This is a genomic window from Alkalimonas mucilaginosa, assembly GCF_036327005.1.
In the GTDB taxonomy this organism is placed as follows: domain Bacteria; phylum Pseudomonadota; class Gammaproteobacteria; order Enterobacterales; family Alteromonadaceae; genus Alkalimonas; species Alkalimonas mucilaginosa.
In genome coordinates, this window is sequence record NZ_JAUGZK010000006.1 from 173014 (window position 1) to 229864 (window position 56851).

57 protein-coding genes (2 of these 57 running past the window's edge) are annotated in these 56851 nt (G+C 51.2%); 20 read left to right on the forward strand and 37 right to left on the reverse strand.

What is annotated here, in order from left to right:
- Positions 1-803, reverse strand: the beginning of a protein-coding gene (locus QWF21_RS10255; protein WP_330087956.1) for a bifunctional 2',3'-cyclic-nucleotide 2'-phosphodiesterase/3'-nucleotidase. 1138 nt of this gene lie to the left of the window's left edge; only the first 803 of its 1941 coding nucleotides appear in the window; its start codon is at positions 801-803; the stop codon falls past the left edge of the window.
- Between the two features lie 179 nt (positions 804-982).
- Between QWF21_RS10255 and QWF21_RS10260 the strand changes: the two genes are divergently transcribed.
- Both QWF21_RS10260 and QWF21_RS10265 read left to right on the forward strand, forming a co-directional pair.
- Positions 983-1258, forward strand: a complete 276-nt coding sequence (locus QWF21_RS10260; RefSeq protein WP_330087957.1) for a Rossmann-fold NAD(P)-binding domain-containing protein — start codon at positions 983-985, stop codon at positions 1256-1258.
- A 239-nt stretch (positions 1259-1497) separates the two neighbouring features.
- Complete coding sequence (locus QWF21_RS10265) at positions 1498-2523, forward strand: metal-dependent hydrolase (protein ID WP_330087958.1); 1026 nt, start codon at positions 1498-1500, stop codon at positions 2521-2523.
- Between the two features lie 27 nt (positions 2524-2550).
- On the opposite strand, the gene QWF21_RS10270 is transcribed toward QWF21_RS10265, so the two are convergent.
- Positions 2551-4194: a diguanylate cyclase domain-containing protein gene (locus QWF21_RS10270; RefSeq protein WP_330087959.1), complete on the reverse strand. Its 1644-nt coding sequence runs from the start codon at positions 4192-4194 to the stop codon at positions 2551-2553.
- Positions 4195-4750: 556 nt separating this feature from the next.
- Here QWF21_RS10270 and QWF21_RS10275 point away from each other — a divergent pair.
- The 4 genes from QWF21_RS10275 to QWF21_RS10290 all read left to right on the forward strand — a co-directional run bounded on the left by QWF21_RS10275 (position 4751) and on the right by QWF21_RS10290 (position 8284).
- Positions 4751-5464 (forward strand): hypothetical protein, encoded by a 714-nt coding sequence (locus QWF21_RS10275; protein ID WP_330087960.1) that lies wholly within the window; start codon positions 4751-4753, stop codon positions 5462-5464.
- A 15-nt stretch (positions 5465-5479) separates the two neighbouring features.
- Positions 5480-6832: a magnesium transporter gene (gene mgtE, locus QWF21_RS10280; RefSeq protein WP_330087961.1), complete on the forward strand. Its 1353-nt coding sequence runs from the start codon at positions 5480-5482 to the stop codon at positions 6830-6832.
- A gap of 269 nt (positions 6833-7101) precedes the next feature.
- Positions 7102-7437: a hypothetical protein gene (locus QWF21_RS10285; protein WP_407935282.1), complete on the forward strand. Its 336-nt coding sequence runs from the start codon at positions 7102-7104 to the stop codon at positions 7435-7437.
- Between the two features lie 91 nt (positions 7438-7528).
- Positions 7529-8284 (forward strand): substrate-binding periplasmic protein, encoded by a 756-nt coding sequence (locus tag QWF21_RS10290; RefSeq protein ID WP_330087962.1) that lies wholly within the window; start codon positions 7529-7531, stop codon positions 8282-8284.
- Here the strand turns inward: QWF21_RS10290 and QWF21_RS10295 are convergent.
- Together QWF21_RS10295 and QWF21_RS10300 are read right to left on the reverse strand one after the other, a co-directional pair.
- Entirely contained in the window at positions 8268-9524 is a 1257-nt protein-coding gene (locus tag QWF21_RS10295) for an ABC transporter permease (protein WP_330087963.1), read from the reverse strand. The two genes, QWF21_RS10290 and QWF21_RS10295, sit on opposite strands and share 17 nt — an antisense overlap.
- Positions 9518-10231 carry an ATP-binding cassette domain-containing protein gene (locus tag QWF21_RS10300; protein ID WP_330087964.1) on the reverse strand — a complete coding sequence of 238 codons (714 nt, stop codon included), beginning with the start codon at positions 10229-10231 and terminating at the stop codon, positions 9518-9520. The genes QWF21_RS10295 and QWF21_RS10300 overlap by 7 nt, the downstream gene beginning before the upstream one ends.
- A gap of 48 nt (positions 10232-10279) precedes the next feature.
- On the opposite strand from QWF21_RS10300, the gene QWF21_RS10305 reads away from it, so the two are divergent.
- Positions 10280-10819: a DUF3299 domain-containing protein gene (locus tag QWF21_RS10305; protein ID WP_330087965.1), complete on the forward strand. Its 540-nt coding sequence runs from the start codon at positions 10280-10282 to the stop codon at positions 10817-10819.
- A gap of 63 nt (positions 10820-10882) precedes the next feature.
- Here the strand turns inward: QWF21_RS10305 and QWF21_RS10310 are convergent, their stop codons facing one another.
- The gene (locus tag QWF21_RS10310; protein ID WP_330087966.1) at positions 10883-11569 is read right to left on the reverse strand and encodes a ZrgA family zinc uptake protein; all 687 of its coding nucleotides are present in this window, start codon (positions 11567-11569) and stop codon (positions 10883-10885) included.
- 69 nt (positions 11570-11638) lie between these two features.
- Complete coding sequence (locus QWF21_RS10315; RefSeq protein ID WP_330087967.1) at positions 11639-12052, reverse strand: TraR/DksA family transcriptional regulator; 414 nt, start codon at positions 12050-12052, stop codon at positions 11639-11641.
- Between the two features lie 139 nt (positions 12053-12191).
- On the opposite strand from QWF21_RS10315, the gene QWF21_RS10320 reads away from it, so the two are divergent.
- Positions 12192-13724 (forward strand): cryptochrome/photolyase family protein, encoded by a 1533-nt coding sequence (locus QWF21_RS10320; RefSeq protein ID WP_330087968.1) that lies wholly within the window; start codon positions 12192-12194, stop codon positions 13722-13724.
- The gene (locus QWF21_RS10325) at positions 13721-15235 is read left to right on the forward strand and encodes an FAD-binding domain-containing protein (protein WP_330087969.1); all 1515 of its coding nucleotides are present in this window, start codon (positions 13721-13723) and stop codon (positions 15233-15235) included. The genes QWF21_RS10320 and QWF21_RS10325 overlap by 4 nt, the downstream gene beginning before the upstream one ends.
- A 2-nt stretch (positions 15236-15237) precedes the next feature.
- On the opposite strand, the gene glnB is transcribed toward QWF21_RS10325, so the two are convergent.
- Positions 15238-15576 carry a nitrogen regulatory protein P-II gene (glnB, locus tag QWF21_RS10330; protein ID WP_330087970.1) on the reverse strand — a complete coding sequence of 113 codons (339 nt, stop codon included), beginning with the start codon at positions 15574-15576 and terminating at the stop codon, positions 15238-15240.
- Between the two features lie 91 nt (positions 15577-15667).
- Between glnB and nadE the strand changes: the two genes are divergently transcribed.
- Positions 15668-16498 (forward strand): ammonia-dependent NAD(+) synthetase, encoded by an 831-nt coding sequence (gene nadE, locus QWF21_RS10335; RefSeq protein ID WP_330087971.1) that lies wholly within the window; start codon positions 15668-15670, stop codon positions 16496-16498.
- A 92-nt stretch (positions 16499-16590) separates the two neighbouring features.
- The gene (locus tag QWF21_RS10340; RefSeq protein ID WP_330087972.1) at positions 16591-17088 is read left to right on the forward strand and encodes a GspH/FimT family pseudopilin; all 498 of its coding nucleotides are present in this window, start codon (positions 16591-16593) and stop codon (positions 17086-17088) included.
- Between the two features lie 5 nt (positions 17089-17093).
- On the opposite strand, the gene QWF21_RS10345 is transcribed toward QWF21_RS10340, so the two are convergent.
- The 24 genes from QWF21_RS10345 to murJ form a co-directional block, all read right to left on the reverse strand.
- Positions 17094-17498, reverse strand: a complete 405-nt coding sequence (locus tag QWF21_RS10345) for a type IV pilin protein (RefSeq protein ID WP_330087973.1) — start codon at positions 17496-17498, stop codon at positions 17094-17096.
- Positions 17498-18349, reverse strand: a complete 852-nt coding sequence (locus QWF21_RS10350) for a hypothetical protein (RefSeq protein ID WP_330087974.1) — start codon at positions 18347-18349, stop codon at positions 17498-17500. Before QWF21_RS10350 ends, QWF21_RS10345 begins: the two co-directional genes overlap by 1 nt.
- Complete coding sequence (locus QWF21_RS10355; protein WP_330087975.1) at positions 18342-18704, reverse strand: hypothetical protein; 363 nt, start codon at positions 18702-18704, stop codon at positions 18342-18344. Before QWF21_RS10355 ends, QWF21_RS10350 begins: the two co-directional genes overlap by 8 nt.
- A 3-nt stretch (positions 18705-18707) precedes the next feature.
- Positions 18708-19673, reverse strand: a complete 966-nt coding sequence (locus QWF21_RS10360) for a PilW family protein (RefSeq protein ID WP_330087976.1) — start codon at positions 19671-19673, stop codon at positions 18708-18710.
- Positions 19670-20131 (reverse strand): hypothetical protein, encoded by a 462-nt coding sequence (locus QWF21_RS10365; protein ID WP_330087977.1) that lies wholly within the window; start codon positions 20129-20131, stop codon positions 19670-19672. The genes QWF21_RS10360 and QWF21_RS10365 overlap by 4 nt, the downstream gene beginning before the upstream one ends.
- Before the next feature lie 81 nt (positions 20132-20212).
- Complete coding sequence (locus tag QWF21_RS10370; protein WP_330087978.1) at positions 20213-20656, reverse strand: type IV pilin protein; 444 nt, start codon at positions 20654-20656, stop codon at positions 20213-20215.
- Complete coding sequence (locus QWF21_RS10375; RefSeq protein ID WP_330087979.1) at positions 20635-23769, reverse strand: pilus assembly protein; 3135 nt, start codon at positions 23767-23769, stop codon at positions 20635-20637. Before QWF21_RS10375 ends, QWF21_RS10370 begins: the two co-directional genes overlap by 22 nt.
- Before the next feature lie 18 nt (positions 23770-23787).
- Positions 23788-24300 carry a pilus assembly PilX family protein gene (locus QWF21_RS10380; protein ID WP_330087980.1) on the reverse strand — a complete coding sequence of 171 codons (513 nt, stop codon included), beginning with the start codon at positions 24298-24300 and terminating at the stop codon, positions 23788-23790.
- Positions 24301-24304: 4 nt separating this feature from the next.
- Positions 24305-25225: a PilW family protein gene (locus tag QWF21_RS10385; RefSeq protein ID WP_330087981.1), complete on the reverse strand. Its 921-nt coding sequence runs from the start codon at positions 25223-25225 to the stop codon at positions 24305-24307.
- Positions 25222-25632, reverse strand: coding sequence for a type IV pilus modification protein PilV (pilV, locus tag QWF21_RS10390; protein WP_330087982.1), 411 nt, complete (start codon positions 25630-25632; stop codon positions 25222-25224). Before pilV ends, QWF21_RS10385 begins: the two co-directional genes overlap by 4 nt.
- A gap of 10 nt (positions 25633-25642) precedes the next feature.
- Positions 25643-26215 carry a GspH/FimT family pseudopilin gene (locus QWF21_RS10395; protein ID WP_330087983.1) on the reverse strand — a complete coding sequence of 191 codons (573 nt, stop codon included), beginning with the start codon at positions 26213-26215 and terminating at the stop codon, positions 25643-25645.
- A 99-nt stretch (positions 26216-26314) separates the two neighbouring features.
- Positions 26315-27025: a LytR/AlgR family response regulator transcription factor gene (locus tag QWF21_RS10400; protein WP_330087984.1), complete on the reverse strand. Its 711-nt coding sequence runs from the start codon at positions 27023-27025 to the stop codon at positions 26315-26317.
- Positions 27022-28065 carry a sensor histidine kinase gene (locus QWF21_RS10405; RefSeq protein ID WP_330087985.1) on the reverse strand — a complete coding sequence of 348 codons (1044 nt, stop codon included), beginning with the start codon at positions 28063-28065 and terminating at the stop codon, positions 27022-27024. The genes QWF21_RS10400 and QWF21_RS10405 overlap by 4 nt, the downstream gene beginning before the upstream one ends.
- A gap of 50 nt (positions 28066-28115) precedes the next feature.
- Positions 28116-29861 carry a DUF7305 domain-containing protein gene (locus tag QWF21_RS10410; protein WP_330087986.1) on the reverse strand — a complete coding sequence of 582 codons (1746 nt, stop codon included), beginning with the start codon at positions 29859-29861 and terminating at the stop codon, positions 28116-28118.
- Between the two features lie 11 nt (positions 29862-29872).
- On the reverse strand, positions 29873-30421 hold the full coding sequence (locus QWF21_RS10415) for a PilW family protein (RefSeq protein WP_330087987.1): 549 nt from the start codon (positions 30419-30421) through the stop codon (positions 29873-29875).
- Complete coding sequence (locus tag QWF21_RS10420) at positions 30418-30876, reverse strand: prepilin-type cleavage/methylation domain-containing protein (RefSeq protein WP_330087988.1); 459 nt, start codon at positions 30874-30876, stop codon at positions 30418-30420. The genes QWF21_RS10415 and QWF21_RS10420 overlap by 4 nt, the downstream gene beginning before the upstream one ends.
- Positions 30877-30884: 8 nt before the next feature.
- Entirely contained in the window at positions 30885-31349 is a 465-nt protein-coding gene (locus tag QWF21_RS10425) for a GspH/FimT family pseudopilin (protein WP_330088014.1), read from the reverse strand.
- Complete coding sequence (locus tag QWF21_RS10430; protein ID WP_330087989.1) at positions 31324-31731, reverse strand: type IV pilin protein; 408 nt, start codon at positions 31729-31731, stop codon at positions 31324-31326. Before QWF21_RS10430 ends, QWF21_RS10425 begins: the two co-directional genes overlap by 26 nt.
- 191 nt (positions 31732-31922) lie before the next feature.
- Entirely contained in the window at positions 31923-32852 is a 930-nt protein-coding gene (ispH, locus tag QWF21_RS10435) for a 4-hydroxy-3-methylbut-2-enyl diphosphate reductase (RefSeq protein WP_330087990.1), read from the reverse strand.
- Positions 32852-33304 carry an FKBP-type peptidyl-prolyl cis-trans isomerase gene (fkpB, locus tag QWF21_RS10440; RefSeq protein ID WP_330087991.1) on the reverse strand — a complete coding sequence of 151 codons (453 nt, stop codon included), beginning with the start codon at positions 33302-33304 and terminating at the stop codon, positions 32852-32854. The genes ispH and fkpB overlap by 1 nt, the downstream gene beginning before the upstream one ends.
- Positions 33282-33788 (reverse strand): signal peptidase II, encoded by a 507-nt coding sequence (gene lspA, locus QWF21_RS10445; RefSeq protein ID WP_407935283.1) that lies wholly within the window; start codon positions 33786-33788, stop codon positions 33282-33284. The genes fkpB and lspA overlap by 23 nt, the downstream gene beginning before the upstream one ends.
- Positions 33788-36619, reverse strand: a complete 2832-nt coding sequence (ileS, locus tag QWF21_RS10450; RefSeq protein ID WP_330087992.1) for an isoleucine--tRNA ligase — start codon at positions 36617-36619, stop codon at positions 33788-33790. The genes lspA and ileS overlap by 1 nt, the downstream gene beginning before the upstream one ends.
- Positions 36620-36639: 20 nt before the next feature.
- Positions 36640-37593 (reverse strand): bifunctional riboflavin kinase/FAD synthetase, encoded by a 954-nt coding sequence (gene ribF, locus QWF21_RS10455; protein WP_330087993.1) that lies wholly within the window; start codon positions 37591-37593, stop codon positions 36640-36642.
- A gap of 74 nt (positions 37594-37667) precedes the next feature.
- Positions 37668-39236, reverse strand: a complete 1569-nt coding sequence (gene murJ, locus QWF21_RS10460) for a murein biosynthesis integral membrane protein MurJ (RefSeq protein ID WP_330087994.1) — start codon at positions 39234-39236, stop codon at positions 37668-37670.
- A gap of 211 nt (positions 39237-39447) precedes the next feature.
- On the opposite strand from murJ, the gene rpsT reads away from it, so the two are divergent.
- Entirely contained in the window at positions 39448-39717 is a 270-nt protein-coding gene (gene rpsT / locus QWF21_RS10465) for a 30S ribosomal protein S20 (protein WP_091344958.1), read from the forward strand.
- 73 nt (positions 39718-39790) lie between these two features.
- On the opposite strand, the gene QWF21_RS10470 is transcribed toward rpsT, so the two are convergent.
- The 3 genes from QWF21_RS10470 to QWF21_RS10480 all read right to left on the reverse strand — a co-directional run bounded on the left by QWF21_RS10470 (position 39791) and on the right by QWF21_RS10480 (position 41083).
- Positions 39791-40084, reverse strand: a complete 294-nt coding sequence (locus tag QWF21_RS10470; RefSeq protein ID WP_330087995.1) for an ArsR/SmtB family transcription factor — start codon at positions 40082-40084, stop codon at positions 39791-39793.
- Between the two features lie 126 nt (positions 40085-40210).
- On the reverse strand, positions 40211-40582 hold the full coding sequence (locus tag QWF21_RS10475) for a response regulator (protein WP_330087996.1): 372 nt from the start codon (positions 40580-40582) through the stop codon (positions 40211-40213).
- Between the two features lie 117 nt (positions 40583-40699).
- Positions 40700-41083: a hypothetical protein gene (locus tag QWF21_RS10480; RefSeq protein WP_330087997.1), complete on the reverse strand. Its 384-nt coding sequence runs from the start codon at positions 41081-41083 to the stop codon at positions 40700-40702.
- Between the two features lie 195 nt (positions 41084-41278).
- Between QWF21_RS10480 and QWF21_RS10485 the strand changes: the two genes are divergently transcribed.
- Complete coding sequence (locus tag QWF21_RS10485; protein ID WP_330087998.1) at positions 41279-41614, forward strand: hypothetical protein; 336 nt, start codon at positions 41279-41281, stop codon at positions 41612-41614.
- Between the two features lie 59 nt (positions 41615-41673).
- A complete protein-coding gene (gene smrA, locus QWF21_RS10490) occupies positions 41674-42255 on the forward strand; it encodes a DNA endonuclease SmrA (protein ID WP_330087999.1) in 582 nt (193 codons plus the stop codon).
- A gap of 314 nt (positions 42256-42569) precedes the next feature.
- Here smrA and QWF21_RS10495 read toward each other — a convergent pair whose 3' ends face one another.
- Positions 42570-43490, reverse strand: a complete 921-nt coding sequence (locus tag QWF21_RS10495; protein WP_330088000.1) for a 2-hydroxyacid dehydrogenase — start codon at positions 43488-43490, stop codon at positions 42570-42572.
- A 99-nt stretch (positions 43491-43589) separates the two neighbouring features.
- On the opposite strand from QWF21_RS10495, the gene QWF21_RS10500 reads away from it, so the two are divergent.
- The 6 genes from QWF21_RS10500 (at position 43590) to QWF21_RS10525 (ending at position 54361) form a co-directional block, all read left to right on the forward strand.
- The gene (locus QWF21_RS10500) at positions 43590-44390 is read left to right on the forward strand and encodes a UDP-2,3-diacylglucosamine diphosphatase (RefSeq protein ID WP_330088001.1); all 801 of its coding nucleotides are present in this window, start codon (positions 43590-43592) and stop codon (positions 44388-44390) included.
- Positions 44391-44475: 85 nt separating this feature from the next.
- Complete coding sequence (locus QWF21_RS10505) at positions 44476-46182, forward strand: lysophospholipid acyltransferase family protein (RefSeq protein WP_330088002.1); 1707 nt, start codon at positions 44476-44478, stop codon at positions 46180-46182.
- 151 nt (positions 46183-46333) lie between these two features.
- Complete coding sequence (locus tag QWF21_RS10510) at positions 46334-47953, forward strand: DUF3300 domain-containing protein (protein ID WP_330088003.1); 1620 nt, start codon at positions 46334-46336, stop codon at positions 47951-47953.
- Between the two features lie 271 nt (positions 47954-48224).
- Positions 48225-50360, forward strand: coding sequence for a glycosyl hydrolase family 18 protein (locus QWF21_RS10515; protein ID WP_330088004.1), 2136 nt, complete (start codon positions 48225-48227; stop codon positions 50358-50360).
- 65 nt (positions 50361-50425) lie between these two features.
- Positions 50426-53080, forward strand: coding sequence for a glycosyl hydrolase family 18 protein (locus tag QWF21_RS10520; RefSeq protein WP_330088005.1), 2655 nt, complete (start codon positions 50426-50428; stop codon positions 53078-53080).
- Positions 53081-53140: 60 nt separating this feature from the next.
- Complete coding sequence (locus QWF21_RS10525) at positions 53141-54361, forward strand: lytic polysaccharide monooxygenase (RefSeq protein ID WP_330088006.1); 1221 nt, start codon at positions 53141-53143, stop codon at positions 54359-54361.
- A 93-nt stretch (positions 54362-54454) separates the two neighbouring features.
- Here the strand turns inward: QWF21_RS10525 and QWF21_RS10530 are convergent, their stop codons facing one another.
- Positions 54455-56377: a methyl-accepting chemotaxis protein gene (locus QWF21_RS10530; RefSeq protein ID WP_330088007.1), complete on the reverse strand. Its 1923-nt coding sequence runs from the start codon at positions 56375-56377 to the stop codon at positions 54455-54457.
- A gap of 203 nt (positions 56378-56580) precedes the next feature.
- A protein-coding gene (locus tag QWF21_RS10535; RefSeq protein WP_330088008.1) for a hypothetical protein crosses the window boundary here: on the reverse strand, positions 56581-56851 show its 3' portion. It continues 86 nt past the right edge of the window; only the last 271 of its 357 coding nucleotides appear in the window; its start codon lies beyond the right edge, outside the window; its stop codon occupies positions 56581-56583.

Consider the following 56851-nt stretch of genomic DNA (forward strand, 5'->3'; position numbering starts at 1 on the left):
GCATCGACCCATTCCACTTGCGCCAGATAAAGCCCGGTTTGCTCGGCAAACTCTGGATAATCGCCATAATCCCGCAGGCCGGTATGGGCAATCACCACTACCACATCGGCACCTTCGTCACGCATTTTTGGCACAAAGTACTGAGCAGCCGCCAGCATATCCCGGGCCTGCACCCGGCCTTCCAGATGATGCCGATCCCAGCGCATAATATCCGGCGGCACCAGCCCAAGCACCCCCACCTGGATATCATGGCGCTGCAAATCGCTCCCGACAAAACTATGCTTTTGAATCACATAAGGCGTATAACGGCTGGCCTGCCAGTCATCGGCTGTAGCATCCGGCTCAAACACATTGGCCGATAAAAACGGAAAAGTCGCCCCTTCAATGGTGGCATCCAGGTACTCAAGGCCATAGTTAAACTCATGATTACCCAAAGCTGCTGCATCATAGCCCAGGTAATTCATCGCCCGGATCACCGGGTGGCGTTGCTGCTGAAGATACTCCAGGCCCTGTGCATGGGCCCAATCGCCCATCGCGCTGCCCTGAATGGTGTCGCCGTTATCAAACAGCAGGTTGTTGGGCTGCTCCAATCTGGCCTGATGCACCAAAGCCGCCGTATGGGCCAGACCAAACCGATCGGTATCACGCTGCTGAAAATAATCGTAGCCCAGCAGGTAGGCATGCAAATCATTGGTATGCAAAATGCGCAGCTCGACTTGCTGCTCCCGTTCCGGGGTTGGCGAACACCCTTGTAAAGACAACGCCAGCACTGCCAGCAACGAAATTATGGTAGTTCTTCTCATGGAGCTCTCTTCTAAAAAACGGCATTAAGATGCTGAATCCGCAGATTGTAGCATTTTTTGCGTGACAATTTTACGGCCTTTCTGCACCGGCTTTTACAAATTACCGCTCAAGTTATCAGCGACAAAGACGATAACCTCTATGTACCGGATAACCCGCATACACTGATGGAGGAAGCACCATGAACGAACAAAGTCGCTTAGAAAAATTACGCAACCTTGGCGTTCGTCTGCATGAACTGCAGTTGGTTCAACCTATCGCTGGGAAGTCCTATACCTCGGTTGCACTGAATTACTTGTTCAGCCGCCATGAGCTCACTCGCCCTTGTGGTCAGTCGCTGGATGTCACCTTGCGCTCTTTGGCCGAAGCCATTGTGCAAAAGCATCATTTGAAGTTTAGCCGTTTTGATTCCGACTCCATTATCGACTATTTCTGCCGTTTGTACCGCGCCCACTAACTCGTTTCCATCCTGAAGCGGCATACCGGCCGTTTCAGGGAGTTGTCAGGAAAAAACGCGGTTTTTCCTGGCTCGCAAGCTGCTGTGCTGCAACGCAGCAGTTACTGGACAGACTACAGGCCTTCTTTTAAGCTGTTCGCTTTGCAGAAGAAGGCTTACTTCATGAATTGCATTACTTTCTTGCTAACTTTGCCAGCAATTAGCTGCTTGGCCGTCACCATGCAAATGGTAAACGACTGATGGACTCTGTGACCCAAGCCGCCCTTGGTGCCGCCGTCGCCGTCGCGGTGATGGGCAAATCCACTCCGGTGAAAAAAGCCGCTCTCTGGGGAGCTGCCGCTGGCACCTTGCCCGATCTGGATGTATTTTGGAACTTCGGCGATGATTTAAGCAATATGCTGCGTCATCGCGGTGAAACTCATGCTTTTTTTTACCAGACACTGTTCTCACCACTGCTGGCCTGGTTGATTTGCCGCTGGCACCAACAACAAGCCTTGTTTCTTCGCTGGTGGCTGGCCATCTGGCTGGTGCTTATCACCCACAGTTTGCTGGATACCTTCACCACCTACGGTACTCAACTGGCGCTGCCTTTTAGCGACTACCCCTTCGCGCTGGAAAGTATTTTTGTGATTGATCCGCTCTATACTCTGCCACTGCTGATTGGGGTTGGTCTGGCCTGGCGTTTGCCGGGCCGTGGCCTTGGTTTTAATCAACTGGGCTTGCTGCTAGTCTCGCTGTACTTAGGCTGGGGCTTAGCCGCTCAACACTGGGTACTGTGGCAACTCGATAGAATGCATCAAGAGCTTGCGCACTATGAACGGCTGGTACAACCCACAGCCCTGAACACCCTGGTCTGGCGCATTGTGGTGATGGATCAGGCTGGCTATCGCGAAGGTTTCTATGCCCTGAATGATGGCACCACACCGATTGAATTTCGCCAGCATGTCTTTCCAAAACAGACGCAGGCACTACGCCAACTACCGCAAGCAAAGGAGCTCACCCGTTTCAGTCATGGCTTTGTCGGTTATTTTCAGCACGGCGAGCTGCTCACCATGGCTGACCTGCGGATGGGCATGCAGGGCAATTATGCCTTTGAATTCAGCCTGGCCTGTCAGCAAGACAACGAATTAGAACCGATAGCCGTGGTCCAACTGGATAAACCCTACCAGATGCTGGAAATGTGGACCTGGGCCTTTCGCCGGTTTTGGCTGGATGCCAAGCCACTCTCGGCCATTACAGTGCGCAACCAACCAGACTGTACCTAACGTCTAACTGGCTTTTGTCATTGTTTATCAGGCAAGCTCTACCCGATTGCGGCCATTGTGCTTGGCCTGGTAGAGCGCCTGATCAGCCCGGTCGATGTTTTCATCGGTTGACTGACTGGTGTCAACCCGGGCCAGGCCTGCACTGAAGGTGCATTGGAACGACTGCTCCTGGCCACTGAATGGAATGGCTTGAAACGACTGGCGGATGCCATCAATAATGGATTTAGCTTTTTGCAATGAACAATCCGGCAAGGCCAGTAAAAATTCTTCGCCACCATAACGGCCTATCACATCGGTTTTACGGAGTTTTTGCTGCAGCAGGTTCGCCAGACTGCTGATCACCTGGTCGCCCACCAAATGACCGTATTGATCATTGACCCGCTTAAAGTGATCCAAATCCAGCATCACCACGATTAACTCCTGCTTGCTGCGCTTGGCTTTGGCTATCTCGTCACTTAATCGCTCCTTCACAGTGGCATGCTGCAACAACCCGGTCAGGCTATCACGGGTCATCATCTCGGCCAGTTGTCTGGCACGCTGAGCCCTGGCGAATACAGTCACGGCCAAAGCCTGATCGGTAATAGGCTTGGAAATGAAATCATCTCCAGCTTTGACCAGCGCATCCAATTGCCGCTGGCTATCTGTTTCCGACGACAAATAGACAATAGGTACGCCAAGCCACTCATCTTTAAAGCGAATAATCTGCGCCAGCTCCGGACCGGTGCAGTCCGGCATATTAACATCCAGCAGAATCACATCGGGCTGAAACCCTTGCAAACCTATCAGCATCTTAGTGGGATCATTCACTACCTTGGCTTCCATACCAGCCTGCTCAATAATCAGTTGATAATGCTGTGCCAACATCACATCATCATCGACAATCAGGATCCGAAAGCGCGCCTGTTGTCGTTGTGTCAGCAACCGCTGAATGCGTAGCTCAATCGCAGCAGCATCCAGTGGTTTGATAAAATAACCTCCTGCTCCCAACCGCACGGCAGTCAGATAATGGTTGAAACTCTCTTTTTTACCGACAATAAACAGTACCATAGACGATTGCTCGTCTATCAGCAGTTGTTGCAGCAAGCTTTTCATACCTTGAGGTAAGCGGTTACCTGACATATCTAAAATCAATACATCGGGTCTATCCGATGTCAAGGCTGCCTTTAATGCATCAAACTCTTGAAAACTATCCACTTGATGACCAAAAGGGTCCATGGCTGATGTTAGCTGTTTCCCAAGATCTGCATCTTTGCTGAATATTGCAATATGCGCTTTGCGGGTGAACTCATCATCTACCGGTTGAAACAATGGTGCAGCCGAGGCCTCTGGCTTGTTGCTGGTGTGATGGCTAAGCTCTTGCACCATGTGTAAAAACTGTTGTTTGAGCTCGGTTTCAGGGCGTCCACCACCATTCAGCCAGGCATCAAGCTCCATTTCCAGCGCTTTGGCTTGCTGACCAAGTTGTGGCATGCCAAAAGTGCCCGCAGAGCCAGCCAACGTATGAAAGCGCTGTTTTAGAGTTTTGGCTATGCTTTGCCAGCCGGTATTGCTTTCATCCAGCAACTGGCCTGCCTGAGCAGTAATCTCTGGCCAATCCTGCTGCAAACGCAGCAGATAACTGTTTCGCAACGCCGCTAATTGTGCCTGAATATCCTGTTGCGATGCTGTCATGCCTCATCCGTTACCAAATCGATTTAGCTAAAAAGTAGCGAATTTTCAATCGAAAAGCCATGAAAAATAGGTGCTTCAGCGGGTTTTATTGCCCGAAGCTGTCGCTGAAAACAATCAAATGTTGAAAAAAAGAAAAGTTCACTTGCACAATCTGATTGACTTCTTATAATACGCCCAACTTTAACCACTGCGGAGACCCATCGTGGGCGAACAACCTGGTAGTAGGCGTTGGTCTGTCGATTGTCAGTCAACACGAGGAATGTTTTAACGCTTCGCAGTCTGGTCTTTAGCACTATTCTGCCAAGCGCGGAATAGTGATGTCTGTTGTTATCTTTGTAACTCCATCGTCATCTCTGTTCACTATCATCCGTAACAACGCATTGCCATTAGCGCAGATGCGTACTGCTTGCTGTGCCCTGTGCTGCCCTTATGGCGGTGTCATGGCTGGCGAGAGGCGGACTGGTGCATTTCATTTGTTGCTCTAACAGTCACAGACGGCCTCATACAATCCGTTTACTCATGCTGGCACCCGCTTCAACCGAAGAGGATAAGGCGCATGTACACTAAAAATCATGTAGCTTTGCGTGACGCAACCGTAGCCCCAACCAAATCGTTGTCTCTGACAGCACTGGCCGTTGTTTTAATGGGCCTGAGCAGCCTGGCAAATGCCGGTCGGCCGCTGATCACCGATGATGCGACCATTGTTGACGACTGCCAGCTGGAAAGCTGGTGGCAGCGTAATCGTGGCCCTAATGAGTTCTGGCTGGTTCCGGCTTGTCAGGTAGCTGGTATTGAATGGGGATTTGGCTACGCCAACCAAACAGCCGGTGAACCCGACCTGTATGAACTGGCAGCAAAAACCGAATTAAGAACACTGGAGACCAACAGCTGGGGCGCCACTATTGGCTTTAGCCATGGCTTTGCGCAAGGTAGTTTTCGAGGTGATCAGCATCTGAACCTGGCAGTCACCCACAGCTTTGCTGACGATGCCTGGTTACTGCACAGCAACCTTGGCTACGCCAATAACCGTGATGCCGGCAATGAAGTAACTGCAGGTATCGCTCTGGAGCGGGAGGTGATTGCCAACCACTGGGCCTTCGCCGAAGTGTTCCGCAAAGAAGCCGGCCGGCCTTTTTATCAACTTGGTTATCGTTTCGAACCCAAAGCAGAGCGTTTGCAACTGGATATCAACTATGGCAACCGTCTAAGCAGCAGTGCGAATGAGTATTGGCTAAGTGCCGGTTTCGTTTTTTACTTCAGCGCCTTTTAAGCAGGGAGAATCATCATGAATGCACAAGACTTAATCTTTAGCCTGCGCACTGTACTACTGAGCAAAGACAAAGACGATATGGCTCATCTGGTCCGCCGCTGTCACCCAGCCGATATTGGTGCCGTGCTCAGCAGCTTTACTGTGACGCAAATTGCTCAGTTACTTAGCCTGACACCGGTGGATGAGCGTGCTCAGCTGTTTGGTTACCTGCCCAAAGAGCTTGAGGCAGAGATCGTACCCAGCCTGGATCAAAAAGCTCTGGGAGAGTTGTTTCTTCATATGGCATCGGATGAGCGCGCTGACTTGTTCAATCTGCTGCCCGAAGACCAGCAAGGACGCTTGCTACCGGTACTCGCCAAAGCGGAGCGTGAAGATATCCGTAAACTGGCAGCTTACGAGGAAGATAAAGTAGGCTCAGTGATGAGCTCTGACTACGCTTTGGTCGATGCGAAACGCACCGCCAAAGAAGGCATTGCCCAGTTGCGTAAAGCGGCACCGGATACCGAAACCATTTACCAGGCCTATGTGGTGGACTCAGAACGTCGGCTGGTTGGCACCGTGTCGCTGAAAGATCTGATTATGGCCGATGAACATGCCATTATCGGTGATTTTATGACGCACGATCCTGTCTATGTCAAAGCCGATGCACCACGGGAAGTGGCGTCGCAGCTGATTGCCAAGTATGACTTGATTGCACTGCCGGTTACCAATGGAGGCGATAAGCTGGTGGGTATTGTGACCTACGACGATGCCATGGACGTTGCTGCTGAAGAAGCCACCACCGATTTTCGGAAAGTCGGTGCCGTCAGCGAAATTGTCGGCAACATCAAGGACGCTTCCATCAACTTGTTGTATCGCAAGCGGGTGTTCTGGCTGGTGCTGCTGGTATTTGGCAACATCTTCTCGGGTGCCGGTATTGCTTACTTTGAAGACACCATCGAAGCCTACATTGCGCTGGTGTTCTTCCTGCCCTTGCTGGTGGACAGTGGCGGTAATGCCGGCTCCCAGGCTGCCACCCTGATGGTTCGGGCCATGGCAACCGGTGAGGTAATGATCAAAGACTGGGCCAAAATGCTGGGGAAAGAGTTTGTAGTCGCTGGCTTGCTGGGCTTAACCATGGCATTAGCGGTTTCTACCCTGGGCTTCTGGCGCGGCGGCCCGGAGATTGCGCTGGTTGTTGCTTTGACCATGCAAATTGTGGTGGTTGTAGGAAGCGTTATTGGTATGTCACTGCCGTTTTTGCTGAGCCGCTTTAAGCTGGATCCAGCAGCTGCCAGTGCACCTTTGATTACCTCCATTGCTGATGCATGTGGCGTAATCATTTACTTTGCGATGGCCACCTGGATCCTGGATATTCCACTTGGTTAACCGTCATTAAACAGCAACACCCTGTATGTACACTGCCCGGTCAGCTTTAGACATCGGCTGGGCAGTGGTTCTCCGGGCAGCTTTATCCATCACTCACTCAGCCGCAGATGGCTCAGATTTAAGGAGAACGCCATGCTTGCAGTACAAAACATTCAACTCTTCCCATTACTCGATAGCTTGATCAGTCTGGTGGCGGCCTTTGTGCTTGGCTCGTTAATCGGACTAGAGCGCCAATCCTGTTACCGCAAGCCGTACTCGGAACACTCTTTGTGTTGGCAGCCAATACTCTGCTGCGGCCCATTGTCAACCAAATCAACCGTCAGCCCATTGATGTGGAATCAACTGAAGTCACCTATATCTTGCATGTGATTGCCGATAAGCAGCAGCAAAAGCATGCGATGGATGTGGTCGAGTTGGTACTGGAAGCCGCCAAGCTTCCCGCCCGCGGCATGGAAGTGACGCCCTTTGGCAATGAAGATGTCGAAGTCGAGGCCATGCTGGCTGCGATCTCCATTGATGGTGAGGAGTTAGACCGCATCAGTCGAAAGCTGTTAAGTAAATCCTTTATCACTCAGGCGTACTGGAGCACCAGTACGTCGGAGTAAGTAAAGGCAACAAATATCAGTTTTTTATCAAACCACCGGCTTACTCCGAACGTTATACTCAGGCCTGAGCTGTATCCGGTAAGGATGATTGATGAAACTGCTGCTATCTTGTTTGCTGCTATGTTTAGGCTTTTTGTTCAGCGCTTCACTTCAGGCTGAACGTATTGTGCTGGCCAGCAGCAACTACCATCCCCACTATGGAGCAGACTTACCAAAGCAAGGCGCAGTCACAGAAATCATCCGTCAGGCCTTTTCACTGCAAGGCATTCAGATCGAAGTAGAGTTCATGCCCTTTGGCCGCGCTCTGCATGAAGCGAAAGTTGCGAATTACGTGGGTCTCATCGCTGCCTGGTACTCTGACGACAGAGTGGAAAACTTTTTGTATTCGCAGCCGATGTACGCCAACCAAATCGTGTTGTTTAAGCGCCGTAGCATGCCGCTGGAGTTTCGTAACTTCCAGCAACTGGCGGATTCGCGCTATCGATTGGGGGTAGTGCAGGGCTACGCACAGCCCGAGGGGTTGCTGCGCGCAAGGCTCAATACCATTGCAGTTGCCAGTGATGAGCAGGCCTTTCGCATGCTGGCACTCGGACGCGTCGACTTGGTACCTGCTGATAAGCTAAACGGCCTCTACCTGCTGCAAACCTTACTGCCGGAGCACGCCGAAAACATAGAGTACATTGAGCCGGTGCTGGAGCAACGGCCGATGTACCTGATACTCTCCAAGCAGGATCCTCGCTCGGAGGAGTTGATGGAACGCTTTAATCGCGGCCTGCAGCAACTGCAGGCCAGCAATCAGTACCGCACCATTTTGCAAAGCTTACTGCCAGCTACAAGCGCACGCTAAGCCCATCAGTCAGTGCTTTGCGGTACGCCAACCAAGAAGGGATACAACCCAGCAACAGTGCTAGCCCCAGCACCAGGCCCATCAGTTGTAAGCTACTCTGTCGGATTGGGTTTAACCCAATAAACAAACCATAGCGACCAGCCAGCAGATCCTGGCCAAGCCAAAGCCCAATCATCAACACCACCATGGCCACGACTAAAGAAGTCAGGCTTATTAACAACACTTCGAGCTGCACCAGCCAGAACAAAGTGCGCGGGTGAGCACCAACGGCCCGCAAAATGGCAATCTCCCGCTGCCGCTCTTTCATTGAAGCAAGCAGTGTGGTGGTCATCCCAACCAAACCGGCCAATAACACCAACACTGTGATCACCAGCAGCAAGCGCTCAACCATACTGAGCATCTGCCATAACTCGGCCAGTGCCACACCGGGTAAAATAGCCGTCAAAGGTTCACCACGGAATTCATTGATTTGCCGCTGCACCAAAAAGGTAGCCGCCCGGGAGTTCAGCCCTACCAGAAAAGCCGTAATGGCTTTGGGCGTTAAATCCATTTCCTGAGCCTGCTCCGCACTGACCCGACGTCCGGGCATCGGAGCACCTTGCTGCCAATCAATGTGAATGGCTTCTATACCTTCCAGGCTAACATGCACACTTTGGTCCACCGGAGTGCCGGTTGGCGCTAGAATTCCCACTACGCTAAAGGGTTTGTCTTTATGCTCGCTAAAACTGACCTGGCCAATGCCATGGGCCAGTACAATTTCCTGTCCCAACTGATAGCCAAGCCGTGCTGCAACCTCAGACCCAAGTACCGTGTCATACAGCTCCTGGAAAATCGTTCCCTGCGCCAGTTGCAGCTGCTGCTGGCCTGCGTATCGGTAATATTTAAAATAATCCTGATTGGTACCAACCACCCGATAGCCGCGGTGCGAGTCACCCAGTGAGATGGGGATAGTCCAGCCAATTTGCGGGTGATTCTGGATACGCTGATACGTCTCCCAACTGATGTTGGCAGTGGCATTGCCTATACGAAAAATCGAATACAGCAGCAAGTTCAGCTGGCCGGAGCGTGCTCCAACAATCAAATCGGTGCCCGAAACCGTGCTGGTGAAGCTGTTTTTTGCTTCATGCCGCAGGTGGTCAATCCCAAGTAGCAAACTGATGCTGATGACCAAGGATAGCACTGTCATCGCAACGGTACCGCGGCGATTCCATAAACTCAAACGCGCCAGTTTCATCAGCATGGCTGTACCCCCTGCTCCAGTTGATCCATCGGCAAGTGCCAGTTAAAGTAGCCTTGCAGCGCCTGATCATGGCTGACAAAAATCACAGTGGTGCCACTTTCATTCGCTTCCGCCAGCATCAGTTTCATAAAGGCGTCGCGGTTATCAGCATCCAGCGCTGATGTTGGTTCATCGGCAATCAGCAAGGCCGGGCGAAGCAGTAACGCCCGGGCAATCGCCACCCGCTGTTGCTGACCTACGCTTAGCTCCGAGGCTTTTTTTGGATGCAGTTCATCGTTAAGACCCAAATGCTGCAACAACATGATGGCACGGCCAGTCAACGCATGCGCCCCCTGGTTCGCAAAACAAGCCACCAGCAACACATTGTCCAGCACGGATAGATAAGGGATCAGGTTCAGTTGCTGAAAGACCACCCCAATTTGTTGGGCTCGCAGGGTATCCCGCTTGGCCGCCGATAACTGATGCATCGCCGTTTGCTGCAACCAAAGCTCACCTTCGTTCGGTGTGGTAATGCCACTGAGTAAATTAAGTAAGGTTGTTTTACCAGAGCCAGATGCCCCACGGATAAACAAATGCTGACCAGGTTCCAGCTGCAAGCTATCCAATGCCAGCTGCCAGCCTTGCTTACCGGGCCAACGAAAACGCATTTTTTTGAGTTCAATTACATATTTTTTCGGCTTGTCAGTCACCGGTTGTTCAACCTTCATGGTAAGATGATGGAAGTGATTTATACCAAAGTTCAGGAGTAAGCTCCAATGATGCGTGTACTGTCTATGGCAATCCTGTTGCTATCTGTCGCATTTACTTCCGCCCAGTTGCAAGCCGACGAGGTGCGCACCCTGGAATGGACCGATCTGATGCCAGAGGAAGATCTGGCACTGCTGGAAAGTTTGCCGGATATTGAGCACGACTACAGTCAGCCATCGCCGTTTGATGATGCCTCCGACGATCCATACGCCAGCTTGTGGCAACAGGTGCTAAGCTCAGCCAAGGTGCGTGAAGAGTTTAATAATCAGCGTGTTCGTCTACCAGGTTTTATTGTACCGCTGGAGTTTGATCAAAACCAAAATGTCACCAGCTTTTTTCTGGTGCCTTACTTTGGAGCCTGTATCCATGTCCCACCACCTCCACCGAACCAGATTATCTATGTTACTGAAGCAAAAGGCCTGACCGCCGATATGATGTACACACCTTTTTGGATCACCGGCATACTGACTACCGACTCGATGAATCACGATTTGGCATTCGCCGCTTACAGCATAAAAGCGGATCACATTGAAGAGTACAGCTGGTAAATTCCACAGCAGATCGAAAAAAAGCGCCAATGGCGCTTTTTTTCGATCTGCTGATCTAATGGATTAAAAACGGATACGACCTTCCCGTAAGGTAGCCGTACTCATGCCCTGACGCTCATTGACCACCCACTGCACCTGCACCCGCTCCAGCGCAGGCATTAGTTGTATCAAGGATAAATCCAGGTACTGCAAGCGTGCCGGATTATGGCAGAGCAAAGTAAAGTTAGCGTAAAAATCACCATGGTTTTGATGGCCTGGTCGGGTTAAATCGGTACTGGAGTCTGCCTGCTCAACCTGACAGCCAGTATCACGATTTAATTCAAACCAACTGCCTTTCGATAACATGGCAAGTGCAGCCTGTATCTCTCGCTCCTGCTCATCCGTCGAAGGTGCATGCTCAAAGCCAACGATGTTGTAAGCGGCCGTTTGCAATGCAAGAATGGCTTCGTTGCCTTCCAGCACAAAAGTGAGTAAGGCCTCACCGTGCACATGAGCGCCAAGCTGAGTAAACTCATCATCGTGATGATGATCATGGTCGTGGCTGTGCTCATGACTGTGATCATGATTCTGGCTATGATTGTGTTCTGTCGTATGATGATGCTGCTCTGCAGGTTCACTATCGGCATGCTGATGTTCATGGCTGTGTTGATGCCGCTGTTCATGAGCATGCACCTCGGCTCCAACCAAGCCCCCCCCCAGCACCAAACTGCTGGCCAACGTAGTCACTACCAATGCATTTGCTTTTATCATGATTTATTTCCGCTTTTTACACCGAGTATGGTTCTCATCATACGCTTTGCCTTGCCACTTGCAAAGTGGCTAACCCCGCCGCTTACTAAAGTGCTTTTCCTGCATTTCCTGCCGCTCTTTCGCATCCAGGCTCAGCTCTGCCGTTGGCCGTGCCAAAAGTCGTTTCAAACCGATCGGCTGACCGCTCTCCTTGCAATAGCCATAGTCTCTGCTGGCGATCCGATCCAGAGCTTGTTCAATTTTACGCAGTAAAAAATACTCTCGCTCCACCAAGCGCAAGCTCTGACGGTTTTCCTCTTCAATCAAAGCTCTGTCCAGCTCATCAGGCTCGACCTCGCGGCTGCCAAGCGATTGCTTACTTTGTTCAATCCGCCGCTGAAGATCCTGTTTTTGCTGGCGCAGCAGCTGCTCGAAATAAGCCAATTGGCTGGTATTCATGTAATCATCTGCCGGCATTTGCAGCAACTCTTGTTCTGTCAACATGTGAGCCCTCCAGAAAAGTTACAATATAACATAACGGCTTCATTCCGCCAGCGAACTGACCGGCTTTCATTCAGCATTCTTTTGATCGTGCCTTGCCAGAACGACGTAACTTAAAAACAAAACCGAATTGGACAACAGCATGCCACGATTAGTCGTAATCTTGGGCGATCAGCTCAGCCCCGCCCTCGCAAGCTTAGAAGCGATAGCAACAGACGATGTGATTTTGATGGCCGAAGTCATGGCTGAAGCCAGCTATACCAAACACCACAGCCATAAGCTGGTACTGATATTCAGTGCCATGCGGCATTTTGCCGATACATTACAGCAACTGGGCCATCAGGTCCTTTATCTGAAGTTTGCGGAGTACCCATCCGTGCTTAGTATGACTGACGCGGTAGCCTATGCCCTGACAAAGCATCCCGAGCTCAGCAGTATTTTACTGACCGAGTGCGGTGAGTATCGCTTAGAGCAAGAAATTGCCCGTTGGCAGGAACAATTCAACCTGCCACTTGAGCAACTGAGCGATGATCGCTTTTTGTGTTCGCGCCAGCAATTCGCCAACTGGGCGAAAGATCGGCAGCAATTTCGCATGGAGTATTTTTACCGGGAGATGCGCCGCTACAGCCGCTTGTTAATGAATGACAAAAACCAGCCCGAAGGTGGCAAGTGGAATTACGATAAAGCCAATCGCAAAGCCTGCCCACCCGATCTGGCCCAGATCCCCCCGCTTCAGTTTGAGCCTGATGCCATGACCCGGGATGTGATGGTGCTGGTAGAGCAGCATTTCACGGATAATATGGGCGATGCGACTACTTTCCGCTTAGCCGTCACGGGCAAACAGGCCCGGCAGGCATTTTTGCATTTTGTTGAGCAGCAGTTGGCTCAATTTGGTGATTATCAGGATGCGATGCTGCTGGACCAGCCTTTCTTGTTTCACAGCATCTGCTCTATGTACCTCAACATAGGCTTGCTGGATGTACGCTGGATGTGCCTGAAAGTCGAACAAGCCTACAAGGATGGCAAGGTACCACTCAATGCCGCGGAAGGATTTATCCGTCAGTTGATCGGCTGGAGGGAGTTTGTGCGCGGCTTGTACTGGTTACTGATGCCTGAATACAAAACACGGAACACCCTGGCGGCACAGCGGCCACTGCCGGCCTTTTACTGGACTGCAAAGACGCAAATGCGCTGCATGCAACAGGCGATTCAAAGCACCATCGATTATGCGTATTCCCACCATATTCATCGTTTGATGGTGACAGGCAACTTTGCGCTCTTGACTGCTTTAAACCCGGATGAGGTCACCGATTGGTACCTGGCCGTTTATGCTGACGCCTTTGAGTGGGTTGAACTGCCTAACACCCTGGGCATGGCGTTGTTTGCTGATGATGCAGTGCTTGCTTCCAAACCCTATGCCGCCAGTGGCAAGTACATTCAGCGGATGAGCAATTACTGCCAGCACTGCCCATACGATGTAAAGAAAATCTATGGCGAAGGTGCTTGTCCGTTCAATGCTTTGTATTGGGGATTTCTGGATCGCAATAGTGAGCAATTAGGTGGCAATGCCCGCTTGCAGCTGGCTTACCAGCAGTGGCATAAAAAGCCAGAGCAAGAACAACAAGCTATCCGCCAACACGCCGACCTTATACTCAATAGCCTGGAAAAATTATGAGGCAACTGGTTTGGTTTAAGCGTGATCTTCGCATTGATGATCATGCACCACTTTATGAGGCAGCCAGGCAAGGAGCTGTGCTGCCAGTCTACATCATAGAGCCTGACTATTGGCAGCAACCAGACACCTCGCTCAGACAGTGGCATTTTATCAAAGCCAGCCTGCAGCGCCTGGACCAAGAGTTAACAAAATTAGGGCAACCGTTAATCATTGAAGTAGGACCTGCCAGTCACGTTTTGCTTGCGCTATGCCAAAAGTTTCAAATTTGCCAGGTGCATAGCCATGAGGAAACAGGCAACCTCTGGACCTATCAACGCGACCTTGCTGTTGCGCGCGCTTTGAAACGTCAATCGATCCCATGGCGGCAGTATCGGCAGTTTGCGGTACTTAGGGGCTCTGTCAACAGAGATCATTGGCAACGGGAGACAGACACCTGGCTCAAAGAACCTTTGGTCCCTCGTCCGGCCCGACTGCCTTTGTTGCATGAGCCCGATCCCAAGCCATTACCAGAACTAACACGTAGCCGTGATATCGGCGCCTGCATTCAACGCTTTGATGCCTTACTGACAACCACCTACGATTCTTTTTTCCGCAACCGGCACCAGCATTATTTGCGCAGCATAGGTAAGCCAGCTGCGTCGGCAGAGCACAGCTCACGTTTAAGTCCTTTTCTGGCCTATGGCGAACTCAGTTTGCGTCAACTGTTTCAGGACACACAGCTGAAATTACAGCATTCAGCGGCAAATCGAGCCAATTTATCCGCGTTTTTATCCAGGTTGCGGTGGCATTGCCATTTTATTCAAAAGTTTGAAACGGAGCCTGCCATAGAGTTTCTCCCAATGCATTCTGGTTTTATTGGTTTTCGGGAAGATAGCTTTGAGCCGCACCGCTATTCAAGTTGGTGTACCGGCCATACCGGTTACCCATTGATTGATGCCTGCATGCGCGCCTTACTGGCTACTGGTTGGCTGCATTTCAGAGGCAGAGCCATGCTGGCATCTTTTGCCAGTTATTACCTTGGACTGCCATGGCGCCCAATTGCACTGCATCTGGCAAAGTGTTTTATTGATTACGAACCGGGTATTCATTATCCACAGATACAAATGCAATGCGGTGTGACCGGTATCAACGTCAACCGGATGTACAACCCGGTGAAGCAGAGTAAAGAGCGGGATCCTAGCGGAAGCTATATCCGTTATTGGGTACCAGAGCTGGCAACCGTGCCAACCAGTTGGATCCATACTCCCTGGCTGATGCCTGGCTCTGTGCGCCAGCGTTTTGCATCTTTGGTGTCATACAACTATCCGGCCCCCATTGTTGATCCTGACGCAGCGATAAAGAGTGCCCGTCACGCCTTGCTGCAGTGGAAAGAAAAGCTGGATCCCATCGATTGGCAGGTGCGGAAGCAACAAGTCATTGAAAAACATGCCAGCCGCCGCAGGCCCCACAGGCACGTGACAACCAAAGTGAGCACCCGGCAAATAGGACTACCGGGCTTTGAAGATCTTTAACCTTAAATGGCTTCTTCATCTTCCTCGCCGGTGCGGATCCGAATCACCCGACCGACATCCAGCACGAAGATCTTACCATCACCAATCCGGCCGGTATGCGCTGTTTTGGTGATGGCTTCAATACAACGCTCCACCTGGTCATCCGACACCACGATTTCCAGTTTCACTTTTGGCAAAAAATCCACCATGTATTCAGCACCACGATACAACTCCGTATGGCCTTTTTGCCGGCCAAAGCCTTTAACCTCGGTAACCGTCATACCAGTGATGTTAATTTCTGCCAAAGCTTCCCGCACATCATCCAGTTTAAAAGGTTTGATAATCGCTTCGATTTTTTTCATGTACACAACCACCTGAACAGAGACTAACTCTATGATAGCATTATCTGTAACCTATTGGGTATTGCCCAAAGCCTCTTAGCAGGAAACGACGATGACTCCAGAACAAATTATTGCAGAAATGCGTGTACAAGCTTCTATCGACCCCGCCACAGAGGTTCGCCGCCGGGTAGATTTTATTAAACGCCAGTTGCAGCAGTCCGGCTTGACGAGTTTAGTGCTTGGTATTAGTGGTGGGGTCGACTCCACCACCTGTGGCCGGCTGGCACAACTAGCCATCAATGAATTAAATGAGCAGGGTGCAACCCAGTATCGCTTTCTCGCGGTACGCCTACCGTATGCCAGCCAGGCTGATGAAGCTGAAGCGCAGCTGGCCATCGACTTTATCCAGCCAAACCAGTCATTGAACATCAATGTACAACCGGGTGCGGATGCCATTCATCAGGCGACGTCCAGTGCCTTGGCTGCCACAGGGATCAGGGTAGAAGATGCCCACAAGGTTGATTTTAGCAAAGGCAATGTCAAAGCACGAACCCGTATGGTTATTCAGTACCATGTTGCAGGCTTGTTGGGAGGGCTGGTACTCGGGACCGATCACTCGGCCGAGAATATTACTGGTTTTTACACCAAATGGGGGGATGGCGCTTGTGATTTAGCGCCTTTGTTTGGCTTAAGCAAACGTCAGGTCAGGGCTATAGCGGCATGGCTGGGAGCGCCAGCACAGCTGGTACAAAAAGTACCTACTGCAGATCTGGAGTGCCTGCAACCACAAAAAGCCGATGAAGCTGCGCTTGGGCTCAGTTACGATGACATTGATGACTTTTTGGAAGGAAAGCCTGTCTCGCTTCAGGTTCAACAACGTCTGGTTAGTATTTATCTGAAAACTCAACACAAACGGCAACCCATACCGACCGTTTACGACTGAGGTTCAATCACCCCTTTTAAAATCACAAAAAATTGACAAGAGCCACTTAAGTTATCATAATTTAGTGATTGTGATGAATTTAAGATGGTGAAATGAAACGCAACGGCTGGACTCTGATAGAAATGATGACAGTGCTGTTGGTGATTATTACTTTCAGCACTGTCGGACTTCCTTCCTGGCAAAACTTTATCAGTAAACAACGCGCTCAGTCTTACATGAAGCAACTGAGTCAGCAGCTTACTTATGCCCGGATGCTAGCGAGTGGACAAGCCACCAGTGTCAGAGTTTGCCCCGGAGTGGGCACCGAATGCGATAGCAATTGGTCGCAACAACCATTGCAAATTAGTCAGTGGCAGCACAACAGCTGGCAGCCGGTCAAGGAATTGCCAAAAGTCCACCCTGCGCATCACCTCAGTTACCACCGCACCCAACTCAGCTTTCGGCGTGATGGAAGTTTGGGCCCACTGGAAAATGGCAGCTTTCGCTATTGCCCGGAAGCAGGTATGAACTGGCATTACACCCTGACCATCAATCAGGCGGGTCGAAGCCGGTTGCAGTATCAGGATGAACCCTGCCCTGATGGCACTTAACCCCTTTAGCGCCAACAACTATCGGTATATGGAACTGCGGTATTTCGTTGCCCAATCTGATTCAGACTAAACGCCCGGCACTCCGTATCCTGGCTCTGCAAGCCGATAGCCTCAGCCAGCAAAAGATAGCCCATACCTTCATTTTGTAACTGTAAACTCAGCTGATAACGGCCAGAGTTGGTCTGTGGACGCTGCACTCCAAGCTCCTCCAAAGAGTCGCTGTATCGACGAAACTCACTGAAATACAACTCCTGTTTTGTTGCCAGTGTCATCAATGCCTCCGTAGCTTCTACCCGGTGGCTTTTTACCACCAAGCGCGTATAAGACGGGTAAGCAATCGCTGCCAACAAAGCAATAATCACCACCACCAGACACAGCTCGATCAACGTTATTCCCCGGCCGGCTTTCATCAATAAGCTCCCTCTTCCAACCAAAACTGAGCAACTGCCCGCTGCTGTGGCCATTCGGCCAGATCCAGTGCCTGGACACAGTTTAGACAGTCACTGCTGATCTCCAGTATCTCTGGCTGCACCAACTGACGCTGCTCTTCTTGCAGCAGCCAAAGTGCAAGTCGCTGCTCTGTTTTTATTAGCTGCCATCGTAAAGGCCCTGCTTGCTCCAGTTGGAGTTCAATCCCAGGCGACAAACTGTGTCCAGAATGCATATGAAGAATTAACACACTGATATCAACAGGGCCATCTGGGCAGCTATGCTCTGCAGTATCCTGATGGAGGACCGGCAGATACAGAACACCAGCATACAATTCAGGCAGTTGCATTGCCAACCCGGCCAATGGCCGCCGCCAGCCTGCAGCCTGCTGTTGCTGATGCCACAGCGCTACTACCTCATACTCCGGCCGGCTGAACTCGGCCTCACTCACATAGGACTGTATTTGCTCGAACTGCCAGGGCGTTGATTGCTGTGGAAAGATCCGCAGTGCCAACATCTGCTCTGAGCTATTTACTGGATCGTAAGCCAGTAGCAACAGCTGCTCAAACACCTGATGAGCGCCATAGGCAGTCAAACTCATCTGGCTTTGTACCACACGATGTCGTGAAGTAAACCGCCAGCCTGCGCCACTAAGATCGGCAACAAGTGTTCTCTCAGGCAGACGCCTGCCAGCCTGGCTATGACGGTACACCTGGCCGCTAGCGGTTACCTGGTAGTCTGTAGGTTCTTCATGCGCTGGAAAGCAGCTCAAAGGCTCAAATACTGGATTCAAGCCAGCTAATAGCAACAGCATTATCTCCAGCTTAATCATCAATGCTTTCCTCCGACAACTGAAGTTGTACCACGATACTCCCTACGCCGGCACTGAACCATTGCTGCTCGGCAGCAGTTACCAGTAAGTAGCGACTACAGGTTAACTCACTCCCGGCCCAGGCCGCGTACAAGGCTGGACACTGCGCTGCTTCGCTGAGTAACTGCCTGGCCACTTCGTTCCTGTACTGCCGATGCTCCAACCAGCTTTGATGGCGTAGTTGCACTCCCTGTTGCCCACTATCTGCCACCCGCATGCTAAGAAGACTGCTTTGCAGCAAAGCCAACGACAACATCACCAGCACACTGGCCAACAACAAAGTCGTAATCAATGCAAATCCTTCAGCCTTTTTCATCACTCAGCCTCCCTGATACTGCAAAGCAACATTGTGCAGGTACTGGGTGCTTTGCAATTGTAATCGTCGATAATGATCGCCCGGCGCCTGAAAGCCACTTTGCCCCATCGGATACCAGTGCTCGTTCAGATAACGAACATCAGCTTCCAGACTACGCACTACCACATAATAACTAATGGCAACAATACGCTGCTCCTGCTGGTACCAATGCTCGGCCTGCATGTGCGACAGTGGTACAAAGTAATTGGCACGGCCATCCAGAGTACTATCGATGCCAAACTCAAAGTACAGCACCTCAACCCCGTCTATCACTGAATCCGTATGGATGCGGGGCATTCCGGCAGCACTGCGGATCAAGCGCTTGCGCATAAGTACAGGAATATCATCCTGCCATTGCACGTAGAATAACTGATGAAGGTATGGCCAGAACTCAGCCGCGGGATCGGTTGTGGCACTATCACTATCGACCAGCTTTAATTCTGAAGCCAGTACCTGCAGATAGTATCGATTGTTCTTCAGTTGCTCAAAGCTTAGCGGCTGGGCCAGTAAGCGCTTAAACTGCAACACAGAAGAGTTTGAAGCCGCTCGCCCAAGGCAACTAATACTTTCGCCACGGCCATATTCAGCATACAACGGTACCAACAGCAGACCTGCTTGTGGAAAACTTCCACTGTCGTCCGCTAAGTGTCGGCATTCACCGGACACCACCCCAAACGGGGCAGATAATTGACGTATGTCTGCCAGAGTAAAACCAGCCCAGAACCCAAGCTGCTGCAATTCAGTCTGCAGCAGGTTCAAGGTAAGTTGTCCTTGTTGCTGCAGCATGGCCAACTGCATGGTTTCTCTGCTCATTTGACTTTGCTTGCTGGTGGTCGCTAGCAACACCAAAAGTACACTCAGCGCCAATGCCGCGGCGATCATTAACTCTACCAGGCTCAGTCCCCGCTCTTGATGGCTGAACCTGGTCATAAAGCAACCTGCACAGTCAGTGATAACAGTCCGCTGGCAGCAATACAGAGCTCATTATCAGGTGTTTTTTGCAACAGCCGACCTTGCCAATAAATGGTCAGTTGCAGTGAAGATGCATCATCGCCGATGCAGTAGCCACCATGCGCGAGTACAAAAGCTCCCTGCCACCAATGTTGTTGCCACTGCTGATGCAACCAGGCAGCCAGTTGGGTAGAGGTGCATGGCTCGTCAGCAGTACAAAGAGGGGGAGCAGGGGGAGTTGAAGCTGTGTGATAACCGGCGGCTTGCATCCGGTTAAGCCAATCCATTGCCATAGCGGCAGCCTGAGTGCGTTGTGTTGCCTCGGCCACGATTTGTCTGGCATGCAGCTGGCCAGCCAAAGCTCCTAACACAGACACTTTCAGCAGTAACACTGCCAGCAAGACTTCCAGTAAGCTAATTCCTTGTTGTAATCGCATATCCTTATGCTCAAAAGTTAATTTAAATTAACTATAAAATTACAACATAAACCATAAAAGTCAAACAAAAAACCAAAAAAACTACCAGCAATGTTTTACTGCAACAACATCATCTCTGCCTCCAACCAGCTTAGTACCGGCTTGATTCATGCCAAGCGAAGCGCATGCGGTATCATTAATTTGCACACCTATCGCTGTGGCCGTTAGCGTATAAGTACGCTGTGCTTGCTCACTGGAGTACTCAAAGCGGTCACTGGTTTCCTGTCTGCACTGTAGCTGTGGTAAAACGAAATCCTCAGGGTTGTATCGCATATTTTGGGTATAGGTCCGTTCCATAAACTGTGACAGCTCTAATAAGCAACCTGTTGCCGCAGTTCGATGACTTCGCAAAACATGATTTTGATACGAAGGATAGGCGACAGACGCAAGAAGCCCAAAAATGACCACTACAATCATCAATTCAATTAAAGTGATCCCCTGCTGAGTCACATTTGATGTTCTCATTAGTTTATCATCTCCCGCCATGATAGCCGCCCTCGGCGAATCTGCAAATTAACCCGACTGGCATCAATTGACACTCTGGAGTCACCTACTGTCATCTTATCACCAATAAAAACAGGTTCACCCGGCATACCATCAAACTTTACTCCACTTGCAGCACTACCATCAGGCAAAGCATCTGACGCACTGAACTCATCATCACGAGACAGATCAAAGAAATGATAATTCAAGCGGGATCCTTTAAATGGATCAACTGCCATAATCCAGCCGTCCCCTTGCGGATTACACAAATCCGAATCCGGAATAATGGTGTTCATGACCAAATTACCACCGATAAACCTTGGTTTCGAAATGATCCGCTCCCTCGCGTCAGGCAAGTCCATAACCCAGCCTCGTTTACCATCCATATCATCGTCTGCTGCAATAGGGACACTCCGGGCTTCGCGGCTTTCTTCAGTATCAGGATTTACATAAGTAATGTTTGTTGTTATCCGATTGACCAACTGACTTCTACTTGTAATTGGCATCCCATCTTTAATGCCATACCAACTTTGAATATCATCATTCACACTATCACCACTTTCGATAAATTTTCCCGTTCCAAAAAACACCCACAACCCTGCTGTGTCTGGATGGCTTTGTAAGGTAATACCACCGGTGATTGGCTGACGATTAGTAGATGCATCTCGGGCTACAAACAAAGGCTCCCCCGCATACGCTACACTCCAAGCGACACTCGAGCTTGAACTTAAATCGAACTTCCAGACATTTCCCTGGAGATCACCGGCAAAAAACCAATCGGTATTGCCATTTTTGTTATGATCCCACCCCTCTATCTGACCCAAACCAGCAGTGCCACTGCCTGAGGTTTCCAGTTTGATAATAGGGGCGTCAGCACCTTCTTCTAAGTCAATGACCAACAAGCCAGATTTTGCTGCACTGTTGTTGTATCCATAGCCCATCACTACAGACCAACGGTCATTGTTTAAGCGGGTAATAACTGGCTTATGTGGCATGATGCCAAGTTCAGGCACTTGGATATCCCAAAGCACTTTCACATTAGCCGGATTGGTCACATCCAAGGCAAAGACCCAATTACCACCTCGACCAAGAGTGCTTACCAAAACGGTGCGCCAAGAACCACCAATGTAGACATCAGCTACTGTAGGTGAACCATCCACAAAAAAGCGGTGTTCATAATCAATATTTGCAAAGTTCTTTAGTTGCGAGCCAGGAGCCAGCATTGCTTGTGGAATGTAAGCAAAAGTTTCTTGACCGGCGGCGGCATTGGCAGGATCTGCAATGAAGCTATGCAACATGCCATCATTAGCACCCACGTATAACCTCGGCGCACGGGATTTTGTTGCATTCAAAAATGCCTGATAACTGGAGGCCCCATCCCAGTTATTGCGTTGCAAGTTACGGTTTGGTGACTCACCCACAAAGACCGGAGAAGAATGTGCTATGTCACCCAACAACGAAGTGCGCTCCCGTAGGGTACCTGTCGGGTTAGTATCCGTTTTTTCTTGTGCCTGCAATCCCCGGATATAATCGACGATTACTTGATTCCCTAAAACACTTTTCTCTTCTGAAACCAAATTATCCCATGTGAAGTCAAACTGAACTGGATTTGCTCCATCTCCCCGGCTTGACTGAATATTTCGAGCAGTCCAGGGCGGAAAATTAGCCGACCACTGTACATTCAAAGTATCCGCATCCCGACTGACTAAAGCACCGCTCCAGGAAGATGTATTAAATGAAGCCTGAAACACACTGTTATCTTCTTGCAATGATGTAGTCGTAGCAGCTAAGTTTGATGCAGAAGCAGTCCTATTTACAATGCTTCTAAGCGTATTAGTCAATTCCTTGCTGAAAGTGTCAGGGTCCTGAGCACTGAAAAATCCCCCGCGGCTATTCACTCCAGCGTGCAATAAATCATCAATTTTTCGTGGATTGGAATTAGGTTGGGGCCAACGACTGTCATTAATAGGCCAGTCTTTTGCTACGTCAGGGTCAAGTGTACCAGCTACCCCAAGCCCTACACCATAGGTCACCATATGTTGCCAATTGGCCGGATTCAGAGAGCTACTAGGCACATTGTTTGGTAAAGCCGGTCGTAAATCAGTTTTCCAATAATGGTAGGCGATGTCAGCTAGTGTATTGCTGTGACCATCCCCATCTGTATCACCAACTCCTGAATAGCTATCATTATAAAAACCATCAGTCATCAACACAGTAAAGTTTTGCCTGCAAGAAACCAAACCACTCCCCGCATTGAGTGGATCAGCCAGATAAGGTTCATCGGTACTAAAATAATTCCCTGCAGCAACTAAGGTATGCCTCAAAGGAGTCCCGGAGGTGGTATCCGGTTGCCCGTAAAGCCAATTGTAAAATTGATTTTTGCCAGCCCCTTCAAACGCCCTGACTCCACGCACCACCCGGGGACTTTTATTGAGCTGGCCATAGCCCACACGCATGGTTTGCGGCAATGTCTGAAAAGCCCGACCAATACCAGCCTTAGATGCCATCATACGGTTTCGGTAATACGAATACCAATTGGCAAAGTTTTGCTGGATATCAGTACCTTGCTCAGCAACTATATAACGTTTATAGCAAGCGTAATTATTTCTGTCGTCGCAAAGATCTGAATCAAATAAATAATAATCTGCCTCACCGGCTTCACCACAATATTGACGTGCACCACCATTCTGATAATGCCAGGTTGCTCTGTAGTTTGTGCTAAGATTGACATTGCCGGTTTGTGCATAACCATTGAACCAGGCGGCAGTAAAACTAGCATCAGGCATTGAGCTACCATCCGCTTTTAATGGTGCCCGGTATGTCAAATCCGGGTTAAAGTAAGAACTGTTGACATCGGGAGAGCGCCCTAGAGCTCTTTGCTCAACGGATGTTGTATTACCACACAGAGCGTTAATACTATCTGGCATATACGACCAGACCATCGATCCCGAATCGTCCAGCATAAATAAGATATTGGATGGTACATCACTTCCGGTTTGTAAAGGAACCGAAGGAATAACAAGCTCAGTGGAAGCATGAGCAGTCATCACTCCAAACAGCATGCTTAAGCTAAACAGGAGCCCTGTTTTTGAAGGCATTACATGGGCATTCAACATAAAAAATCCTCTTTAACCTTACAAACGCCAGATAGTTTGCATCAGCACTTCTGGAGTACCAGGTGTAACAATGTTTCGGGCAGTGATTCTAAAGGTTGGCGACAAACAATCCGGCTCAATGGTGGTTGCACTGGCGCAATCAGGATTAACTGGAGATGGCCACTCTCCCAGATACTCAATAAAGTATTCTGCAGTACCGGACATATCCACATTAATTGTTGGGGCAGTTCGCCATTGCGTAACGGGATCATGCCAGCGGTCAATTGCATTAAGCTCAGGTAGATCATAGAACCAGAGGTTTGCTGCAATACTTCCCCTTGGATCGGGGAGTTGATCAGCTATCCAATCTTCAGCAAACCGTAAAGCTGCTTCAACCTGCTGTACAGCCAACTGGCGCTCATACATGTTTGCTGTCATCCGTTCCTGCAACACCGAGCGCTGCATACTGGCAACAGATACCAAAGTGATGGCTAGCAATAACAACAATGCCACAACCAATACAGCACCGGACTGTCGGCTTATTTGTCTCATCACGCTACCTTAACCTGTTCCGAATTGAGGCAAAAAATCGAATTGTTCGCATATCTATTGGCACATCAGCCGCAGCAAAGGCGCTTGGATCCATCAGCAGCTCAACCTGAACACCCACTACATTACCCATATTTAAAGCTGGCGAAAACGCGACGGGTCCAAAGGGTAAATCCCCCTCCTGGTAGGCAAAGCTTACATTAGCTACACCAAAGAGTACTTCTTCGCGAACTAAACTTCCTCCAACCACTACTTCACGATACAACGAGTGAATATCCGGATTATCAGTACTTGGTGCAACCAGCCAAAGCACGGATTCAAAACGCATCAGCATAGAGCCCCCCGGGAAAATCCTGGGTCTTGCGCTTGAACATACAAAAGGGAACTCAAAACCTAAATCTGTTGCACAATTCAGAGGGGCAGCTGCAGCATGGTTGATCGAGGTATCCGATCTGGCAGACACCTGGAACACACTGGATAAAGTATCGTCACATAACATGGCAATATCTCCAACCCTGAGCGCCGAGCTATTATTGACAGTCAATGTCGGCGGAACATGATTTAAGACGGAGACAGTATCACCAGCACCATACATCAGTCGTAAAGACTCACTATCACCATGAACACCGGCGGCAAAACCTTCGATCCCGCCACGCCATTGAGACCAGTCAGGTGTACCTGTAATAATACTGACAACGCGCCCAGAGTTATTACATCCAGCAAAACCAGCACTACGAATATCTTGTGACATCATTTGAAACGCCAGTCTGGCACTGCTTTGTAGCGTTGCTAACTCGTGATTTACTCTACTGGTTGCCTGGTTTGAAAGAAAAACTCCGATTACACCAGCTAACAATACCAGGCCAAGCACCAGCGCAATCATTAATTCAACCAGGGTAAAGCCATGGCTCTTTTCCCCTGTTGTCATGGACGAGCCTCCATCACAACAATCGAGCTGGCATTTAAACGCTGATCCGTCCAATCGATGGTTACGGTATAAACACCATCATTCCAAACCACAACAGCACACTCAGCAGTCACTTGTTTAACATCGTCCTGCCAACTTTTGGTGACAGGAATACCACCAACGCCCTCACAGTCATCCATCACAAATGCATTGGTTCTGCCTATTGACCCCGTTGAACGCATTACCTCAAAAAGTGTTTCGGTCAGAATCACCGCCATAGCCCGCTCATGAGCTGTGTTGGTACTGCGCAAACTGACAGACTGCAAACCTACCACCCCCAGAATACCTACTCCCAACACCACCACAGATATTAGGACCTCGAGTAAACTAACACCTTTTTGTTGCGTCACTGATGACATGGATTTCATTATGTTTTTCCTAAGATGCTAAACAGTCTTCATGCTGTTCACTAGTAACAGATAATTGACCGCCAGATCGAATCCGAAGATTGCGAGCATTGGGTTTAACAGTTGCTGTAGGCGCACAAACTCTCAACGCAGCAGTCAAAGGTATTCGTTCGCTGGTCCGCAGTAAGCCTTGCGGCGTTACCAAGATTTGATGGTCAGTGCTATTTAGTGTTGTACTAGGCCTAATCACCAGTTGAGAGGATTCCAGCCAACCACTACGTAATACACTACCTGCTTCTACACCAGTGTTTGCTGCTGCCATACCAACAAGCCAGCCTTGCCACCCCTCAGCAGGTGCTGTGCTGCAACTAGTTCCATCCGAAGAGTGACAAAAGATAACGTTAGCATTATTTTTAACCGCCTCCGTTTTAGCGTATTCGATAGCAGCCAGCAATTGATTTGCCTGTGCGTTAAGACGGTTTGACAGTATTAGGTTACCAAAAGAGGGAACAGCCACTAAAAGCACTACGGCTAACACAGCAACAGTCACCATCAGTTCTATCAGTGTAAATCCCGTTTCTTTGCCAGGGTCAACAGCAGGCATATAGAGTGCAACATAATAATTTCAGATTCTACAAGAGTAATGCGCAGCCAGTGAATTACCAGCCAAAGCAGATAAACGGCATGACCTACCGATAAACGGTCAGAGCGTTCGATGCTGCAGCAATTGCTTTAAACGGCTAACTTCGCGTCGGCTTACATCCAACCGTTCACAGCAGCCTCTTAGTTCCACCTGGTACCCCTGAGTACTTTGATGCAAGGCAATAAAATGCTCACGATTGATCAGTGCTTTGCGGTGGATCCGCAACAATTGCGGGTATTGTTGCTCCAGTTGCTTTAGGCTCTGTTCGAGCAAAGCTTCCCCTTCAGTGGAAACCAGGCGCACATACTTATCTTCAGCTATCAAATACAGCACGGCCGATATAGGTACCTGCCGGATGCTGCCAGCCAGTTGATAGCGGATCACCTTTTCTTTTTGCGCTTCCAACAAAGCTCGGGTTGGTTTAGCCAACCGTTGCAGTACCTGCCCCAGCGACTCTGCGGATATAGGTTTCACCAGATAACCGGCAGCAGCGACTTGCAGCGCATCCAGCGCATGCTGTGGATGCGCTGTTACAAAGACCAGAGCCGGCGGAATACTCAACTCAGACAAGGTCCTGGCCACCTCCAGACCATTTAACTGAGGCATTTCAATATCCAGCAGCACCAGATCAGGCTGGTGTTGCTGACACAGCTGCAGCGCCTCTGCCCCATGCTGTGCTTCGGCAATCACCTGCCATTCCGGATAAGCCAGCAATAACCGCCTTAAACGTGAACGGGCCAGGGGCTCATCATCAACCAGTAACACTTTCATGGCCGAGTCTCCGGCTCAGAGTAAGGCAATACCAACTTCACCCGAAAATGCCCATCATTGCTGCTGCAATGCAGTTGTGCCCTGTCCTGGTACAACAGAGCCAGGCGTTGGCGTATATTATCCAGTGCTATGCCATTGCCTTTAGCTGAGCGTTTGGTATCTGGCAGGCTATTGATAATGAGCAGGGTCACAGCCTGTCTGCTTTGTACCAGCTCAATACAGATGCGGCCACCATGCTTATCGGGTTCAATCCCATGATAAATGGCATTTTCCAATAGCGGCTGCAACGTCAGTACCGGCATCATCACCTCGGGCACCGCATCACCCAACTGCCAATCGACCCGCAGGCGTGCACCCAGGCGCCACTGTTCCAACGACAAATACTGCCGTGCTAATGCGATTTCATCCCGCAGTGATGCCTGTCCTCCGGCTTGCATCGCGGCCCGAAACAATGCCGATAAGTCCAGCAGCGCCTGCTCAGCAGCGCTTGGATCCTGATGGATCAATTCGGCTGCGGTATTTAAACTGTTAAAGAGAAAGTGTGGCCGGATCCTGGCTTGCAAAGCATCCAGTTCCGCTCTGGACTGAGCAGCGATACGGACACTTCGCTCTAAATGCAGCAGACAAAACTGTATCACCAGCAAGCCAACTATCATGGCCACAAACAAATTGGACCAGAAAAAGTACGCAACACCAGTAGGAGGACGCCAACCAAAGTTGGCAAGAAACATCCATGCCAACAGACTAATCAGCAATGTAAAAAGTAGCAGGGTCAGTAAAACAACAGCGCCTTGCAACTGGGGTGAAAAGCGCACCAGCCTGGGCCTTAGATAGCACAACAGCGTGATACTAAGTAAGGTTGTCCAGTGTACAAATAAGCTGATCACACCAAGCCGAAGCCAGACATCGCCCTGAGCCCCGGGCGCAAAGGCCAGCAAAATAGCCACAGCTTGTGATAACACCATCACAGCCAGCACACCGCGGTTTTGACAAAAAGCCGGCAACAATAGCGGATGGGAGAAAGAGTCAGCTTGGTTCATCGAAACACACTAGCAAAAAAGTTGCTTCTGACTATAGCGCTGTCGATGCGTTAAAACCAGCCCTCAAACACAAAGCGCGGTGGTATCGGTTCAGAGCTGCCACCGCCGGGTTCAGTCTGTGCCAATGCCTGATCAAAGATCAGATGCCCATCCCCGCTTAGTTGGATCGTTTTACCAACAAAAGCGCCTCTAAGCCTCAAAGCCGCACCTACTTCCACATGCGCCTCCGGCGCATAAATAGCCGCATAAGCATCTTGCACGCCACCATGAAAGCGCACACCATAGTCAGTACTATCGCCAGATTGATAGCCAGAATAGATGGCAAGTACCGGATAACCATCAGCATTGATGCCTTGCGGCGTATGGCCTGCATCATCCTTAATTTTTAACCCTGCCGCCATATCGACCTGTCCGGCAACGATCAGGGTTAAACTGCTTCCTTCAGTGATATTTAATACCGATGCACCACTAAAACGTACATCACCACGCACATACAAGGTAATATTGCCATCAATACGTAAACGGGTACTGGCCCCGAAGTGTAGGGATTCCAAAGCGTAGATGGCACGGCTACGCTCCAGAAAGGTGACCATTTGAGGCTGCAGGTTCAGCGCAAAGCTGCCTGCCTGAACAAAGCCTTCGCTGCTGGTAAATTGATAGCTATCATGGCCATTCGTCATCGATAATGACGGCAACGCAGAGGACACAAGCTCATCCAACAGCTGCACCTGGGATACGATACTCAGGGGATCACACAACCGCTCCTCCGCTGCTGCTGAATGCGGCTGATCAACCTCCAAAGGCTGCACTGGCTCGACATAGAGGCCAGGATGAATGCGACCAGCTGCGGCAGGCGTCACCGCCATACCTGAAATAACCTGATTACTAAGTGCTGCCCCAATCCAATGCTCCATGCTAATAGCTTGCATGGTGGTAAAATCACCATGCGCTGCGTTAATATTCAAATTAGTGACGGTCAAGCCACCACGGCCGCGAACGCCCCCCAGCAGGCTACTAAAACCGCTGACCTGGATATCACCATTGGTATGCAGTTCACTCTGCAACACAGCACTGTTGCTTAAAATCACATTCCCCAGAGCCTGAACGGACCCGGTTATCAGTGCCGTGGAGCTGATCCTGATATTGCCATTGGCATGCAAACGGCCAGCAACCGGCTTTGAAGTACCCAGGTGGATATTGCCGGTTGACAACACATCACCACTGATTTCACTGGCACCGGTTAGCTCAATATCTGCCCCATCACGCACCGTCTGTACCACCACGGGATCCGATAACATCTCGCCGGTTGAACTGTAACTGCTGATATCAGCACTGCCATTAAGCCCAACACCATCACAGCCAATAACACCGGATAAGAAAGGGGAACTGCCTGAGCCACCAGATGCTGTCAGCAAGCGTAAGGTGGCCTGCCGACTCGCCAGTGCATCGCTGTAACGCTGCCCTGCGGATGAAACAGCCAAGCGGTCATCCTGCCACTCGGCAGTGCTGCGGTACTGCCGGTTGCCACTGCCAGCCAAAGCGTCAAAGCCTGCCAGCGACAGCAACTCTGCTTCAGAAGCCTGCGGGTTTTCTCGTACCAGAGCATTCAAACGGTTAAAACTTTCAAATACTGCCCGCTCCGCCTGCCACTCTGCATTCAGGTTTTTTTGGAAGTTACCGGCCATCCGCTCCTGCGTTGCAGAGCTGTTCAGGGAGGTAAATACCACCAGACCGGCGACGGTCGTCAGCATCAATACAAAGACCAGCGCCACGCCCTGTTGCTGTTTGTTGTTCATCGGCATGTCCTTCAGGTTTCCCGTACCAGGATCCGGGTTTTCAACGCCAGATCCAACCGCACATAAGGCAACAACTCACCATCGCTATTCAGATCCGCTCTTGGAAAATGTGGCGGTAAGCCAGCCGGAGCCACCCGAACCCTTAGCATATCGCCGCCCAGATCTGTAAAATCCAACGCCTGCAACCCGGTTAATAAAGTGACCCAGTCTCCTCCATTGATTTGGCATTGCAGCTCCCCCCCATGAAAGCGATAAGTCTCAGTAAAGGCGGTGGTTTGCAGGGCTCCCAGACAATCCAGGTCGGTCTCCTGCCGGTTTAGTCGCTGCACTTGCAGCTCTGCAGCCACAACAGCAATCGCATCGGCACTGCGAATGCTGCGTCCCAGTAATAACTGGCTGCTTCGAAGCACCTCCTGCGCATTCTCCAGGTCTTGCACTTCCCTCACCGTTTGATTTATTGCCAGGTAAGCTCCTCCAACCCCCAGCATCAAGGTGCTGGATAAAACCAGCGCAACCATCAGCTCAACCAGCGTCATCCCCCGGATAGCACAGTTCATCATTCACAACCTCCACCATTGCGCAACCAGGGAAAGCTGGCTACTAACTCCAGCTCGTTAGCCTGGCCATCCTGCATCCGTCGGTCTTGCCAGCGGATACGCACCAGATACTCTGACGTTGCATGGCTGGTATCCGGTGCAGTGGTGAAATGGAAAGCGCCACTGTCTGGTAACTCCAACTGATAAAGCTCTGGATCCTGCTCAGGCTGGGGTAAAAGCGCGGCGACAAAGGCGGCATCGTAGGGGCTGCCTTGCTGCAGTGCACAGAGTGAGGGCCAAATCCGCTCCACGGCATTTTGTGCCTGGATCACGGCGATAGTGCTGTACAAACTGCTGCTGGCAAATTGCAAAGCTCTGGCCTGTGCTGCAGCCAGCCCCAATAAAGCAATGGCCGCCAGTAAAATAGCAATCATGGCTTCTAACAAGCCAAAGCCAGCATGCACTGATTTGTGCTGCATATCGCCTCCTAAGTAGCGCAACTCGAAGCCTGGACGGTGAGTTGACCACTTGGCAAGATGATCAGGCAACGATCCGTTGCATAACCCCGTGGATCACGCACCTGCCACCGGGCCGATGCCGGCACCTGACCAGTAGCCAACAATTCCACATCCATCAGCGACACACTGAGTCGGGAAGACAGTTCAAACTGACGCAGCACCTGTTCATCTTCCAACGCAATAACGGACACCTGTGCTGCTGTTGCTGTTACCGCAATACTTGCCTCCCGTTTCACCGCCTCACTGCGGGCAAAATGGTAAATTGCCTGCAATTGATTGACAGCACGGGTATGGCGTTCTTGCTGCAGCCAGCTATCAAAAGAAGGTAAAGCCACTGCGGCTAAGATGGCAGCAATAGCCAATACGATCATTAGCTCCATCAAGCTAAAACCACGCTCTTGTTGCATGCTATTGATCTCTCCAACAAATGGCATCACCAGTAGCAGCAGTGCGAACACCAAACTGATCGATGGTTAAAGTGCCGCAACGGCTGTCCGTATAGTGCGGAATAGCACTCAACAGGTACTCAGTCGGGTTGGCGCTTTGATAGGTCAGTTCGTAATGGGGATGACTGGGCAATGTCAGCAGCTCAGGATAGCGGCCCTGACGGCTGTATGCGCGCTCCAGAGTATTCACCTGCTCCAGCAGCAACCGCTGAGCATCCGTACGACGGCCAGTATTGACATGATCCAGATAGGATGGATAAGCAATTGCCGCCAAAATACCTACAATGGCAACTACCACCATCAACTCCAACAATGAAAAACCTTGTCTTTCGTTTGCTACAGACCAAGTAGTGCGCCATTGCAGTATCATACAGATCCTTAAAAACAACTTGCTAAATTAGCCAATTGACAACGCTGTCATTTTTACCTTTTAAAAAAGCCGATAAGGCAGTTCCTGTTAGGTTTCATCAGGTTGTTCGCTATTTGTACCATAAGTTGTTAGGAGATGGAAGATTTTCCACTCGCTGTAACTGAATCAGTTACAGCGAGGAAAATTAAAAGCTAACGTAGCTCCGCTGGAATGGCAAAAACAATATTCTCTTCCCGGCCCGGGTGCTCGGTCACCGTTCGACCGCCCCAGCTTTGCAGTTTGGTTACCACTTGTTGTACTAATACCTCAGGGGCAGATGCGCCAGCCGTCACCGCGACCCGCTCCATCCCATCCAGCCAGCTTTGCTGAATGTCATCTGCAGTATCAATCAGATAAGCTTTGGCGCCCATTTTCTCAGCCAGCTCACGCAAGCGATTGGAGTTGCTGCTATTTTTAGCGCCAACCACCAACAGCAATTCAGCTTTTCCTGCTAGTTCCCGTACCGCATCCTGACGATTCTGAGTGGCGTAACAGATATCGTCTTTGCGTGGGCCTTCAATGTCAGGAAAACGCTGACGCAAGGCTTCAATCACATCAGCGGTATCATCTACCGATAGCGTGGTTTGGCTACTAAAGCACAGCTGCTGCGGATTTTTTACCTGCAACTGTTGCACATCCTCGACCGACTCCACCAGGTAAATACCACCGGCCGTATTGTCGTACTGACCCATAGTGCCTTCCACTTCCGGATGGCCGGCATGGCCAATAAGAATGCACTCAATGCCTTTGCGGCTGGCCCGGGTTACTTCCATATGCACCTTTGTCACCAGTGGACAAGTGGCATCAAAGACTTTCAACCCACGCTCTTTGGCTTGCTGACGCACCGCTTGCGACACACCATGGGCACTGAAAATCACAATCTGGCCATCCGGCACTTCGTCCAACTCATCGACAAAGACAGCGCCGCTGCGACGCAAACCATCGACCACAAACTTGTTGTGCACCACTTCATGACGGACATAAATCGGATGCTCATACAGCTCCAACGCACGCTCAACAATACTGATGGCACGATCGACCCCAGCACAAAAACCACGCGGGTTGGCCAGTAAAATATCCATTACTGTACCTCCAGAATTTCCAGTTGGAAGGTTAGGGTTTGCCCTGCCAGCGGATGGTTAAAATCGACCGTCACCGACTGACCAGCGACCTCACGAATCAGGCCTGGCAGCTCGGAGCCATCCGGCATGGTAAAACCAATAATCATCCCTACTTCGGCCGGACTGTCACTGTTGAACTTGCTGCGATCCAGATAATAAATATTATCCGGATTCGGTTGGCCATAGGCATCTTCAGGTGCCAGCGTGAAAGTGAGCTTATCACCGGCACTTTTTCCCAGCAGCTGCGCCTCAAAAGCAGGCGAAACACTGCCATCGCCAATACGTATCCTGGCAGGCTTGTTATGCACCCGGGTGCTTTCAGCAGCACTGCCATCAGATAATTTAATATCGACATGAAAAATCACCGCACTGTCGGCACTGACTGGCTGTTTAACGGGGTTTGGCGTCGTCATGGCCTTGCTCCTGATTGCTGAAACTGTCCCATATTAATAAAGCTGCGCCAATCACGATGGCCGAGTCGGCAATGTTAAAGGCTGGGTAATGCCAGTTCTGATAATACAGATGAAAAAAGTCGATCACATAACCGTGCCACAAGCGGTCAATCAAATTACCAATGGCCCCGCCGATAATCAGACACAAGCCAATGCTTAATTTAGTTGCCTTAGGACTTAGCCGTTTGAGCCACACACTGAGCACCGCAATAATTACCACTGCGACCACAGTAAAAAACCAGCGCTGCCAGCCACCGGCATCGCTTAAAAACGAAAAAGCAGCACCGGGGTTACGCACATAGGTCAGATTAAAAAATGGCAACAGCTGAATGGAGTCGTACAAAGCCATGCTGTGGTGCACCCACTGCTTGGTCACCTGATCCAACACCAACACCAGCAGTGCCAGCCACCAGAAAGCCCAACCGGTTTGCTGAAACAGCCGCATCAGGCAAACTCCCTCTGCTCGCCGGCGCCACTGACGTTGTCAACACAGCGCAGACAGATGGTCGGGTGAGCGGCATCCGCCCCCACATCATGACGATAATGCCAGCAGCGCTCGCATTTCACTGCACTGCTGGCCTGTACCAGCACCTTTAAACCTGCGATATCTGTGGCTTCGGCTTCGACCGGTGCCGCTTCGCTGCTGACCGTAGCGGTACTGGTGATTAACACGAAGCGCAACTCATCCTGCAACTGTTGCAACTGGGCGGCTAATTCAGCAGTCGCAAATAAAGTCACTTCTGCTTGCAGCGATGCACCAATCTTTTCCTGCTTACGGGCTTTTTCCAGCACCCGGTTCACTTCATCCCGTACCAACAACAGTTGTTGCCAGAAAGCATCGTCAAAACGACCGGCAGGGACTTGTGCTAAGCCTGAATACCAGACATCCATCAGCACATAAGGCTCTGGCTGAGCCGGCAGTTGCTGCCAGATTTCCTGCGCCGTGAAGCTCATAATAGGCGCCATCCAGCGTACCAGTGCCTGCACAATGTGGTACATCGCCGTTTGGCAGGAGCGTCTGGCCTGGCTATCGGCTTTGGCTGTGTACTGACGGTCTTTAATCACATCCAGATAAAAACTGCCCAGTTCAATGGTACAGAAATTCATCAGCTTCTGACTGACCTGATGGAACTGGTAATTGTCGTAAGCCTCAATGATTTCCGCTTGTAGCTGAGCCGCCCGGCTTACCATCCACAAATCCAGCTCAACCAGCTCATTAAACGGCAACTGATCGGTGGCAGGATCAAACCCATTCAGGTTGGCCAGTAAGAAACGGGCGGTATTGCGGATCCGGCGGTATTTATCGGCCGCCCGGTTCAGGATTTCATCCGATACCGTCATTTCCGAGGTGTAATCGGTGGTCGCCACCCAAAGCCGTAGGATATCTGCACCCAGCTTGTTCATTACCTGCTGCGGTGACACCACATTGCCAAGCGATTTGGACATTTTCCGGCCCTGGGCATCGACGGTAAAACCATGGGTCAGCACTTGTTTGTATGGCGCATGGTTTTTAATACCAACGCCGGTCATCAAGGACGACATAAACCAGCCCCGGTGTTGATCGGAACCTTCCAGGTACAAATCAGCCTGGGTTGCGCCCTGAAACTCGGCTCTGGCATCGACCACACAGGCATGGGTCACGCCCGAGTCAAACCAGACATCCAATGTATCTTTCACTTTGACATAGCGGCTGGCATCTTCGGCACTCAGCAGTTCCTCCGGCTCTAAATCGAACCAGGCCTGAATGCCCTGCTGCTCCACTTTTTCTGCCACCTGCTCCATCAGTGCTGGGGTATTCGGATGCAAGGCCCCGGTGTCTTTATCAACAAAGAGTGCAATAGGCACACCCCAGGTACGCTGACGCGAAATACACCAGTCTGGCCGCCCGGCCACCATTTTCTCAATACGGCTTTGGCCCCAGTCGGGTACCCATTGGGTGTTGGCAATTTCCTGCAACGAGGTGGCTCGTAAGCCTTGTTGCTCCATGCTGATAAACCACTGCGGAGTAGCACGGAAAATTATCGGTGTTTTGTGGCGCCAGCAATGCGGGTAACTGTGCTGGTAGGCTTTGTGTACCAATAGAGCCTGGCGCTCTTTGAGCGCTTCGACCACCGAATCGTTGGCTTTAAAGACATGTTGACCGGCAAAAAGCGGCGTATCGGGTAAATAGACGCCATTGGCACCCACAGGGTTCGCGACTTCCAAACCATATTTTTGGCCGACCACGAAGTCTTCCTGACCGTGGCCTGGTGCGGTATGGACACAACCGGTACCCGAGTCAGTGGTCACGTGCTCACCCAAAATCACCGGCACTTCAAAATCGTACAGCGGATGCTTTAATGCCACCAACTCCAGTTGCTTGCCTTTGCAAAAGCCAAGCGCATGGTAATGCTCAATGCCAGCGCGCGCCATCACATCCGTCACCAGATCGGTCGCAACGATTAAGCGCTCCGGGCCATGCTCGCCCTGCTCCACCTGGATCAGGCTGTAATCCAGATCTGCATGTACAGCAACAGCCCGGTTGGCCGGGATGGTCCAGGGAGTCGTGGTCCAGATCACCACTGAAACCGGGCCTTGGCCGCGGTGATCTTCAGGGTGATCAAAGCGATCCACCACGGCTTCGTCTACCAGCTTAAAACGCACATCAATAGCAGGGGAGGTTTTGTCCTGATACTCAACTTCAGCTTCAGCCAATGCTGAGCCACAATCGGTACACCAGTGCACCGGTTTAAAGCCTTGCTGCAAATGGCCATTGTCGATGATTTTGCTCAGTGACCGGATAATATTGGCTTCAAAATCATAATCCATGGTCCGGTAGGGATTGTCCCAGTCGGCCAACACGCCCAGGCGGACAAAGTCGACTTTCTGCGCTTCAATTTGCGACGCAGCATACTCGCGGCATTTTTGCCGGAACTCGGCATCGCTTAGCTTCACCCCCGGTTTGCCGTATTTTTTTTCTACTACCAACTCAATTGGCAGGCCATGACAATCCCAACCGGGAATATAGGGCGCATCAAAATCCGACAGGGTTTTAGCCTTGATGATCATGTCTTTCAGAATTTTATTAACGGCATGACCAATATGAATGTTGCCGTTAGCATAGGGCGGACCATCGTGCAAAATAAACTGTGGCTTGCCCTGTTTGGCGGCACGAATTTGCTGGTAAAGCCCATCTCGTTGCCACTCAGCCAGCATGGCTGGCTCACGCTGCGCCAAATTACCGCGCATAGCAAACTCGGTTTCAGGCAGGTTCAGGGTATGCTTGTAGTCACTCATCCGTTATTCGTCCGTCATCGTTATTGATTGGCTTCAACCTGCTCAGAGGCTGACGACTGAAAATAGGCGCGGGCCGCTTCGGCGTCCCGCTGAATTTGTTGCTGCAGTGCTGCAACACTGGCAAAGCTCTGCTCGTTACGCAGTTTCTGCCGTAACAAAACTTCAATTTGGCTACCGTACAAATCACCTTTAAAATCAAAAAGGTGAGCTTCCAGCTGCTCAGTTTTACCCGATACTGTTGGTCGTGAACCTATGTTGGCCACACCCCGATAGCACCCGAAATCTGTGATAGCCTCTATCGCATAGACACCATGCACCGGCAGCTTTTTTCGATACAACCAGACGTTGGCGGTAGGGAAACCCAACTGCCGCCCCAGCTGTCGGCCATGACGAACCTTCCCCATTAATGAAAACGGTCGTCCCAGCATGGCTTCTGCTAATAACAAGTCGTCAACCGCCAGTGCCTGACGGATGGCTGTGCTACTAATGCGTTGCGTCTGCTGTTTCAGGCTAGCGGTTGGGGTCAGGCCAAACTGGAAGCGCGCCGCTTCCTGTTGCAACAGTGCGTAATTACCGGCACGGTTCTTTCCAAAACAAAAATCATCGCCGACGATCAAATGCTGTACGCCTAACTGTTGCAACAACAATTGCTCGACAAAATAATCAGGCGCCAAATCAGCAAAGCGCCGGTTAAAATTAACGCAGAGCAACCGGTCAATACCAAGCCTGGCAAGGCCAAGGTATTTCTCCCGCAGACGGCTCAGCCTGGCTGGTGCCTGGTCGGGTGCAAATAACTCCAGTGGTTGAGGCTCAAAGACCATCACGCAGGATGGCAGTTGACGCTGCCTCGCCACCTGCATCAATTGAGCCAGCACGGCCTGATGGCCTAAATGCACCCCATCAAAATTACCAATGGTCAGCACGCAGCCACGATGTTCCGCCTTGATGTTATGTAAACCGCGAATAAACTCCATGCCTGCCTTAACACCACTCTAAGCCGCACCCAAGTGCAATCAGCAGGCGATTATACCTGCTAATGCGAGGCTTTTCATCCTGTATGACGTTGTCGACGGATATGACCTGGCCTGCCACCAAACGCAAACAACAAGCCAAAGTATGTGACAGCACCAAGCATACAGCCAAGCAGCAGCTGACTTAGTTGCCAGCCCATACTTTCCTGATACCAATAGGTCATTTCCGGCAACCACCACCAAAGCACCGCGGCCATCCCCAGACTGGCCAGCAACACCCGGCACAGAAACCCTACACTGTAGGTAGAAACCCGATAAACATCTATAGCTTTCAGGCCACGATAAAGTAAGAAAGCATTCAAACTGGCCGATAGTGCCGTGGCAAGTGCCAGACCAACATAACTAAGAAATGGTGCCAATAGTAAATTCAGTCCCATATTGGACACCATCGCAATAATGCCAATACGCACCGGTGTTTTCATATCCTGACGGGCATAATAAGCCGGAGCCAAGACTTTGATCAGCATAAAACTAAATAAACCACAGGCGTAGGCAAATAAACTGTACGACACCCGGTCTACATCCAAGGCACTGAACTCACCGCGCATAAAGAGCACAGCAATGATGGGTTTGCCAAGAACCATCAAAGCTGCCATTGCCGGCAAACCAAACAGGGCAATAAAGCGCACTGCCCAGTCCAGGGTCGCACGAAACTCATTCTGGCTGGCTTTGGCATGCATACGCGATAAAGTGGGCAGGATCACTGTTGCAATAGCAATACCGAACAAGCCCAGCGGAAACTCCAGCAACCGATCGGAGTAATACAGCCAACTGACTGCACCTGTCAGTAAAAAAGAAGCGATCACTGTATCCAGTAAAAGATTGATTTGGCTGACGGATACCCCAAACATTGCAGGGAGCATTAAAGTCCGTATTTTTACAACGCCAGGATCATGCCAGCCCCAACGTGGCCGCACCAACAGACCAGCGCGAGCCAGAAAAGGCAGTTGGAACAACAACTGCAACAAACCACCAAAAAACACCCCCCACGCCAAAGCCAGAGCTGGTTCATCAAAATGATCGGCAACAAAAACCGCAGCAACAATGATGGCAATATTTAAAAATACCGGGGTAAAAGCGGCAACGGCAAATTTGTTGTAGGTATTGAGAATGGCACCGGAAAGGGCCACCAGGCTGACAAAGAATAAGTAAGGGAAAGTTATTTTAAGCATCAGGCTGGCCAACTCAAAGCGCTCTGCATCCGGCCCACCTTGCAGCCACTCAATAAACCACCCCATACCAAACAACATAGCTACCAAAGGCGATGCCAAAACACCAAACAAGGTAACCAGAGTCACCACAACGCCCAAAGTACCAGCGGCTTTGGCTATCAGTGCCCGCACCGCATCATCGCCGTGCTTTTCTTTAACTTCACTGAGTACAGGTACAAAAGCCTGGGCAAAAGCGCCCTCAGCAAACAAGCGGCGTAAAAAGTTGGGAATTCGGTTGGCAAAGAAAAAGGCATCAGCAGCAGCCCCTGCCCCAACAAAAGCTGCAATCACCACATCGCGCAGCAAACCCAGCACACGGGAAATCAGCGTCATGCTGCTAACAATAATGCCTGATTTTAATAACTTTTCAGCCACCGGCTATCCTCTGTTTCAGGGGTTTATAATTGCTGCCGGCTATTTTCACCTGTAGCTACCCGCAAATACCAGTACTAAATTCAGTAACTGCTGCAGTTTAGTTGCAATAACCCCAGCGAAGCACTGATAAACCATTTGACAAGCGCTGGTAAAGTAGGCATATTATGCGGCCTTTAAAGAGTCCGGTTTATCTAGTTTTAGGAGTGTTACCTTGGCTAACATCAAGTCTGCTAAGAAGCGCGCAATTCAGTCTGAAAAACGCCGTAAGCATAATGCCAGCCAGCGTTCAATGATGCGTACTTTTATCAAAAAAACCTATGCGGCTGTGCTGGTAAGTGATGCCACCGCTGCTCAGGATGCGTTTAAGAAAATGGTGCCAGTTTTGGATCGTATGGCAGACAAAGGTCTGATCCATAAGAACAAAGCAGCTCGCCATAAGTCGCGCCTGAATGCCCATATCAAGGGTTTGTCTGCTGCTTAATTGTGCCAGACACAAAAAACCGGCTTTATAGCCGGTTTTTTTGTATCTGTAAATCTGTATCGCCTGCTGGTTATCAGGCGCAATAAAGATCGTGCAGCACTTTCATTACGGCTTTTACCTCATCGCTTTCAATGCGGTAAAATACGGTTTGTGCTTCTTTGCGGGTTTTGACCAACTGATGACGTCGTAACAGAGCGAGATGCTGCGATAAGGCCGATTGGCTAAGCTCTAAGCGCTCATTCATCTCACCGACAGACATTTCCCCTTCCAGCAAATAACAGAGAATAAGCAAACGGCGCTCGTTGGAGATTGCCTTTAAGAGTTTGGCTGCCTTGGCAGAGTTTTTACGCATTTCTTGTAGGTTCATATTCTTTTACACCTAAATGTCTAGACGGCTTATTATCACCTGTCGACAGAAAATTCACAAGTGATTCGCCCGACGCTTTACATAAAAGGCCATAGTATGCATAAAAAATACGATAAGTGTAAATTTTTAATTTAGATAAGATTGCACAAGATGCATTATGCGCTTGGCAGAAAATGGCTTTACCACGAAAGCATGGGCACCAGCTGCGATACTGGCCCGTAAATTATCAACACTGGAAAATGCCGATATCATCACAATCTGACTGCTTTGATTGATGGATTTAAACTGACGCAGTAGCTCTTTGCCATTAATATCAGGCAGCTGTATGTCCATAAAGATCAGCTGAGGCTGCAACTGGTGGTACAGTGATGTGGCTTCAGCACCATCAGCTGCTTCCACTACATCAGAAACGCCAACGGCAAACAAAATTTGTTTTAAGTAGCTACGAACAGCAGCTACATCATCCACAATCAACACACGCAACATTGATTTTGTCATTTGCCAGCATTCCTTTCCATCCTGAACACAAAAACCTGCGTGCCCAATACCACTCCATGTCAGTACATACTAACAAAAACAAACCATAGGGCCAAGCCATCCTGCAGCATTTAATATTCAGGCGAACCGTGGTGGCTTTTGATGATGACGTTGCAAGCCACGTAATAACCATAGCTGGTGACCAACCACCAGAAAAATAACCATTGAAGGATAGAAATAGGGGTCGCTGGTCCAAGCAAACAGCAGCAGTGCCGTACTGATGTAAAGAAAAGGCAGCAGCTCATACAGCCAAAAAGGAAGCATACCAGCTGATACGGTCGCAGTATCCAAATCACGCCGACGGTGCTCGGAGCGCAGCACCCAGACCAAGCCTCCGGTCATCAACAGCAGTATGCCTGACAAAGTGGTAAGCACAGCAACACCTGGCAGCAACGCTATGATCACGGCACCAGAAAACACATAAACATAAGGCAACAACTCATAGAGTTTATTCGGTACCATCCGCCACCTCAGTGACTACAAAACAACCTTAAGCATAGCTCGCCTTAGAAATATTACCAGCCATGCCACTTGCCCCCAAGCTCAAACCAAACCATTAGAAAAACTAAGTTGAATCATACAAAATTACTCAGTTGATGCAATTGTATTCTGCTCAGATAATGCGCGCCATTCGCATAGCTTTTTCAGGGGGAACTAATGGAAGCAGCCGTATACGATGTCATTAGCTGGGTTGGTCTGGCTATCTGCATTGGTGCCTTTTTTATTAAAGATGTGTTCTGGCTCCGGTTAGCCACTTTAATTGGCTGTGCGCTGATGTTTATTTACTACTTATTTATCGCTATCCCACAAGGTGTGATCTCAAATTTACTGGTGCTGCTGATCAATGCTTATTACCTCGGTTTGTTCGCCTGGCAACGCCACAAAACCAACCAGCTTTTGGCCGCTGAGCCTGATGTTGAAACGGTCGTGACCACTGAGCCAACGCCGACAGTGAATAGCCCGGCCAGTTCAGCTGCAGCGACAGCCGCATGACGTCAGCTACCGAACAGCGTATAATTAGCCTATCAGTAACTGGATGATCAGGTTGAGCTGTGTCGACAGATGAATTGAATGATTTTCTGAAAGAAATGGCCGATGTCCGGCCTTTACAGCATAATGAAATGGCGCCTGAGGCTGGAGAGTTCCAACCTACGCTGGCGCAACTGGCTCGGCGTGAAGCTGCAGAGCAAGACATGGAGTTTGATCCCAATTACCTCAGCATGGAGTATGTGGATCTGCTTAAACCGGACGATTTGATTGCCTACAAAAAAGATGGTGTGCAGGAAGGTGTCTACCGCAACCTGCGCCTTGGTAAATATCAGTTGGATGCTACTCTGAACTTACTGGGGAAAAATTTACAACTCGCCCGCAAACAATTATTCGATTTTATCCAGGATTGCCATCAACGCGGTATTCGGACGTTACTGATCCATCATGGGATAGGCCGCAACAGCAAGCCCCATCCAGCCATTTTAAAAAGTTATTGTGCCAAATGGCTCAGCCAAATCCCGGAAGTGCTGGCCTGCCACACGGCACAACGCCATCATGGTGGTTATGCCGCCAGCTATGTGCTGTTGCAAAAGAACCAACAGCAAAAGCGTGACAACAGAGAGCGCCACAGCAAACGATTTTAACCAATTGAATTAAAAGGAAAACCCCGAAAAATCGGGGTTTTTTGATCATCCTTAACCATCCATTCCTGGCTTCAAAAAAGGAAGCTACAGGCTTCGGCTTTTGTCAAAAATGCTGATAGTGCCATCAGGCAAACAACTATGACAATTGCGGTAAAGCCAAAACCACGACTGGACGCTTTACTCATAAAAATTACCTCAGCGCTTAATTTTTTATTGTTGTGAGCAAGTTAGCTTAACTGGTTAAGCTGCCAACTAGTGTAGACAACTTGTAGTTTATTTACAACAAGTGTGTATTTATACAGTGCTTTTCACAATCAATACTCTTTGTCACTATCGACCTGATGCAACAATGGCGTGCCAGCCTGACTACGACGGTAATTTTCAACAATTTGATTGACGGCAGTGTCTATATTCGTCACAGCAGAAATATGCGGAGTAACGGTGACTTTAGGGTGCGACCAGAAAGGGTGCGCAGCAGGCAAAGGCTCCTGACTGAATACATCCAGGCAAGCAGCCTGTAACTGTTCACTGTCAAGCGCGGCTAACAAAGCACGATCATCGACAATAGCTCCGCGAGCAACATTGATCAGAATAGCCCCTTTTTTGAATAGGGCGAACTGCTGCTCATTCAGCAAGGCTTCGGTCAACGAAGTCAGTGGCAATAAACAGATCACCAGATCCGCAGCGGCAACAGCTGCCGGAAAACCATCCGTTCCAGCAAAGCACTGCACACCAGCTAATTGCTTTAAGCTTCTGGACCAGCCAGTTACGCTGAACCCTTCGTCAACAAAATGAGCAGCAACCGCCTGTCCTAGCTCCCCTAAGCCAAGCACACAAATGTGGTTGATCGGACGAGGTCCCCGCGGTCGCCATTGCGCCAGCTGCTGCTGACGGGCAAATTGATCCAGCCGGAGCTGATAGCTACGAAGCACAGCGTCCAAATAACGGATCATTGCCATCGCCAGCTTTGGATCCACAATACGACTTAGCGGTAAAGCTGGCAAATGTGGATCACGCAAAATGGAGTCCACACCCGCCCCATAGCTTTGAATCGCTTTTAAAGCAGGAAACTGCTGCAAGCTTCCGGCAGGTTGTTTCCACACCACGGCAAACTCAACCTGCTCTGGCTGGTTAATGTTCGGCCATTGCTCAATGACGACCTCAGGTAAGTGTTGCTGAAGGGCTGCAACCAAACGGCTCAAATCCCGGTCCGGGATCACCAAAGCTATCGACATATAAAGCTCACTGTCATAAAAGTTTCAGGGCATTGTCACCCGACTGACGCAATGCATCGGCAAGCTGACCACATCGTTAAGATACCATGGTGCCTACCGATGCTGAACTGCCGAACCTTGTTTTTATCCGATATTCATTTGGGCTGTAAAAACTGTCAGGCAGGCTATCTGCTGAATTTCCTGAAACATTGTCAGGTCGACAAAATCTACCTGCTGGGGGATATTGTCGATTTATGGGCCATGCAGCGCCAGGTGTTCTGGAAAGTTCAGCAAAACCAGGTGGTACGGCAACTGCTGAAAATGGCAGAGCAAGGCACTGAGATTATTTATGTGCCTGGCAATCACGACGAAGCTTTTCGGCTCTACGCCGGTAAGAACTTCGGCGCCATTCAGGTGCAATTACGCAGCCAGCATATTACCCACTCAGGTCAGCGTTTGTTGCTGCTGCACGGCGATGAATTTGACAAGCATGTGCAACTGGCGCATTGGCATCGCCGGCTGGGCGATCATCTGTACGATTTATTGCTGTTCCTAAACCGCTGGAATCAACGCTTTCGCCGCACCTTAGGCCAGCCCTATTTCAGCTTGTCAGCCTACATTAAAAGCAAAGTCCCCGGCGCTCGTCAGGCCATAGCCCGCTACCGGGATGCCGCCGTGCAACGTGCCAAGCGCGGTGGTTACGATGGTATTGTCTGCGGCCATATTCATCACCCGGAAATTACCCTGCAAGATGGAATTCTCTACTGCAACGATGGTGACTGGATTGATAGTTGTACGGCTTTGGTGGAAACCAGAGATGGCAGCCTGGCGCTTTATCATTGCGCTGAAACTTGCCAACAGTTGTCCGTCTGGCCAAAGCCAGTCAAGGCAAATATGACCACCTTATCCAAAGTCGCCTGAGGTCACAGAAAGGTCATAAAATCGCCATCAAACTGCCATACCGCTGCGTTAGCCTGAGACAGCCAAACCGGTTGGGAGCAGTTCCATGTTGAATGTTGAGCAGATGCTGCAACAACAAGCACCACAGCTTGATCACAAGCCACGATTGAAAAAAATCACCACCTGGCTACTCCGCCAACTACTGCATGAAAAGGATTTCATGCAGTTTGCAAAGACCTATCCCCATCTGCAAGGGCTGGATTTTGTCGAGCAAGTGCTGGAGTATTTTCAGTTTCAAACCACAGTGCGTGAGCAAGAGCTGGAGCGGATCCCAAGCGATGGTCGGGTAGTCATCATTGCCAATCATCCGATTGGTTCGCTGGATGGGCTGGCACTGATCAAACTGATCAGCGAAATCCGACCCGATGTAAAAATTGTCGCCAACCAAATGCTGATGACCTTGCCTCCCTTGCACTCCTTACTATTTCCAGTTGATGCCATGCAAGGTCAAACCCGCCGTGAGCTGCTGGATAACATCGCACAGCATTTGCAGCAAGAAGGCGCCTTGATTATTTTTCCAGCCGGTGAGGTATCCCGGCTAAAGCCCAATGGTATTCGCGATGGTCGCTGGCACCATGGCTTTCTTCGCTTTGCTACCCAGGCCAAGGCACCGGTACTGCCGATTCATCTGCAGGGGCGCAATTCCTGGCAGTTTTATCTGGCTTCCATGTTGTACAAACCACTGGCTACCATGCTGCTGGTCCGTGAAATGTTTCGCCAACGCCAGAAGCAGTTGCAAATTCGTATCGGTGAACTGATTCCGTTTGAAAGCTTCTCCAGCCTGGCGCTGGAGCCTCAAGCCAGAGCCAAGTTATTTAAAAAGCACTTGTATCGAATTGGCACCGATAAAGCCCCGCTGTTTAAAACCCAAAGCGGCATTGCCTTGCCAGAAGATCGTAAAGTGTTGAAAAAGGCGGTGGAAGCGTGCCAGCTATTGGGCGAAACCGCCGATAACAAGCAAATCTATTTGTATCAGCATCAGGGCAGCTCCCCCATATTGCGTGAAATTGGTCGTTTACGTGAAGTGGCTTTTCGGGCTGTTGGTGAAGGCAGTGGCAAGCGGCGCGATATCGATCCCTTCGATAGCTGGTATCAGCATTTAATTCTGTGGGATCCAAAAGAGCTGGATATCGTTGGCAGCTATCGTTTTGCCGATACAGCGGCGGTTATTGCTAAGCACGGGCAGGCGGGCTTGTACTGCGATGCGCTGTTTCAAATGTCCAGCGGCATGCAGCCCTACCTGGCTGCAGGGCTGGAGCTGGGCCGGAGCTTTGTGCAGCCCAAGTATTGGGGTAAACGCAGCCTGGATTATCTCTGGTATGGCATCGGCGCCTACCTGAAACAGCGGCCGGATATTCGTTATCTGTACGGCGCCGTCAGTTTATCCAACAGCTACCCGCAGGCCGCGCGCGATCTGATGGTGTATTTTTACAATCTCTACTTTCAGCACCCGGCATCTCCTGCCGTATCGCGCCATCCTTATGTACTGAATGAACAACTGCTGCCAGAGTTGCGCCAACAGTTTTGTGGCAACGACTATGCCGCTGATTTCAGCCAACTGAAGCATTTGCTGGCCAATATGGGGCTCAACATCCCCACCCTGTACAAGCAATACAGTGAGATCTGTGACGCCGGCGGTGCTTACTTTTTAAGTTTCGGTCTGGATCCGGATTTTTCCGACTGCATGGATGGCCTGGTGCTGGTCGATATCACAAAAATTAAAGCCCATAAGAAACAACGCTATATGGGGTGATGGCGGCCAGTTCACTGGCAGAGTGCGCCAATTCAGGTTAAGTTAAGCTTGTACCGTCTATAAATTAGTCAAATGCGTGACTCTTTCACGCTGCACTGATCGCTTGCCGTGTTCAATTCCCGCTGGCAATGGCGAGTACAGGAGGACACCCATGTCTGACTTAGTCCATACCTTTAAACGGTGGCTACCGCTGGCACTTTGTGCTTTGCTGTTAAGTCTGCCAGCCAGCGCTCAGGATGAGTCCTTTGAGCAGGCGCAACTGGATCAGGTGCTGGCACCGATAGCTCTGTATCCGGACAGCATCCTCAGCCATGTGCTGATTGCCTCTACCTACCCGCTGGAAGTGGTACAGGCCGCCCGCTGGGTTGCGCAGCATCCGGAACTGGATGCAGAAACCGCCTTGCAGCAAGTCGAGCAGCAACCCTGGGATCCCAGTGTCAAAGCCCTGGTGGCATTTCCGGATTTGTTGGAGCGCATGAGCGACGATCTTGATTGGCTGGAGCAATTAGGCGAAGCTTTTTTAACCGATGAAACCTGGGTGATGCAGAGCATACAGCAGCTGCGTGAACGCGCCTACGCCCATGGCGCCTTTGAGGAAGTCGAACACATTGTGGTGCAACGTGAGCAGGATGTGATCATTATCGAGCCGCGTCAGCGTGAAGTGGTCTATGTCCCCTATTACAACACCCGGGTGGTCTATGGGGATTGGTGGTGGCCGCATCATCAGCCTTACTACTGGCATTATCCAGGCGCTTACTATACCCACAGTGCTTTCTATTGGGGGCCTTATTACCGGGTCACGCCGCGCTTTTACTTCAGCGGTTTTCACTGGCACCATCGCCATGTGATCGTGAACCATCATCATTTTTATCATCCACCACGCTATTACCCGACCCGGGTGGTGCATGTGCACCATGGCAAGCGCTGGCAACACAATCCGGTGCATCGCCGTGGTGTGGTCTATCGTCGTGAAGCCCTGAGCCGTCAGTACGACCCTCGCCCCAGAAGCTATACCCGGGAAGAACGTGGTCCGGCCCGCGAGTGGCGCCGCCCGCGTGCACAACCGAGTGGTGATTACAACACCAGTTACCGTCAGCATGAGCGAAGTGCTCTAAGAGCAGAGCGGGGGCAACGCCAGGAGTACAATCACTCAGCTCGTACTGAACAGCGTACTAACCTGCGGGCAGATGCAGTATCACCTCGTCATGACAGCAATCTGCAGCAACGCAGGGAACAGCTGCAGCAGCGCCAGCAAACGACTACGGAGCGTTCCGCTCACCTGAACCAACGACAGCAACAGCTCACTGAGCGACAAGTGCGCCGTCAGAACACAGACAGTGCTGCGGCCACTCCAGCTCGTGAACAGCGGCAGCGCTCTGCAGAATATCGGGGCACGCGTGAGGTTCAGCAAAACAACGCCCTACCAAGCCGTCAGCCTACCCTGCAGCAACCCGCTCAGGTAAGCACCCCTGCTGTCCGGCCTCACCGTCAAATAGAACAACGTACTCTGCCACAACCGGAGCCCATCCGCCAAAGCACTCAACCACAGCAAAGAACACCTCGCCCGGAGACGATTCGCAGCCAGAGTCCGGCTCAGTCACAGCCCAGTGCACCAAGCCGGATACAGTCGCAGCCAACTACGCCTAATCGGGCTCACAGCACAGCCCCAGCACAACGGCCGCACCGGGTTGATCGCTCAGCCAGCCCACGGCCGCAAGCTGCTGAGCGCAGCAGCCGTAGTAGCGAGCGTCGGCAACGACAGCTGGATTGAGCTCAATTTACAGTGCCAGTACAGCCTGGCACTGTAAACTTTCCCGTCAGTTGATCGTAAATTTTTATAGAGCTATTTCAATAACTTATCCCTTTATCATAACTTTATCACTTGACAACGCTGTCATTTGGTAAATAGTTAGTTCGGACATGCCACTCAACGTCATTTGCAACAAGGGAGCCGTCCGTCAGGCAGACATTCGTTCAAGCATGTTGATACTAAACTGCTTCAAGGCAGTCATAAAAATAACCAATCTCTATTGGAGGACACCATGCAATATCGTCTGAGCCAGCTCTGTCTGGCCGGTTCCTTGCTTTTTGTCAGCAACTCAGTCTTTGCCAGCACACCTGGCACCCCAAATATCAGCTGGATGCCAAGCCAGTTCGAGCTACAAAACGGCGCTGTCACCATCCCTGTACAATGGGATATGTGGTGGGGAACCAACGGCAATAAGTGGGCTTTGCTAAAAAATGACAGCGTTGTCTATAGTGCAGCGCTCACACCCAATGGCCAGCAAGCACAAAGCGGCCAGGCCAACCTGACGCTCACCCAGCCCGGTAGCTACCAGTTGCAAGTGCAACTTTGTCTGGTTACTGGTGCTACCGAAAACTGTCAACCCAGTGGCATCACCACCATTCAGGTCAGTGGCAGTGGCGGTTCGGATCCAGTAGACCCTGTGGACCCAGTAGATCCGGTAGATCCGGTTGACCCAGTAGACCCGGTCGAACCTGAACCCGTGAATCCAGCGGCTCCCGCCAAACCAGTGATTGCCTGGCTGGATAGCAATCAATCCATGATCAATGGTAACGCCAGCTTTACCATCAGCTGGAATATGTGGTGGGGTAATAACGGCAATCTGTGGCAATTAAAGCAGGATGATACCGTGATCCACAGCGCTGCACTGACGCCCAATGGCCAACAGGCACAAAGTGGCAGTCTGCAGGTGAATGTCGGCCAAACCGGCCAGTACCAATACAGAATCAGCCTCTGCCAGCAAAGCAGCACCGCCCTGCTCTGCACTGACAGCGATGCTACCACCGTGACCGTCTCCGCAGGCTCAGGCGGTGGCGGCGGAGGTGGCGGTACCAATCCAGACTTTGATCCCTGGACCGATCTGGACATGACCTACTGGCCGCACCCATTGAAGGAGCGCAACCGCAGCTACCAGAACACCAGCGGCAAAAAAGTGGCCGCCTACTTCGTGGAATGGGGCATCTACGGTCGCAATTACCATGTGGCCGATATCCCGGCAGAAAACCTGACCCATATTTACTATGGCTTTATTCCGGTCTGTGGCCCGAATGAATCGCTGCGTCAGGCCAACCCTGAGGGCTATGCCGCCTTAAATGCCCAGTGCCGTGGTAAAGCTGATTACAGCGTGGTGGTGCACGATCAATTTGCTGCGCTGGAAAAATCCTACCCGGGCGATCGCTGGGATCAACCCATTCGCGGTATTTTTGCCGAGTTGTACCGGTTAAAACGGGCCCATCCTGAGGTCAAAATTCTGCCTTCAGTGGGCGGCTGGACCCTGTCCGATCCGCTGTACGACATTGGCGTCAATCCAGCAGCCAGAGCCGTCTTTATCGAGTCGATGATCGACTTTATCCGCACCTACGATTTCTTCGATGGCATTGACATCGACTGGGAATTCCCGGGTGGCGGTGGCGCTTTGCCTGAGCTGGGTAGCCCGCAAGACGGTGCCGGTTTTGCCATTTTGATGCGTGAACTGCGTGAAGCGCTGGATGCACTCAGTCTGGAAACCGGCCGTGAATACGAGTTGGCAGCAGCCATGAGTGGTGGTGTACAGAAACTCAGTGTAGTCGATTGGGAAGATGCGCACCCGTACATGGATTTCATCAATCTGATGACCTACGACTACTACGGTGCCTGGAGCGGTACCCTGGGCCATATGACCGGCTTGTACCCATCCGACAACTCACCGATCGACGGTTTCTCTGCCCATGAAGCCGTGCAATACCTGCTCAACCGTGGGGTACCAGCAGAAAAAATCGCGCTCGGTGCTGCCATGTATGGCCGCGGCTGGACCAACGTCAGTGGCGTGGTAGCTGGCAACCCCTTTACCGGCACCGGCGGCGATGGCATCACCGGTGGCTGGGAGCGCGGCATTATGGATTACAAAGCCATTGAAACCAACTTTATGGGTGGGCCTGAAGCCACTGGTATCAACGGCTTTACCGTCGGCTGGGATGATGAAGCCAAGGCCAGCTATGTCTGGAACCCAGCGACCAATACCCTGATCAGCCTGGATACCAAGCGCTCGGTGCGGGAAAAAGGCAGTTACATTCTGCAACATCAACTGGGCGGCATTTTCGCCTGGGAAATTGATGCCGATAACGGCGCCATCCTGAATTCGATGCATCAGGGCCTGGGCCACTCAGAGCAGTAACTCACTATAAGCCATAGCCCGCGTTTCAGCGGGCTTTATCACATTCAGAATAATGAGAACGAACAATGAAACCTATTCCATATGCATTAACCAGCCTGGCGGCATTGCTCAGTGCATCCGCTTTGGGCTACGACTGCAGCGCACTGCCAACCTGGCAGGATGCCACAGCCTACGCCAGCGGTACTGAAGTACAACAACAGCAACAGGCCTACCGTGCCAACTGGTGGACTCAGGGCCAAAGCCCAGCTCAGCATTCCGGTCCCTGGCAGGAGTGGACGCTACTTGGCCAGTGTGATGGCACGGAGCCGGTTGATCCTGTAGACCCCATTGACCCAGTCGATCCGGTGGACCCCGTTGATCCAGTAGACCCAGTAGACCCAGTAGACCCGGTAGACCCCGTCGACCCAGTTGATCCAGTAGACCCAGTGGATCCGGTAGAGCCCCATCCAGGCGATACCCCCTGCCGGCCAGATGGTCTTTACCAAACCCCAGGGCTGGAAGTGCCCTACTGCACCATCTACGACGAGCTCGGCATTGAGCTCATCAGCCCGAATCACCCACGGCGCATTATTGGCTATTTTACCAGCTGGCGTCATGGCAAAAACGACCAACCGGCTTATCTGGCCTCCGATATCCCCTGGTCAAAGATAACCCATATTAACTACGCTTTTGCCCATGTCGACAGCAACCACCGCATCTCAGTTGGCGATGTCACCGATCCGAACAACAGCTCGACCGGTATGAGCTGGCCGGATGTGCCGGGCGCCGAGCTGGATCCGAACCTGCCCTATCAGGGCCATTTCAATCTGCTGAACCGCTACAAAGCCGAACACCCCCATGTCAAAACCCTGATTGCAGTCGGTGGCTGGGCCGAAACCGGTGGTTACTTTGATGCCAATGGCGATCGCATTGCCAGTGGTGGCTTTTACAGCATGACCACCAACCCGGACGGCAGCATCAATCACGCCGGGATCCATACCTTTGCCGAGTCGGCGGTTGCGTTTTTACGTCAGTACCAGTTCGATGGTCTCGACATCGACTACGAGTACCCGACCAGCATGACCGACGCCGGCAATCCGGATGACTTTCACATTGCCAACCCACTGCGCGGTGCCTTAAATGCTTCCTTTGTCGAGCTGATGCGGGTGCTGCGCCAGTACCTGGATGCAGCCAGTGTCGAAGATGGCATGCACTACCAACTGACCATGGCGGTACCGTCATCGGCCTACCTGCTGCGCGGTATGGAGGTGTTTGATGCCTTACAATACCTCGATTTTATCAATGTGATGAGCTACGACCTGCATGGCTCCTGGAATCAGTTTGTCGGTCCCAATGCCGCCTTGTTTGATACCGGTGAAGATGCTGAGCTGGTGGCCTGGAATTACTACAGTGCCGCTCAGTACCAGCAACTGGGTTACCTGAACACCGACTGGGCCTTCCATTACTACCGAGGCGCCCTGCCGGCGGGTCGGATCAACATTGGTATCCCTTACTACAGCCGCGGCTGGCAACGGGTGCAAGGCGGTCATCATGGCCTCTGGGGCACGGCATCCTTACCCGATCAGAGCCAATGCCCACCGGGCACCGGTGGCAGCACCGTCAGCCGCTGTGGCGATGGCGCCGTCGGCATTGATAACCTCTGGCACGATCTGGATACCCAGGGCCAGGAAATCCCGGCCGGTTCCAACCCCTTGTGGCATTTACGCAACCTGCAGCAAGGCATTGTCGGCTCTTACCTGGAGGATTATGGGCTGGATCCGGCCACCAACCCGGCACACCAGCTGATTGGCAGCTACCAGCATCACTACGAGCCGGTCGCAGTGGCGCCCTGGCTGTGGAATAACGAGAAAAAAGTCTTCTTATCGATTGAAGACGAACTCAGCATTGCCACCAAAGCGCAATACGTGATTGATCAGCAGATTGGTGGCGTGATGTTCTGGGAACTGGCCGGTGATTACAGCTGGCACAGCGATCGCGGCGAGTATTTCTTTGGCGATACCCTGACCTCGATTTTCTACCACAGCTTCCAATCGGCCTCTCCTTATGGTCATTTGCGCTCCGAGCTGCCGTTGTCTGAGCAGGCCATCGATCTGCGCTTTACCATCGATAACTTTAAACTGGGCGATCAGAACTACCCGATCAACCCCACCCTGACACTGACCAACCACAGCACACTGACCCTGCCTGGCGGCAGTGCCATCAGCTTTTCGGTGCCCACTGCTATTCCGGATAGTTTAAGCGATCAAAGTGGTTTTGGCTTAAGCATCATCGACAGTGGCCGCAATGCCAGCGGCAACAACATTGGTGGCTTGCAGCACCCCTTCCATCGGGCCGAGTTCAGTCTGCCTGGCTATCTGGCTCTGGCTCCCGGAGAAAGTCTGGAGCTGACGCTGAATTACCAGTTGCCAATGCCAACGCCAACCGGCTGGCGCATTGAACTGGCTGGCAAGTCTTACGCCTTTAGCCAGGAATACCCGCAGCTGCCGCAGCTGACCGAATTGCCTGGCGATCCGGGCAATGGCGGCCCGGGTGAAGGCTGTGGTGGTATTAGCCCTATCCACCCCTGGCCGCAATGGCCGCAGACCGACTGGGCCGGCAATCCAAGCCATGCGCTGGGTGGTGATCACCTGTCGTATCAGGGCAGTGTCTACCGGGCCAACTGGTGGACCAACTCACAACCTGGCTCTGATGGTAGCTGGACCCTGATCTGCAGCCTCTAAGTGCTGCACAAAACCAACAGCGGGGCCTGGCCCCGCATTACAACCATAAGGAGAAACTCCATGAACCATGTCATCACCCAATCCCGACGACTGCTGGCCATCGCCACCTTGCTGGCCAGCCCGGCCTTGCTGGCGCATGGCTACGTCGAATACCCCAAGGCCCGTCAGCAAATCTGCAAAGAAGATGGTGGCTACTGGTGGCCGGCCGATGGCTCCGGTGTGCCGAACCTGGCCTGTCGCGCCGCTTTTCAGCAATCCGGCGGTTACATGTACACCCAGCACCATGAGTTTGCCATCAATATCCGTGATTACCACAACATGGCTGCAGTGCGGGCCGCCATTCCAGACGGCACCCTGTGCGCAGCCAATGATGATCGCAAAGCCGGCATGAACATCGCCTCCAGTCACTGGCAAAAAACCGAAATCAATCTGGCACAAACCCCGGTGTTGCCGGTACGTTTTCGCGCCACTACGCCGCACAACCCGAGTTTTTGGCAGTTTTACCTGACCAAACCCGGCATTGATCCGGCGGCCCGTCCGCTGCACTGGGACGATCTCGAACTGATTTATGAAACCGGCAATACGCCAGCCGAAGCTGGCTACTATTTCTTCGATGTGCCCTTGCCACAAGACCGCTCCGGTCCAGCCATTCTGTACACCCGCTGGCAGCGCAACGATGTGGTCGGTGAAGGGTTTTACAACTGCTCGGATCTGCTCTTTACCGGCGGTGGTGGCGGCAGCGATCCGGTCGATCCACCGCCAAGCTGGTTTGATAAAGGCGCCTTTGTTGATTTGCAAATCCCGGTGGCGGCAGGCGACAGCGCCCAGCTGCGGGTGTTTGACAGCCAGGGTCAGGAATTGCTGGACCAAAGCTGGACCATCAATGCCGCGCAGTTGCCGCAGCAGTGGGCCTTTGATATCGCCAATCAGGTTAATGCCCAGCACGGCTCGCTGATCCAGATTGGGGTGCTGAGCAACAACAGCGTGCAGCTTAGCCCGGATTTAGCCAGCAATCGTTTCTACTTATCGGATAACAGCTACTTTGTGAATCTGGATATCCGGGCCGGTGAAACCGATCCGGTGCCGGATGACTGCCAGGGTCATGATCCGGCCACGGCTCCGGCCTATCCGAACTGGCCACAAAACGACTGGGCGGGTAACCCCAGCCATGCAGCGTCTGGCGATCTGGTACAACACCAGCAGGTGCTGTACCGTGCCAACTGGTGGACTCAGTCGGTACCGGGCTCGGACGAAAGCTGGACCAAGATCTGCGCTTTCTAAGCGGCGTTTTTTAGTCACTCTGCTCAGGCAGCCGGATCAACTGATGCACCTGGATCCGGCGGCCTTCCTTGGGGCTGGCAGTAAAGCGGCCCCTTAATCAATTCGATAGCGGCCCACCTGGGATTCTATCTGCTCAAATGCCTGCTGAAACTCAACAGTTGATGCATCGACCTCACGAAGTGTGTTCAGGTTATGAGTGGCCAGATCCCGAATACGAACGATGTTCTGGTTAATATCGCCGGCAACCTGGCTTTGCTCTGTTGCAGAACTGGCAATCTCGGCCGTTACTTGCTGCACTCCATTCAAACTGGTGACAATAGCCCGGAATGACTCACCAGCCTCAGCGACCAGGTCAACATTGGTATTGACCAGCGCCTGATTATCCTGCATAAGTTCAACCGCCTGACTCACCCCCTTGTCCAGACGATCGATCATGACACGGATTTCATCTGTAGAACGCTGTGTACGACCCGCAAGCCCACGGACTTCATCCGCAACCACTGCAAAACCGCGACCTTGTTCTCCGGCACGGGCAGCTTCAATTGCCGCATTCAGCGCCAGCAGATTGGTTTGCTCTGCCACATTCCGTATGACTTCAAGGACTGAAAAAATAGCCTCGCTGGCAGAGCGTAACTCTTCAGTCACACCAATTAAACTCTGACTGTGTGAGGACTGATCCGTAATATTGCGACTCAGCTTTTCCAAAGACAAACTCCCCGCCTCAGCACGCTGGCTTGCATCCTGGGTCGCCTGATCGGCTTGTTGAGCATGTACAGCTACACCTTCAGCCGTACACACCATTTCGTTGATAGCGGTCGCGACCAGCTCGGTTTCACTATCCAGTTGATCTGCCGCCGATACAGAACTAGCAGCTCGCTGATGCAGTGATTCCAGCGACTGAACCACACTGTGCATGGACTGACGAATACTGCGAACCATCTCCTGAAGGCGCGTCAGCATACGGTCAAAGCCACGCCCAAGCGCTCCGATTTCGTCCTGGCTTGTTGAATTAAAGCGCTGGGTCAGATCAGACTCGCCTTCAGTAATCCCTGAGAGCACAGTCACCGTCTGATTGATCGGTACAATCACCTGACGCCGAATCAAAGCACCCAGTACCATCATAATCAGCAAGGCTGCAACCATGATCACCAACACGGCTTTCACAGAATTTGCCAGGGCGATTGACCGGACCTCTTGGGTCGAGATGCCTGTGGCAATCTGATAGCCCCAGGGTGTAAAGGTCGAAGTTTCTACATGCCAATGGCCGGGAGCCTTAAGGATACTGCTAACTTCCTCCGCATCCATATGACCGGAATGCAAGCGGACACGCCCTTGTCCATCAAGCAAAGCAATAAACCCCTGCTCCAGAATGTGTGTGCGCTGAATCACCTCCTGCAAGGACTGTAAATCTGCCGAATACCCCACATACCAGATCCCAATCACTTCACCCGCAGCATTGCGAATCGGTTCATACCCTGTCAAAAAAGGGTTTCCAAGGATATCCACCTGTCCATAGAAAGCACGGCCTTCCCGGTTAGCCCGAATGGCTGCCCCCTGAGGATCCAGCAGGGTACCAATGGCTCGCTGGCCTTGATTGATCACATTGGTGGATACGCGCACAAAATCATCACCGCTTCTGGAAAACAGCGTCGCAGTACCTCCCATTACAGAGGTAACACCATCGACCAACTCGAAACGGTTCGCCAGCCCCTGCTCGCCCAGCAACAGCTCGGCAACCATCCGCCCATTCACACTAACAGCCCCGCCCTGACTGGCGTCTCCCAATGACTCACCGCGTTCCATTAATAAACGCATACTGCTGCGCACACGTTCTGACATGATGCTGTCTGTAACAGACAATAATGAGGTGACATTCGCAACTGCATCCTGGCGTATCGATTCTGCAGTTGCCTGCATCTGAACGCGCTGGTTAAAAAAAATGCCTGCGGCTGCAATCACGGCGACCAGCGCAATCAAGCCTCCCAACATCAAATAGATTTTTTTTTGTAAATTCATCGGCAGTCCTGATGCTAAACATTATCCTAGTACTTTGTCTGCGTTTAAAACGCAGGCCCAAGCTGCAATCAACAGAGCAACTTGGCATAACAAGCATTAACGCACTCAGTTGTTAATAAATCAAACGCAATTTTTTCACCCAACTCAATTTGCACTGAGGATATAAGTCTTTTTGGTTTGCCGTTAGTTCCATTCAATCTTCTCTAATTACTCTGCTCAGGCAGCCGGATCAATTGATGCACCTGGATCCGGCGGCCTTCCTTGGGGCTGGCAGTAAAGCGGCCCCTCACCCGAACCTGCTGCCCGACCAAATCCTGTACCAGGGTTTCCGGGTGAATGCCCACCCTGCGATGGGCATCGTCTTCCAGCCAATAATGCCTGGGCTCATCAAAGGAGCGCACCTGACCGGTGATCACCACCACATGGCCATGAAAGCGTTCGGGCTCTGCCACCAGCTTGGCTATCGGCACTTCC

Coding starts and splice junctions, on each gene's coding strand:
- QWF21_RS10260 (WP_330087957.1), top strand. CDS start 983: ATGAACGAACAAAGTCGCTTAGAAAAATTACGCAACCTTGGCGTTCGT.
- QWF21_RS10265 (WP_330087958.1), top strand. CDS start 1,498: ATGGACTCTGTGACCCAAGCCGCCCTTGGTGCCGCCGTCGCCGTCGCG.
- QWF21_RS10270 (WP_330087959.1), bottom strand. CDS start 4,194: ATGACAGCATCGCAACAGGATATTCAGGCACAATTAGCGGCGTTGCGA.
- QWF21_RS10275 (WP_330087960.1), top strand. CDS start 4,751: ATGTACACTAAAAATCATGTAGCTTTGCGTGACGCAACCGTAGCCCCA.
- mgtE (WP_330087961.1), top strand. CDS start 5,480: ATGAATGCACAAGACTTAATCTTTAGCCTGCGCACTGTACTACTGAGC.
- QWF21_RS10290 (WP_330087962.1), top strand. CDS start 7,529: ATGAAACTGCTGCTATCTTGTTTGCTGCTATGTTTAGGCTTTTTGTTC.
- QWF21_RS10295 (WP_330087963.1), bottom strand. CDS start 9,524: ATGCTGATGAAACTGGCGCGTTTGAGTTTATGGAATCGCCGCGGTACC.
- QWF21_RS10300 (WP_330087964.1), bottom strand. CDS start 10,231: ATGAAGGTTGAACAACCGGTGACTGACAAGCCGAAAAAATATGTAATT.
- QWF21_RS10305 (WP_330087965.1), top strand. CDS start 10,280: ATGATGCGTGTACTGTCTATGGCAATCCTGTTGCTATCTGTCGCATTT.
- QWF21_RS10310 (WP_330087966.1), bottom strand. CDS start 11,569: ATGATAAAAGCAAATGCATTGGTAGTGACTACGTTGGCCAGCAGTTTG.
- QWF21_RS10315 (WP_330087967.1), bottom strand. CDS start 12,052: ATGTTGACAGAACAAGAGTTGCTGCAAATGCCGGCAGATGATTACATG.
- QWF21_RS10320 (WP_330087968.1), top strand. CDS start 12,192: ATGCCACGATTAGTCGTAATCTTGGGCGATCAGCTCAGCCCCGCCCTC.
- QWF21_RS10325 (WP_330087969.1), top strand. CDS start 13,721: ATGAGGCAACTGGTTTGGTTTAAGCGTGATCTTCGCATTGATGATCAT.
- glnB (WP_330087970.1), bottom strand. CDS start 15,576: ATGAAAAAAATCGAAGCGATTATCAAACCTTTTAAACTGGATGATGTG.
- nadE (WP_330087971.1), top strand. CDS start 15,668: ATGACTCCAGAACAAATTATTGCAGAAATGCGTGTACAAGCTTCTATC.
- QWF21_RS10340 (WP_330087972.1), top strand. CDS start 16,591: ATGAAACGCAACGGCTGGACTCTGATAGAAATGATGACAGTGCTGTTG.
- QWF21_RS10345 (WP_330087973.1), bottom strand. CDS start 17,498: ATGAAAGCCGGCCGGGGAATAACGTTGATCGAGCTGTGTCTGGTGGTG.
- QWF21_RS10350 (WP_330087974.1), bottom strand. CDS start 18,349: ATGATTAAGCTGGAGATAATGCTGTTGCTATTAGCTGGCTTGAATCCA.
- QWF21_RS10355 (WP_330087975.1), bottom strand. CDS start 18,704: ATGAAAAAGGCTGAAGGATTTGCATTGATTACGACTTTGTTGTTGGCC.
- QWF21_RS10360 (WP_330087976.1), bottom strand. CDS start 19,673: ATGACCAGGTTCAGCCATCAAGAGCGGGGACTGAGCCTGGTAGAGTTA.
- QWF21_RS10365 (WP_330087977.1), bottom strand. CDS start 20,131: ATGCGATTACAACAAGGAATTAGCTTACTGGAAGTCTTGCTGGCAGTG.
- QWF21_RS10370 (WP_330087978.1), bottom strand. CDS start 20,656: ATGGCGGGAGATGATAAACTAATGAGAACATCAAATGTGACTCAGCAG.
- QWF21_RS10375 (WP_330087979.1), bottom strand. CDS start 23,769: ATGTTGAATGCCCATGTAATGCCTTCAAAAACAGGGCTCCTGTTTAGC.
- QWF21_RS10380 (WP_330087980.1), bottom strand. CDS start 24,300: ATGAGACAAATAAGCCGACAGTCCGGTGCTGTATTGGTTGTGGCATTG.
- QWF21_RS10385 (WP_330087981.1), bottom strand. CDS start 25,225: ATGACAACAGGGGAAAAGAGCCATGGCTTTACCCTGGTTGAATTAATG.
- pilV (WP_330087982.1), bottom strand. CDS start 25,632: ATGAAATCCATGTCATCAGTGACGCAACAAAAAGGTGTTAGTTTACTC.
- QWF21_RS10395 (WP_330087983.1), bottom strand. CDS start 26,215: ATGCCTGCTGTTGACCCTGGCAAAGAAACGGGATTTACACTGATAGAA.
- QWF21_RS10400 (WP_330087984.1), bottom strand. CDS start 27,025: ATGAAAGTGTTACTGGTTGATGATGAGCCCCTGGCCCGTTCACGTTTA.
- QWF21_RS10405 (WP_330087985.1), bottom strand. CDS start 28,065: ATGAACCAAGCTGACTCTTTCTCCCATCCGCTATTGTTGCCGGCTTTT.
- QWF21_RS10410 (WP_330087986.1), bottom strand. CDS start 29,861: ATGAACAACAAACAGCAACAGGGCGTGGCGCTGGTCTTTGTATTGATG.
- QWF21_RS10415 (WP_330087987.1), bottom strand. CDS start 30,421: ATGATGAACTGTGCTATCCGGGGGATGACGCTGGTTGAGCTGATGGTT.
- QWF21_RS10420 (WP_330087988.1), bottom strand. CDS start 30,876: ATGCAGCACAAATCAGTGCATGCTGGCTTTGGCTTGTTAGAAGCCATG.
- QWF21_RS10425 (WP_330088014.1), bottom strand. CDS start 31,349: ATGCCATTTGTTGGAGAGATCAATAGCATGCAACAAGAGCGTGGTTTT.
- QWF21_RS10430 (WP_330087989.1), bottom strand. CDS start 31,731: ATGATACTGCAATGGCGCACTACTTGGTCTGTAGCAAACGAAAGACAA.
- ispH (WP_330087990.1), bottom strand. CDS start 32,852: ATGGATATTTTACTGGCCAACCCGCGTGGTTTTTGTGCTGGGGTCGAT.
- fkpB (WP_330087991.1), bottom strand. CDS start 33,304: ATGACGACGCCAAACCCCGTTAAACAGCCAGTCAGTGCCGACAGTGCG.
- lspA (WP_407935283.1), bottom strand. CDS start 33,788: ATGCGGCTGTTTCAGCAAACCGGTTGGGCTTTCTGGTGGCTGGCACTG.
- ileS (WP_330087992.1), bottom strand. CDS start 36,619: ATGAGTGACTACAAGCATACCCTGAACCTGCCTGAAACCGAGTTTGCT.
- ribF (WP_330087993.1), bottom strand. CDS start 37,593: ATGGAGTTTATTCGCGGTTTACATAACATCAAGGCGGAACATCGTGGC.
- QWF21_RS10470 (WP_330087995.1), bottom strand. CDS start 40,084: ATGAACCTACAAGAAATGCGTAAAAACTCTGCCAAGGCAGCCAAACTC.
- QWF21_RS10475 (WP_330087996.1), bottom strand. CDS start 40,582: ATGACAAAATCAATGTTGCGTGTGTTGATTGTGGATGATGTAGCTGCT.
- QWF21_RS10480 (WP_330087997.1), bottom strand. CDS start 41,083: ATGGTACCGAATAAACTCTATGAGTTGTTGCCTTATGTTTATGTGTTT.
- QWF21_RS10485 (WP_330087998.1), top strand. CDS start 41,279: ATGGAAGCAGCCGTATACGATGTCATTAGCTGGGTTGGTCTGGCTATC.
- QWF21_RS10495 (WP_330088000.1), bottom strand. CDS start 43,490: ATGTCGATAGCTTTGGTGATCCCGGACCGGGATTTGAGCCGTTTGGTT.
- QWF21_RS10500 (WP_330088001.1), top strand. CDS start 43,590: ATGCTGAACTGCCGAACCTTGTTTTTATCCGATATTCATTTGGGCTGT.
- QWF21_RS10505 (WP_330088002.1), top strand. CDS start 44,476: ATGTTGAATGTTGAGCAGATGCTGCAACAACAAGCACCACAGCTTGAT.
- QWF21_RS10510 (WP_330088003.1), top strand. CDS start 46,334: ATGTCTGACTTAGTCCATACCTTTAAACGGTGGCTACCGCTGGCACTT.
- QWF21_RS10515 (WP_330088004.1), top strand. CDS start 48,225: ATGCAATATCGTCTGAGCCAGCTCTGTCTGGCCGGTTCCTTGCTTTTT.
- QWF21_RS10520 (WP_330088005.1), top strand. CDS start 50,426: ATGAAACCTATTCCATATGCATTAACCAGCCTGGCGGCATTGCTCAGT.
- QWF21_RS10525 (WP_330088006.1), top strand. CDS start 53,141: ATGAACCATGTCATCACCCAATCCCGACGACTGCTGGCCATCGCCACC.
- QWF21_RS10530 (WP_330088007.1), bottom strand. CDS start 56,377: ATGAATTTACAAAAAAAAATCTATTTGATGTTGGGAGGCTTGATTGCG.